The following is a 53,769-nucleotide window of genomic DNA, read 5'->3' as shown; positions in this document are numbered from 1 at the left end:
AGCGCGGCCCGCACGTCCGGCCACTCGTCCTGGAGGACGGAGTAGTAGGCGCTGTCGCGGACGGTGCCGTCGGTCGCGCGCACATGGGCGCGGCGGATGCCCTCGAAGCGTCCGCCGATGCGCTCGATGGCGGCACGCGAGCGGGCGTTGCGGGCGTCGGTCTTCAAGGTGACGCGCAGCACGCCCCAGGTCTCGAAGGCGTGGGTGAGCAGCAGCAGCTTGGCCTCGGTGTTGCAGGGCGTGCGCTGGGCCGAGGCGGAGAGCCACGTGCTGCCGATCTCGGCGACCGTGGGCGCCCCTGCCGGGCGCGGCGTGGTGCGGCCCGCGGGCCAGGCCGGGACGGCGGACCAGTAGTCGAGGTCCAGGAAGCGCGTCGAGCCGACCACGGCGCCGCGCGCGGTGTCGACCACCGCGAACGGGAGCGCGGCGCCGGTGACCTGCTCCGCGAGCGCCTCCTCGACGTACCGCCGCATCGCGGGCGGGTCGTCCGGCACCAGGGTGAAGCCATAGGTCTCGCGGGACTCCCGCGCGGCACGCAGCAGCCCGTCCGCGTGGTCCGGGGTGAGCGGCTCCAGACGGACGTGTCCGCCCTGCAAGGTCACGGTTTCCGGCATGTCCCGGATGGTATGCGCACCGCCGCGCGGCTGGTCAACTGCGTGTCCCGCGCGGGGCGCGGTCGGCGGCGGCGACCGGGGATGTGAAAATGTCGGCATGAGCAACAACGACGTGTACTTCGACATCACGATCGACGGCGAGCCCGCCGGACGGATCGTCTTCACCCTCTTCGACGACGTGGTGCCCAAGACCGCGCGGAACTTCCGCGAGCTGGCCACCGGCGAGAACGGCTTCGGCTACGAGGGCTCCCACTTCCACCGCGTCATCCCGGACTTCATGCTCCAGGGCGGCGACTTCACCGCCGGCAACGGCACCGGTGGCAAGAGCATCTACGGCGCCAAGTTCGCCGACGAGAACTTCCAGCTCAAGCACACCAAGCCGGGCCAGCTGTCGATGGCCAACGCGGGCCGGGACACCAACGGCTCGCAGTTCTTCATCACGACCATCGTCACCGACTGGCTGGACAACAAGCACGTCGTCTTCGGCGAGGTCGTCGAGGGCATGGACGTCGTCAAGAAGATCGAGTCCCTCGGCTCGCGCAGCGGCACCCCCAGCGCCCGCGTCGAGATCGCGAAGTCCGGCACGGTCGCCTGACCCAGGTCCCGCCGCCCGGCACCCCGGCCGCCCCGCGCGGCCTCCGGTGCCGGGCGCCCGACCCGCCGGCGCGGGGGCGGCGTACGATCCTCATCGGCGCCGATCACCCCTGGTGGGGCGGTTCGGCCGGCGGCCGCACGGCACGCCGGGCGCCGCACGACGGAAAGGAACGTCCACGATGTCCGCGGAACGGAACTGGGGCGGCAACATCGCCTTCCACGCACGGCGGCTCCACACCCCGGAGTCCGTCGGCGCGCTGCAGGAGATCGTGGCCCGCTCCGAGCGGATCAGGCCGCTGGGCACCCGGCACTCCTTCAGCACCGTCGCCGACACCGAGGGCGACCACGTCTCCACCGCCGCACTGCCCGCCGCAGTCGACATCGACACCGCCGCGCGGACCGCGACCGTGAGCTCGGGCCTGCGCTTCGGAGAGATCGCCGGGACGATCGACCGGGCCGGTTTCGCCCTGCACAACCTGGGCTCGCTGCCGCACATCTCCGTGGCCGGCGCGTGCGCCACCGGCACCCACGGCTCCGGGACCACCAACACCTGCCTGGCCGGCGCCGTCCGCGCGCTGGGCCTGGTCACCGCCGACGGCGAGCACGTCGAGATCCGCCGGGGCGACCCGGACTTCGAGGGCTCCGTCGTCGCGCTCGGCGCACTCGGCGTCGTGACGCACCTGACGCTGGACCTGCTCCCCGCCTTCTCCGCGCGCCAGTGGGTCTACGACGACATGCCGCGCGAGGAACTGGGCCGGAACTTCGCCGAGGTGATGTCCGCCGGCTACAGCGTCTCGGCGTTCACCCGCTGGCACGACCCGGTGCTGGAACAGGTGTGGCTCAAGGAGCGCGTCGAGGACCCCGCCGCGCCGCCGGCCCCGGCGCCGCGCGAGTGGCACGGAGCCGTCCTGGCCGACGGCCCCCGGCACCCCGTCCCCGGCATGCCCGCCGAGCACTGCACGCCGCAGAACGGCGACGTCGGCGCGTGGTACGAGCGGCTGCCGCATTTCCGCATGGAGTTCACGCCCAGCAGCGGCGAGGAGATCCAGTCCGAGTACTTCGTGGACCGCGCCGACGCGGCGGCGGCGTTCGACGCCCTGTGGGAGGTGCGCGAGCACTTCGCGCCCGCCGTGCAAATCGGCGAGATCCGCGCCATCGCGGCCGACGAACTGTGGCTGAGCCCGGCCTACGGGCGCGACAGCGTCGCCTTCCACTTCACCTGGGTCCCCGACACGGCCGCCGTCCTGTCCGCCCTGAAGGCCGTCGAGCAGGCCCTGCGGCCGTTCTCCGCCCGCCCGCACTGGGGCAAGCTCTTCACCGTCCCGGCCGCCGACCTGCCCGGGCTGTACCCGCGCTACGACGACTTCCGCGCACTCGCCGCCCGCCTGGACCCCTCGGACACGTTCGGCAACGACTACCTGCGGGAGTACTTCCCCCGCGGCTGACCGGCAACGGCGCGAGGGCGCGGGGACCGGGGCGATGCGCTCGCCCTTGGCCCGGCAGCCAGGCCGGAGCGACCCGGGCCGGAGGCGGGGACCGATCCTCCTCGCCGAGCTGCCCGGGAGAGCGCAGCGCACCATCGAGGATGCCGTGACCGGGCGGCGAGTACGGCACGGCACGATGTCGATGCCGGGCTCGCCTCGCGGTTGTGCACCACGTGCGCCCGGCGGAGGTCCAGGACGGGCCCGGGGCGGTTGGCCCCGCGGCCCGAATGGCTCACCGCCGACACTCGCCTTCGGTCGGGCGGAGCCGGATTCCGCCCGCGCCGACGTGCCGTCAGCTCGCCCTGGCCCGCCGGCCCCCGTCCTCCTCCCCGAGCACGCGCTCGATGTCGGCCCACGAAGCCCCGAACTCCGTGAGCACGTCCGCCACCACGCCCGGACCGGTCGCGAGGGCCAGCAGCATGTGCTCGTCGCCGATGTGGCGGTCCCCGCGCGCCAGCGCGGACCGCAGTGAGCGCTCCAGTACGGTCTTCGCGCCCCGCGTGAGGGGCGGGCGCCCGGCCGGCCGCCACCGCCGGGACCTGCGTCCGGCGGCCAGCGCACCGGCGCCGTGCGTGTCCTCGACGCGGGCGACGATCGCGGCCACGTCGATGCCGAGCCCGGCCAGCGCCTCCGCGTCGGCCCGTGAGACCCCGCCCCGGCGCCGGGACTCCGCGAGCGCGTCCTCAAGTGCCCCGCGACGCCGGTCCACGCCCAGCGCGGCAAGGACCCCGGAGGCCCGGGTGCCCTCCGCGTCGAGCAGCGAGAGCAGCAGGTGCTCCTCGGCGACGGCCTCGTCCCGGGCCTTCTCGGCGTGCCCGAGAGCGCCCTCCACCACGTCGCGCGCGCTCTTCGTGAACCTCTCGAACATCCTCAGTTCCTCCCGTACTTCTTGTGCACGGCCTGCCTGCTGACGCCCAGTTCGTGGGCGATCTCCTGCCAGGACCACCCCTTGGCCCGCGCGCTCCTGACTTGCACGGCCTCGAGCTGCTCCAGCAGCCGCCGCAGCGCGGCGACGGCCCGCAGCCCGATCCGTGGATCACGGTCTCCCGCCCGTTCGGCGAGATCGGTTGCCTCGGTCATGACTGTCAATCTACGTTGACAGGAGACTCACGTCAACCGCGGTTGACGTGAGGGTCGGGGGGAACGCACACGCCCGGCCCCCCGTGACGGAGGGCCGGGCGCGCGGCGGAACGGGGAAGGGCGGTGCCGGTCAGCCGAAGGCCTTGACCGCCTGGTAGTAGGTCCACGCGGTGCCATTGCACGCGGTCGCGGTGGCGCCGCTGTAGCCGGCGCAGATGCGCTTCAGGTCCTCGTAGAAGGCGCTGTCCAGCCGGCTCTTGTTGGCGGAGAAGCTGCCGGCGGCCTTGTAGTTGCGGTACCCGAAGTCGTGCCGGGCGCAGGAGTTCGCGAACGGGAAACCGAAGGGGTTGTCCGGGGAGGTGCTGCAGTAGTCCGTGGACCAGTCGAAGGCGTAGGCCGACCAGGCACCCTGGTTCTGGCGCGCGGCCCACCAGGCGTTGTAGCTGGAGGCGCTGGTCTGGGTCCAGCTCGACAGCACCTGGGCCTTGTCGGCGGGGACGGCGTTGGCGGGCGTGGTCAGAACGACGGTGGCGACAACGGCGGCCACGGTGGCGGCGAAGCCGGTGGTGATTCGGCGCATGGGGGTCTCCAGAGACGGGCGCGCGGCGGCGCGCGGGTACGGGGGTGGCACCGGATGCGGAATCTCACGGGTGGTGCGGAAGTTGCCGGATCAGCTTCGCGCCGGGCGGTCTATGCGAGTAGACGCGGGACGGCAAAATCTGCATGAACATGCCTAAGCGCCGCCGACGTCAGTCGTCGACGGCGCATCATGAACGGTTCAGGAGCGGGGGGAACGGTCCCCCGGCGCGACCCCGGACGCCTCCCGCCCGACGTCCTCGGCCTCCACGGCCTCCTTGGCGTGGTCCCAGTGCGGATGGTGGAGCCGCGCCCAGGTCTGCGTGACGAACCCCGTGCGCATGCCCTGCCGCGCCTCCGGGTCGTGGTACGCCATCCACCAGTGGCCCGCCACCGCGAACGCGACGGCCAGCGCCAGCCAGTCGTGGACGAAGGTCGCCCCCGTACGCCACACCACCGCCGTCAGGTGCGGGAACATCATCAGCAGCCCGGTGCCCAGCATCACCAGCACGGCGCCGGCCGCGAACGCCGCGTAGAGCTTCTGCCCCGCGTTGAACTTGCCCGCCGGGCGCCCCTGGTAGAGCCGGCCGCGCAGGGCGGCCCGCAGCCAGGTCCTGTCGTACGGCAGGAAGCGGTTGAGCCGCCGCAGGTCGAGCCGGAACGCGCGGGAGGCCAGACCGGCGAGCGCGGGCAGCGGCAGCGCGATGCCGGACCACTCGTGGACGGTGACGACCAGCCGCCTGCGGCCCACGATCTCGGCGAGCGGCGGCAGGTAGAGGCAGGCCGCGGTGAACAGGCAGACCGTCATCAGCGTCGCCGTGGAGCGGTGCACCCAGCGCTCGGCCGGGGTGAACCGGCGTACGGACTCAGGAAGTCGGGGCATCGTGGCGTCCGTTCGAGCGGCCGACCCAGGCGTCGACGTCATAGCCGTAGTGCTCCCAGTAGCCGGGCTGCACGTCCTTGGTGACCTCGATGCCCGAGAGCCACTTGGCGGACTTGTAGAAGTACATCGGCGCCACGTACAGCCGCACCGGACCGCCGTGCGCCGCCGTCACCGGCTTGCCCTGCATCCTCAGGGCGACCAGCACGTCGTCCCTGCGGGCCTGTTCGAGGGTCAGGCTCTCGGTGTAGGCGCCGTCGAAGCACGTGAAGCGGACGGCGCCGGCCCCGTCCCGCACACCCGCGAGGTCGAGCAGATGGGACAGCCGCACCCCTTCGAACGCGGTGTCGTCCACCCGCCACCCGGTGACGCACTGCACATCGCGCACCATGTGCGTCTGCGGCATGGCCCGCAGGTCGGCGAGGGTGTAACCGGCCTGGCGGTCGACGAGTCCGGAGACGGTGAGCCGGTAGTTCGTGGCGTCGCGCCGCGGGATCGAACTGGTCACGTTGTAGAAGCGGAATCCCCCGCCGCCCGGCAGCAGCCCCGTCAGACCGGTGGGGTCCTTGCTCGTCACCTGCGACAGCGCCGAGTCCAGACCGTCCTGGACCCGGCTGCCCACCGCCACACCGAGCGCGCCGAGCCCGACCATGCCGAGCACCACGCGCCGGCCCACCGGCGTGCCCTTGCTTTCCATGTCCCTCACCGTAATCCCGTGAACGCCGCCTACAGAGTGCCCGGCCACCCCGTAAGGAAGGCGTAACAGGTCGGTCAGCCGATCTCCAGACCCGCGTAGTTCTCCGCCAGCTCCGCCGCCGCGTGCCGGGAGACCGCGATGCGGTCGAGCTGGCTGGTCTGGAGCCGGGCGTCGAAGTCGCCGAGCGTGGGGTCGGTGTGGAGGGTCGAGGTCATGAACCAGGAGAAGTGCTCGGCCCGCCACACCCGGCGCAGGCAGGTGTCCGACCAGGCGTCCAGCAGGGCTTCCGACCCGGTCTCCCGCAGGTGCGCGAACGCCCTGGCCAGCACGACCACGTCGGCGGCGGCCAGATTGAGTCCCTTGGCACCGGTGGGCGGCACGATGTGCGCGGCGTCCCCGGCGAGCAGCACCCGTCCCCAGCGCATGGGTTCGGTGACGGAACTGCGCATCGGCAGCACCGCCTTGGAGGTGATCGGTCCCCGGGCCAGCTTCCAGTCGCCGTCGATCGCGAAGCGGGCGTCCAGTTCGTCCCAGATCCGCTCATCGGGCCAGTCGTCGGTGTCGGTGCCGTTGGGCACTTGGAGGTAGAGCCGGCTGACCTGCGGCGAGCGCATGCTGTGCAGGGCGAAGCCGCGCGGCGAGTGCGCGTAGATCAACTCGTCGCCGGACGGCGGGACGTCGGCGAGGATGCCGAACCACGAGTACGGGTAGACCCGCTCGTACGTCCGGGTCGCCCCGTGGGGGACCGCCCGGCGGGTCACCCCGTGGAAGCCGTCGCAGCCCACGACGTAGTCGCAGGTCAGGGTCTTGTCGCGGTCCTCGTGGGTGTAGTGGATCACCGGACGGTCGGTGTCCGCCCCCTCGACCGCCTGCACCGGCGCGCCGAACACCAGCGGGGCGCCGCCCTCGAGCTGCAGGGCGATCAAGTCCTTGACGACCTCCGTCTGCGCGTACACCCACACACGGCGGCCGCCGGTGAGCGCGGGGAAGTCCAGACGGTGGGTGCGCCGGTTCCAGCGCAGTTCGATGCCGTCGTGGACCAGGGCCTCGCGGTCCAGGCGGTCCGCCGCACCGCAGGAGCGCAGGACGTCGACCGTGGACTGCTCGAGGATCCCGGCCCGCTGGCGGTGCTCCACGTAGGCGCGTTCCCGGCTCTCCAGGACCACGCAGTCGACCCCCGAGCGGTGCAGGAGCCGGGCCAGCAGCAGGCCGGCGGGTCCGCCGCCGACGATGCCGACGGTGGTGTGGGTCTGCATGAGTGGTCTACTCCCCCTCTTCCGGTACTTCTCCCGGTTCTTCTGGTCTTTCTGGTCCTTCTGGTCCTTCCTCTTCGAGGACGCGGTTCGCCACGGCGAACGCAGCGTTCGCGGCGGGCACACCGCAGTAGACGGCCGACTGGAGCAGAACCTCCCGGATCTCCTCCCGTGTCAGGCCGTTGCGCCGGGCCGCCCTGACGTGCAGCGCCAGTTCGTCGAGGTGGCCGTGCGCCACGAGCGCGGTGAGCGTGACGCAGCTGCGGGTCCTGAGGTCCAGGCCGGGCCGGGTCCAGATCTCGCCCCACGCGTAGCGGGTGATGAAGTCCTGGAAGGGCGCGGTGAAGGCCGTGGTCCGCGCGACCGCCCGGTCCACGTAGGTGTCGCCGAGCACGGCGCGGCGGACCGCCGTGCCCGCGGCGTGGCGGGAGCCGTCGTCGGTGGCGGGGCCGGACGTCAAGTGGCCGAGCAGCGCGGCCAGTACGGGTGCCGGGCGCTCGACGTTGGCCAGGTGCGCGGCGTGCGCGACCTCGGTGAGGCTCGCGCCGGGGATGCCGTCCGCGAGTTCGCGGGCGTCGGCGACCGTTGCCGCGGGGTCCTCGCGGCCGGCGACGACGAGGGTCGGCGCGGTGATCGCCGCCAGGCCGGCCCGCCCGTCGTGCGTGGCGAGCACCTCGCACAGCCGCGCGTACGCCTCCGGGTCGGCGGCCCGCAGATCGTCCACGAGGGCCTCGCCCGCCGGGCCCGGCACGGAGCCGGACGTGAACCAGCGCGCCGCCGTGGTGTCGGCGACCGGCCCGGTGCCCTTCGCGCGCACCAGCGCGGCCCGGTCCCGCCAGCCCTCCGGGGTCCCGAAGCGGGCCGCGGCGCACAGGACCGCCAGCGAGCTCACCCGCTCCGGGTGGTGGATCGCCAGCCATGTCCCGACCGCGCCGCCCAGCGAGATGCCCGCGTACCCGAACCGCTCGATGCCGAGGGCGTCGGCGAGTTCCAGCACCATCCGCCCCAGGTCCGCGGTCGTGGCGTCCGGCGGCAGCAGCCCGGCCGGTGTGCCGCCGTGCCCGGGCAGGTCCCAGCGGACCACCCGGTGGTCGCGGGCGAGCGCGGGCACTTGGGCGTCCCACACCGCCAGTGACGTGCCCAGGCTCGGGCCCAGCAGCAGCGCGGGGCGCCCGGCCGCCCCGGCCGCCCCGGCGGGTCCGTCGACCCGGTGATGCAGCAGCCGTGCCCCCTCGGCACCGGCCGGTGTGCTGCCGCTCATGCGTCCTCCTGGGGTAAGGGCGTGCGGGGGTGCGGGCGTTCCGGGTCAGTGGGACCCGCCGGGCGGCGGGGGGTCGGGGCGGCGCAGGGCCCGGTCCACGAGGGCGGCCGCGGATCCGGTGTAGCGGGCGGGGTCGGTGAGGTCGCGCAGCCGGTCCTTGGGGAGGAGAGCCGCGAGGGCGGGGTCCTCGGCGAGGACGTCGTCGAGGTCGATACCCTCCTCGACGGCCCTGCGGGAGGCCCTCGCGAGCGCAGCCCCGGCCTCGTCGCGGCCGATCAGGGCCGCGAGCGCCGCGGCCAGGCGCTCGCTGACGACCAGACCGCCGGTCGCGTCGAGGTTGTCGCGCATGCGGTGCGGGTGGACGCGCAGTCCCCCGGCCAGTTCGGCGGCGGCGGCCGCCGCGCCGCCGGCGAGGCGCAGTGCCTCGCGCAGCGGCTGCCATTCGGCGTGCCAGGCCCCCGCGGGCCGTTCGTCCTCGGCGGCGAGGGAGTGGTACAGGACCGAGACGAGCGCGGGCACTTGGCGGGCCGCGGCGGCGATGAGCACGGCGCGCACGGGGTTGGCCTTGTGGGGCATGGCGGAGGAGTCCCCGCCGGTGCCCTCGGCGACCTCGCCGATCTCGGTGCGGGTCAGGACGAGGACGTCGGCCGCGAACTTCCCCAGCGCGCCCGCCGTGAAGGCGAGCGCGCCGCCGAGGTCGGCGACGGGGGTACGCAGGGTGTGCCAGGGCAGCCCGGGTTCGGCGAGCCCCGTCTCGGTGGCGTACGCGGCGGTCAGCCGCTCCCCCAGGTCGTGCGGAACCTCCTCCGCGGAGGCCGCCTCGGCGAAGGCGTGGAATGCCGCGAGGGTGCCCGCCGCGCCGCCCAGTTGGGCGGGCAGTGCGCCCCGGACGGCCGCCAGGCGGTCGTGGGCGTCGAGGACGAGGGCGCGCCAGCCCGCCGCCTTCAGCCCGAAGGTGGTGGGGACGGCGTGCTGGGTGAGGGTGCGCCCGGCCATGGGCGTGTCGCGGTGCTCGCGGGCCAGCCGTCCGAGCGCGCCGGCGGTGCGGGCGAGGTCGCCGAGCACGGGCTCCAGCGCACGCGAGGCCACCAGCATGGCGGCGGTGTCGACGATGTCCTGGCTGGTGGCACCGCGGTGCACGTAGGGCGCGGCGGCCTCGTCCCGGTCCGCCACGGCCGCCGTCAGGTCTGCCACCAGCGGGACGACGGGGTTGCCGCCGGAGCGGGCGCGCAGGGCGAGGTCGCGCGGGTCGTACCGGACGGTGTCGCCCGCCGCGGCCGTCACCGCGGCGGCCGCGGCGGCCGGCGCGAGACCCAGCGCGGCCTGCGCGCGGGTCAGCGCGGCCTCGGCGTCGAGCATGCCGCGGACGAACGCGGCATCGCCGGTCGCCTCCTCCACCGGCGTACCGGCCCGGCCCGGGGAGAGCAGGCCGGTGTCGGCGAAGGGGTCAGTCGAAGGCAAGGAAGACCGTCTCCTCATGCACTCCGTCGTACTGCAGGCGGATGTCGAAACGGTGGACGCCGTCGCCGTCCGGAGTGGCGAGCAGCGTGGCGCGCCGCTCCGGCTCCAGCGAGCCGAGCAGCGGGTCGCCGTCCGCGGCCTCCAGATAGGCGCGGGTGTGCAGGTGGTGCAGCAGGCCGCGGGCGAAGACGATCATCGACACGTACGGGACGCCGCCGGGCGGCAGCGTACGGAAGGCGTAGTGCCCGTCGGCGTCGGTGGGCACGCGGCCGAAGCCGGTGAAGACCAGCCCGTCGCGGCCGAGGACCGCGCCGTCCACGGGGTCGCGGCGCAGGGAGCCGGGGGCGCCGTGCCGGGAGCCGTCGGGGGCGGGCTGCCAGAGCTCGATCATCGCGTCGGGGACGGGCTGCCCCGCGCCGTCGTACACGTACCCGTGGACCGTGACCGCCCCGGGGTGGCCGGGAGGTGCCAGGTCCCCGCCCTTGGCGAAGGGCAGCGCGTAGCCGTAGAAGGGGCCGACCGTCTGCGAGGGCGTGGGGGCGTGGGGCGGGTTCATCGGCCCTCCTCGGCCCAGGTGGCGGCGGGTCCGTCCAGGACGATGTCCCAGCGGTAGCCGAGCGACCACTCCGGCGTGGACAGGTCGTGGTCGTAGGCGGCGACCAGGCGCTGCCGCGCGCGGTCGTCGGTGACCGACTGGAGGATGGGGTCGCCCGCGAAGAGCGGGTCGCCGGGGAAGTACATCTGCGTGACGAGGCGCTGGGTGAACGCCGTGCCGAAGAGCGAGAAGTGGATGTGGGCCGGGCGCCAGGCGTTGAGGTGGTTGCGCCAGGGGTAGGCGCCCGGCTTGATCGTGACGAACTCGTACGTTCCGTCCTCCCCGGTCAGCGTGCGCCCGAGCCCGGTGAAGCCGGGATCGAGCGGGGCCGGGTGGTCGTCGCGCTGGTGGGCGTAGCGGCCGGAGGCGTTGGCCTGCCAGATCTCGACGAGCTGGCCGCGCACGGGGCGGCCCCGGCGGTCCAGGACGCGCCCGGTGACCCGGATCCGCTCGCCGAGCGGCTCGCTCCGGTGCTGCCGGGTGAGGTCGTGGTCCAGTGCGGTGACGTCGGTGACGCCGAAGACGGGTCCCGACAGCTCCACGGCCTCGGGGTCGCCGCCGGCCGGACCGGCGGCGACCAGGGGGCGCTTCGGGTGCCGCAGCACGCTGCTGCGGTAGGGGGCGTAGCCACGCCGGGGGTGGTGCTCGACGGCCGCGCCGTCCGCGAGGCGCGCGGCGTACGCCTCGCGGGCCGCCGCGATCTCGCGGGAGATCTCGTCCTGCGTGAGCGGGGTGGCCATGCGCGCGCTCCTACCTCTCGAGGACGAGGGCGAGGCCCTGCCCGACGCCGATGCACAGGGCCGCCAGGCCGGTGCCGGAGCCCCGGGCGGCGAGCTGGTGGGCGACCGCGCCGGCGATGCGGGCGCCGGACGCGCCGAGCGGGTGGCCGACGGCGATGGCGCCGCCGCGCGGGTTGACCAGCGCCGGGTCCAGTTCGGGCCAGCCGGCCAGGCAGCCCAGCACCTGGGCGGCGAAGGCCTCGTTGAGCTCGACGGTGCTGAGGTCGCCGAAACCCTTGCCGGACTTCGCCAGTGCCTTGCGCACGGCCTCGACCGGGGCGAGGCCGAAGTAGTCGGGCTCGATGCCGGTGACCGCGGAGGCGCGGATGCGGGCGAGCGGTTCGCGGCCGGTGGCCCGCAGCCCCTCCTCGTCGACGACCAGCAGGGCGGCCGCGCCGTCGTTCAGCGGCGAGGAGTTGCCCGCGGTCACCGTCCCGCCGTCCTTGCGGAAGGCGGGCTTGAGGCGGGCGAGCGCCTCCATGGAGGTGGTGTCGCGGATGGTCTCGTCGCGGACGAGGTCCACGCCGTCCAGCGGCACGACCTCCGCGTCGTACAGACCGTCCTTCCACGCGCGGGCGGCCTTCTCATGGCTGGCCACGGCCCAGGCGTCCTGCTGCTCGCGGGTGATGCCGTGCCGGTCGGCGATCAGCTCGGCGCTCTCGCCGAGCGGGATGGTCCACCGCGGGTCCATCCGCGGGTTGACCATGCGCCAGCCCAGGGTGGTGGAGTACATCTCCTGGTGGCCGGCGGGGAAGGCGCGTTCGGGCTTGGGCAGCACCCAGGGAGCGCGGCTCATGGACTCCACGCCGCCGGCTATGGCGACGGAGACGTCGCCGACCGCGACCGCGCGGGCGGCCTGGATGACCGCTTCGAGGCCGGAGCCGCAGAGCCGGTTGACGGTGGTGCCGGGGACGGTGACGGGCAGTCCGGCCAGCAGGACGGCCATGCGCGCGACGTCGCGGTTGTCCTCGCCCGCGGCATTGGCGTCGCCGAAGAACACGTCGTCGACACGGGCCGGGTCGAGGTCGGGGGTCCGGGCCATGAGCGAGCCGACGACGTGCGCGGCGAGGTCGTCCGGGCGGACGCCCGAGAGGGCGCCGCCGTACTTGCCGACCGGGGTGCGGACGGCGTCGACGATGTAGACCTCGCGCAGGTGCTGGCTCATGACAGGGCTCCTCGGCCTGTGGCGGCGACGGCGGTGTCGCCGGTGTCTCGGGTGGTGCGGACCGGGGCGGCGGTCCTCTCCAGGATCTCCTCCACGGCGACGCCGGGGGCCGTCTCGACGAGGACGAGTCCGTCGCCGGTGACGTCGAGCACGCCGAGGTCGGTGATGATCCGGTCGACGCACGCCTTCCCGGTGAGCGGCAGGGCGCACTCCTGGAGGATCTTGGGGCTGCCGTCCTTGGCGGTGTGGGTCATGGTGACGATGACGCGCCGGGCGCCGTGCACGAGGTCCATGGCACCGCCGATGCCGGTGACCAGCTTGCCGGGAATCGCCCAGTTGGCCAGGTCGCCGCGGGCGGAGACCTGCATGGCGCCGAGCACGGCGGTGTCGATGTGGCCGCCGCGGATCATGCCGAAGGACAGCGCGGAGTCGAAGAACGCGGCGCCGGGCAGGACGGTGACGGTCTCCTTGCCGGCGTTGATCAGGTCGGGGTCGACCTCGTCCTCGTACGGGAAGGGGCCGGTGCCCAGGATGCCGTTCTCCGACTCCAGGACGACCTCGACGCCCGGGGGGAGGTGGTTGGGGATCAGCGTCGGCAGTCCGATGCCGAGGTTGACGTATTCGCCGTCGCGCAGTTCCAGCGCCGCGCGGGCGGCCATCTCGTCGCGTGTCCAGGCCATCAGGCCGACGCCTCCCTCGGGGTGACCGTGCGGAACTCGATCTTCTTGTCGGCGGCCTGTCCGGGGGTGAGGGCGACGACCCGCTGCACGAAGATGCCCGGCAGGTGGACCTGGTCGGGGTCGAGCTCACCGGGCTCGACCAGTTCCTCGACCTCGGCGACGGTCACACGGCCGGCCATGGCGGCGAGCGGGTTGAAGTTGCGGGAGGACTTCGCGAAGACCAGGTTGCCGTGCCGGTCGCCCTTCGCGGCGCGGACCAGCGCGAAGTCGGTGGTGATGCCGCGCTCCAGGACGTATGCGACGCCGTCGAACTCGCGGACCTCCTTGGGCGGGGAGGCCACGACCACCCCGCCCTCGCCGTCGTACCGCCAGGGCAGGCCGCCGTCGGCGACCTGCGTGCCGACGCCGGCGGGCGTGTAGAAGGCGGGGATGCCGCAGCCCCCGGCGCGCAGGCGCTCGGCGAGGGTGCCCTGCGGGATGAGTTCGAGCTCCAGCTCGCCGGCCAGGTACTGGCGGGCGAACTCCTTGTTGGCGCCGATGTAGCTGCCGGTCACCCGGGCGATGCGGCCGGCGGCGAGCAGGACGGCGAGGCCGGAGTCCAGGGCGCCGCAGTTGTTGGAGACGACGGCGAGGCCGCCGGTCCCGGCGTCGTGGACGGCCTGGATGAGCGTGTTGGGCACGCCGCTCAGGCCGAAACCGCCGACGGCCAGCGACGCCCCGTCATGGACGTCCGCCACGGCCTCGGCGGCCGAGGCGACCACCTTGTCCATCCCGTGCCACCTCTTGTTCGCCTGGTGAACTTAAGTTCACAATTATCGATGGCCGAGTGTGATCCTCCGGCGCCCGCTCTGTCAACGTGCCGGAGCGGTACGGTTTCGACGACATATCTCCGTGCTGGAGCGCCCATGACATCCCCCGCACCCGCCACCGCCCTCCCGCCGCGGGAGGCCGTGGGCCCCCTCGTCCGGGGACTCGCCGTACTGCGCGGGCTCGCGGCGGCCGACGGACGGCGCTCGGTGGGCGACCTCGTACGGGACACCGGACTCGCCCGCTCCACCGTGGACCGGGTGGTCAGCACCCTCACCCGCACCGGCTACCTGCGCCTGGAGGGCCGCGACGCCGTCCTCGCACCCCGGCTGATGGAACTGGGCAACGCCTACCTGGCCGCCAGCCGGCTGCCCGACCTCCTGGGACCGCTCGCCGACGCACTGGCGGACGGCCTGGACGAGTCGGTGTCCATCGCGGTGCCCGACGGGGACGGCGTGCGCTTCGTGCACCAGGTCACCCGGCGCCGCGCCATGTCGCTGACCTTCCGGCTGGGCGATCTGCTGCCCGCCGAACGGGGCGCCCCCGGCGCGCTGTTCGCCTGCGGGTGGGGCGCTGCCGAGTGGGACCGCTGGCGGCGGCGCCGGGCGGCCGACCCCCACGGCGCGGGCTTCCCCGCCCTGCCGGAGGGCCACGACGAGGGCGCCGCCTCCTTCGAGGAGCGCGTCCGGGCCGCCGGGGAGCACGGCTGGTCGGCGGACGACCAGCTCATCGAGCCCGGCCTGATCGCCGTCGCCGTACCGGTGCGCGACCCGGCCGGCACCACGATCTGCGCGGTGAGCGTGGTCAGCCACACCAGCAGGCACAGCGCCGACTCGCTGCGGGCGGCGGTCCTGCCCCGGCTGCGCGCAACGGTCGCCGCGATGGAGCGGGCGCTCGCCGCCCCCGCCGGACCGCCCGCCGCCGCGTCCGGCCCGGTCCCGGCGGCCTGGACGCGGGCCTCCAAGCAGGAGCTCGGGCCGGAGTTCGTGGAGTCCCTGGCCCGCGGGCTCGCCGTGCTCACCGCGTTCGGCGAGGGCCGCTCCGCGCTGCCTCTGACCGCCGTCGCCGAGGCCACCGGCCTGGCCCGGGCCACCGCGCGCCGCTCGCTGATCACCCTGGAGCACCTGGGCTACGTCGCCGCCGACGAGCGGCTCTTCCGGCTCACCCCGCACGTGATGGAGCTCGGCTGCGCCCACCTGTCCCGCCTGCCCCTGTCCCAGATCGCCGCGCCGCACCTGGTCGGCCTCGTGGCGCACGTGCACGACTCCGCCTCCATGGCCGTGCTGTCGGGCACGGACATCCAGTACGTGGCCAGGGTCCCCACCGTCCGCATCATGAGCGTCAACATCACCGTCGGCACCCGTTTCCCCGCGTACGCCACCGCGATGGGCCGGGTCCTCCTCGCGGGCCTGCCCGCCGGCGAACGCGCCGACCTGCTCGCCCACACCGACCGCACCGCCCTCACCCCGCACACCGTCACCGGCCTGCGGGCCCTGAACGAGGTCCTCGACGTGGCCGCCGCGGACGGCCACGCGCTGGTCAGCGAGGAACTGGAGGAGGGTCTGCGGTCCATCGCGGTCCCCGTCCGCGACGGCACCGGCCGGGTCGTGGCCGCCGTCAACGTCTCGATGCACGCCAGCCGCCGCACCGTGGAGCAGTCCCGCGCCGACCTCCTCCCCCCGCTCCGCGCGGCCGCCGCCCGCATCGAGGAGGACCTGCGCGTCGTGGGCCGCTACGCCCGCGTCGCCGTCTCCTGACCCGCCGCGTCACAGGAGCGGGGTGGAAGGGTCCACGTTCCACTCACGGGGCAGGTCGCTCCCGCAGAAGACGCACACGAAGTCGTCCTCCCGCACGATCCCGCGCTCCCCGCACCCGGTGCAGCGCCGGAAGACCACCGCGTGCGTGAAGCCGGCCGGACGCCCGATCGCGGCACGGTCCAGGGCGCGGGCCACCGCCGGCCAGGACCCGGTGTCCGGGCAGTACCCGGTCGAGAGGTTGCTGACCTCGACGGCCGCCCACTGCCCGGCCGTCCCCAGGAAGGCCATCTCCCCCGCCCCCAGCACTTCGCCGCCGCCGGCGCACGCCACGTGCTCACTGCGGCGCGGCGCCAGGCGCAGCACACCGGCGACGTCCACGATGTAGGTGAAGGGCTCCGCCAGGTCCGCGGCCGTCTGCTCCGCGGCCCACGCGGCGAAGTCCCCCGCGCGGCGGATCGGCCGTCCCGCGGTTCCCGGCCGCACGGCCGCCCGCAGGGCCGCCGGTCCGACATAGCGGTAACACCGCACTGCGTCGTCCACGCCGCCACGGTAGAGCGTCCGCCGCGGCGGCGGGAACCGGGGCCGCGGAGCGTGCGTGATCACAGGGCATGATCTCGAAGCACACGACGGGGCCGGCACTTGTCCACCTCACCATGGTGTGGCTCATGGGCTCCGCGCTCACCGCGGTCGGTTTTTTTGTGGTGGGCGTCGGGTTGTTCGCCGGCGGGGCCACGGCGGGAGCGGTCGCCGCCCTCTGCTGGGCGCCGGTCGCGGTGGCGCTGCTCGCAGCGCCGGGGTTCGCGGCGCGCCACCTGATACCGGTGACAAAGCGGCGCGGCGGGGTCTGGGCGTGGGCCGCCGCCGTGTTCGGGGCGGGCACGGCCGGGGCGCTGATCGCCGTGGCGGTGCGCCTGCATGCCGACGGCCTGCGGAACGGGTTCGTGCTGTACGTCTCGGGAGGGGTCTGTTACGCGCTGGCCGCCGCGTTCTTCCTTCCCGGCGCCCGGACGCGGATCGCCGCTGTCGTCGCGGCGGCCCTGTTCGCCACCGGCGGGGCCTGGACCGCCTGGGACGCCGGACGGCCCCCCACGCTCGGCACCTGGCTCCGCGCGAACGACGTGGACCGGGCCCTGCTGCGCGTGGGCGACGCCCCGCCGGGCTACGCGCTGAGCGTGCGGGGCGCGAGCGAGGACGGTTTCGGCGCCGACTACGAACGCCCCGGCACCACGGCCCTGCACCTCGCCGTCGAACGCACCGGCGAGGACACCCGGCGCGTGGACGCGCGCGGCTGCCCCGTCCCCTTCGGCGAGACGATCCGCTGCACGGACGACGGCGGGGGCCGGCTGCTCGTCACGTACGAGAGCGGCTATGAACGACGTGAACTGCGGCTGCACCGCGGCGGCCTGGTCTGCACCGTGACCCTCCACGAGACCGGCCCCGGGCCGGGTCTCGCGGCAGCCCGCCGTATCCTGTCCACCCTCCGGCCCGCGACCGACGCCGAACTCGCCCCGCTGACACAGCTGCCCATGCGCGACTGACCCGCCGTGACCGTGATGCGCTCAGAGCACCCCGATCCGGTGCAGCACCCGGATCTGGGCCGGGGACGGCCACAGCGGCCAGGAGAGGTAGCAGACGCCGCCGGTGCCGCCGCGGACCTGGCCGTCGGCGGCGTAGCGCTTCGTCCTCAGCCAGTTGGTCTCGAACTGCGCCCGCGGGTAGACCCGGCGCACGGCCTCGTCGTCGCGGCTCGCGGGGTCGTTGACGATCACATCACCCTCGGGGGTGAATCCGATGACGCACATCAGATGACCGGAGGTGCCGTAGCCCGCCCCGTCCAGTTCGGTGGCCAGGAAGGACTGGGACGTCATCACCGGGATGCCGGCCCGGATCAGCCGCTCCACGTCGTGCAGGCCGTGCAGGCGCGTCACGGTCGCGACGAGGCCGGGGTAGGTGGCGGTGTAGGCGGTGTTGAAGGGCCAGTTGCCGCAGCCCTCGTACTGGTAGTCGTAGGTGAAGCGGGCGGCGTGGTCGACCTGCGGGTCCTCGTAGGAGGGGTCGACCCAGGCGAGGTCGTCCTCGTCCGGTCCGCGGCCCCAGTACTCGACGACCATCTGCGAGGAGGTGGGGCTGCACCAGGCCTCGCCGCCGTTGTCGTACTCCGGGTACTGGCCCTTGTGGATCTCCTGGGAGTAGCGCGGCACGGGCAGTTCGATGCCGCGCGCCACGCCGGGCTCGGAGGCGGGCACGGTGAAGCGGTCGGGGATGTCGGAGGCCATCGCGCCGACCCGCCAGACGGTGGGGGTCGCGCGGCTGCCGGGGCGGCGCAGGAGCGTCAGGCGCAGCCGGTACCAGGCCAGGCGCACGCCGGACGCGGGGTCGGTGACGGCGAGGGTGTCGGTCGAGACGCCGCTCCTGGCGTCGGCCTGGCCGTCCACCGAGGTGCGCCGGATGTCGGCGTCGCCGGAGGCCCAGCGGCCCATGACGTACCAGGGGGTCGTGCTGCCGTCGGTGTAGGCGGCGCGCAGTTCCACCTGGATCCAGGTCTCCGCGGGGGTGCGGGCGTTCCAGGAGGCGACGATCTCGGTCGCGGGGTTGCGCGGGGTGTGGACCGGCGAGGTCCACGTGGCGGTCTCCCACGTCTCGGTGATCCCGGTGTGCGGGTCGGCGTACTCCAGGACGCCGGAGGGCCTGCCGATGGAGATGCCGGGGCGGGGACCGGGTTCGACGCAGGTTCCGCTGCCGTCGCCGCTGTGCCAGTCGGACCAGCGGGTCCATGCGTGGTGGTCCACGGGGGCCTCGTCCTGATCGCCGTACGGGTACGGGCCGGGCCTGCCGCCCGCCGGGCCCGGGGCACAGGGGCGGTTCCCGCCGCCGGCGGCAGAGGCCCTGGGTGCTGCCGCGGTGCTCGCCACCGCGAGGGCGGCGGCGAGCACCGCGCGGCGTGGGGCGATTCGTGTCATGGGCGGTCCCCCTGTCCTGAGCTCGGACGACAGCGGGTCAACTGTCGTCCCGCACGGGCCTTTCGGCCATCGGTTCCGGCACATTGGAGCATGTTCGCCGGGCGATGCCATCGAATGCAGCCAAGGGACACGCCAAAAATGTGTCAAGGATATCGGCATCGTTTCGCGCGCATTACTCATATTGACTTACCAGAAAAAATGCGAACGGAGTGTCATCCACGCACCCCGCATGGCGGATGAGAATCTTGCGCTTCTGGCCATGTCGACGCCGCTCCGGAGGAAGCCTGATGACACTCGGTGCCGTCAGAAGCAAGCGCACGCTGGCCGGTCTGGCCGTCCTTTTCACCGGGGCGGCGGGCTGGCAGGCGCCGGCCGGAGAGGCGGCCGTGGCACCCACCGCGCAATGCGCCACGTCCGTGCCGTTCCGCTCCGGCACCAGCGGTTACCACACCTTCCGCATCCCAGCCGTCCTCCGGATCGGCAAGAGCACCGTGCTCGCGTTCGCCGAGGGCCGCCGCAATTCGGCGAGCGACGAGGGCGACATCGACGTGGTGCTGCGCCGCTCGCTGGACGGCGGCTGCACCTGGCAGCCCATGCGCGTCATCGCCCGCGGCGGGGGCCAGGCGTTCGGCAACCCCACCCCGGTCGCCGACCCGAAGACCGGCCGCATCGTGCTGCTGATCTGCCGCACCGTCGGCAATCTGACGAAGGCTCAGCTCGGTGGCGCCTCCCAGGCGGTCTACGACGCCCGGCAGGTCTGGGAACTGCACAGCGACTCCGGTGGGGGCAAGTGGTCCGCGCCCCGGCAGATCACCAAGAGCGTCAAACCCGACAACTGGCGCTGGTATGCCACCGGACCCGGCCACGCCATCGCCCTGCGCAGCGGTCCGCACGCCGGGCGCCTGCTCGTCCCGGCCAACCACACCGCCGTCGTCGACGGCGAGGTGGTGCACGGCGCCCACGCCCTCTACAGCGACGACCACGGCAGGACCTGGCACATCGGCTTCGTCGAGGAGGTCCCCGGCGGCTGGATCAACCTCAACGAGACCAGCCTGGCCGAACTGCCGGACGGCCGGATCTACATCAACAGCCGCGACGACGGCGGCTTCTCCAACGCCTCGCGGGCCAACGCCTACAGCACCGACGGCGGGGAGAGCGTGGAGGGCAGCTTCGAGCCCCAGGAGGCCCTGGAAGGGCCCGAGGTGCAGGGCAGCGTCCTGCAGCTGCCCGGCGGGCCGCTGGTGTACTCCGGACCGTCCGATCCGGGGGCGCGCGCCGCCATGGCGCTCAGGACGAGCAACGACGGCGGCATCTACTGGGAGCAGGCCTGGCTGGCGAACAGTCACCCCGCCGCGTACTCCGACCTGGTGGACTTGGGGGGTGGCACGGTGGGGCTGCTCTACGAGACGGGAACCACTTCTCCGTACGAAACCCTGACCTTCAACCGGCTCACCTCGTGACCGGATCCGGCGGGCGCCCACATTCGGGTGGCGTGCACGTCGTCGGCCGGGGTCACCAACGAATCTCTAAGGAGAACGCCATGAAGCGCATCGCGAAGGCCGCGGCCGTGACCGCTGTCGCCGGTGTGACCGTGCTCGGGGGCGCCACCGGCGCCTTCGCCGGCGGCCACGGCGGCGGCTTCGGCGGCCACGGCGGCGGCGGTGCCCACGCGCGTGCCGCGGCCATCGGCTCGCCCGGCATCCTGAGCGGCAACGTCGTCCAGGTGCCCGTGAACATCCCGATCAACGTCTGCGGCAACGGCATCAACGCCGTCGCGCTGCTCAACCCGGTGGCCGGCAACGTCTGCGTCAACCGCTGACACCACGGAACGGCGCGAGGGGCGTACCGGAATCGTCCGGTACGCCCCTCGCCGTGTTCCGGGTCGCTTTCCCCGCCGGGGAATTCATCCCCCGGGGAAACCGCTCAGGAGGATTGCGCGGCCATTTCCTCGGCCAGCGCGGCCGCGAAGGAGTCCACGTCCTCCTCGGTGGTGTCGAACGAGCACATCCAGCGCACCTCGCCGGTGGACTCGTCCCAGAAATAGAAGCGGTAGCGCTTCTGCAGCCGTTCGCTGACCTCACGCGGCAGCAGCGCGAAGACCGCGTTCGCCTGGACGGGCCGGACGACCGTCACGCCGTCGACGTCCCGTACGGCCGCCTCCAGGCGGCGGGCCATCGCGTTGGCGTGACGGGCGCTGCGCAACCACAGGTCGCCGGTGAGCAGCGCCTCGAACTGCACCGAGACGAAGCGCATCTTCGAGGCCAGCTGCATCGACAGCTTGCGCAGGTGCTTCATCGCCCGGACCCGCTCCGGGTTCAGCACGACCACGCACTCGCCCAGCAGCAGCCCGTTCTTGGTGCCGCCGAAGGAGAGCACGTCCACACCCGCGTCGGTGGTGAACTCCCGCAGCGGTACGCCGAGGCCGGCGGCCGCGTTGGCGATCCGCGAGCCGTCCAGATGGACGGCGAGACCGCGCTCGTGCGCGTGCTCGCAGATCGCCCGGATCTCCTCGGGGGTGTAGCAGGTGCCCAGTTCGGTGGTCTGGGTGATCGAGACGACCTGCGGCTGCGCGCGGTGCTCGTCGTCGAAGCCCCAGGCCTCCCGGTCGATCAGCTCGGGGGTGAGCTTGCCGTCCGGGGTGGGCACGGTGAGCAGCTTGAGACCGCCCATGCGCTCGGGGGCGCCGCCCTCGTCCACGTTGATGTGGGCGGAGGCCGCGCAGATCACGGCGCCCCAGCGCTCGGTGAGCGCCTGGAGCGAGACGACGTTGGCGCCGGTGCCGTTGAAGACGGGGAACGCCTGCGCCCGCGGGCCGAAGTGGGCGCGGAAGACGTCCTGCAGGTGCAGGGTGTACTCGTCGTCCCCGTAGGCGACCTGGTGGCCGCCGTTGGCGAGGGCGAGCGCCGCCAGTACCTCGGGGTGGACGCCCGCGTAGTTGTCGCTCGCGAAACCGCGCGTGCTCGGGTCGTGGTGGCGGACGGCGTCCGTCGGGAGATCGGTCACGGGCGGGGTGTCAGCCACTGGCGGGTTCCGTTCACTTCCTCGGCGGGCCGGCTCCACACGTCGGCGATGGCGTCGGCCAGGTCGGTCACATCGGTGAAGCCCGCGAACTTGGCGTTCGGGCGCTCCTCGCGCATTGCATCATGCACGAGCGCCTTGACCACCAGCACCGTGGCGGCGGCGGTCGGCGGCTGCTCCCCCGCCGCCTTGCGGAAGGAGTCGCCGAGTGCCAGCGTCCACGCCTCGGCGGCGGCCTTGGCGGCGGAGTAGGCCGCGTTGCCGGCCGTCGGCTTGGTGGCGCCGGCCGCGCTGATCAGCACGTACCGCCCGGCGGGGGCGGCCAGCAGCGCGTCGTGGAAGGCGAGCGAGGTGTGCTGGACGGTGCGGATCAGCAGCCTCTCCAGGAGGTCCCAGTCCGCGAGGTCGGTCTCCGGGAAGGATGCCGAGCCGCGCCAGCCGCCGACGAGGTGGACCACTCCGTCGACACGGCCGTGCTCCTTCTCGATCCGGCCGGCCCACTCCTTCGTCGCGGCCGGGTCCAGCAGATCGACGACGTCCCCGGTGATGACGGCGCCGCCCGCACCGGCCCGCGCGAGGTCGACGGCCTCGGAGAGCCGCTCCGCGCTGGCGTCGGCGCCGACCACGCGGGCGCCCGCGCGGGCGAGCCGCTGGAGGGTGGCGCGTCCGGCGGGTCCGCCGGCCCCCGCCACCGCGATCACGGCCCCGGCCAGGGGTCCCCTGGCCGTCTCGCCGGCTTCCGTCATCTGCGCCGCCTCCTTCGCTGCATGGGTCACGCGGCCACCCGGCCCGTGCCGTGGGCGGTGATGCCCTTGGTCGAGGCGATCACATCACGGAGCTTCTTGGCCAGGGCCTCGTAGAACATGCTGAGCGGGAACTCGTCGGCCAGCACCTCGTCCACGAGCTTGCGCGGCGGCAGGCCGAGGTCGAGGGCGTCCGGGCCCTTGGCCCACACCGAGCCGGGGTGCGGGGACAGGTAGCCGGAGACGAGGTCGTAGGCGGCGAACCAGTGGACGAGCTTGGGGCGGTCGATGCCGTCCCGGTACAGCTGCTCGATCTCGCCGCAGAGCTGGTTGGTCACCTGGGGGGCGCGCTCCCAGTCGATGCGGAGCTTGTTGTCCGTCCAGCGCACGGCGTCGTGCTTGTGCAGGTAGGCGAAGAGCAGCTGGCCGCCGAGCCCGTCGTAGTTGCGGACGCGGTCGCCGGTGACCGGGAAGCGGAAGAGCCGGTCGAAGAGGATCGCGTACTGGACGTAACGGCCCATGCCGTGGCCCTCGGCCTCCAGCTTCACGGCCTCCTTGAAGGTCGTGAGGTCGCAGCGCAGCTCCTCCAGGCCGTACATCCAGAACGGCTGGCGCTGCTTGATCATGAAGGGGTCGAAGGGCAGGTCGCCGTGGCTGTGGGTGCGGTCGTGGATCATGTCCCACAGCACGAAGGTCTGCTGGCTGAGGTCCTGGTCCGCCAGCAGTTCCTCGGCGTCCTCGGGCAGCGCCACGCCGAGGGTGTCCACGGCGGCGCGGCTCACGGCGCGGAAGCGCGCGGCCTCGCGGTCGCAGAAGATGCCGCCCCAGGTGAAGCGCTCGGGGGCCTCGCGCACGGCGACGGTCTCGGGGAAGAGCACCGCGGAGTTCGTGTCGTACCCGGGCGTGAAGTCCTCGAAGGTGATCGGCACGAACAGCGGGTTGTCGTAGCGGGTGCGCTCCAGCTCGGACAGCCACTCCGGCCACACCACGCGCAGCGCGACGGCCTCCAGATTGCGGTCCGGGTTGCCGTTCTGGGTGTACATCGGGAACACCACGAGGTGCTCCAGGCCGTCGGTGCGCTCGGCGGCGGGGTGGAAGGCGAGCAGGGAGTCCAGGAAGTCGGGGACCGCGTAGCCGCCGTCGGACCAGCGCCGCAGGTCCTTGACCAGGGCCTGGTGGTAGGCCGTGTCGTGCGGGAGCAGCGGGGAGAGGTCCTCCACGGCGCGGACCACGCGGTCCAGCGCGCTGTCGACGACCGCGCGCTGCGGCGCGTCCTGCGCGGAGAAGTCGATGGAGCCGTCCTTGAGCTGCCAGGGGCGGATCTCCTCCACCGCCCGCTTCAGGACCGCCCAGGCCGGGTGCCGGACAACACCGCCGCCGGATGCACCGGTCCCGCTGGTGCCCGTGCTGTCGTTCGACGCCGTCGCCGGCGACAGGATTTCCGTCATGACCCCTCCTTCACAGAAGAACCTCTTGTATGGCCACCGTATATAGGCCTGCTTCTTCCATTCAAGGGGAGCCGGAGGAAAATCTTCCGCACAAGGCCAACATCACCGCGATTCTTCCTGTGGGCGGGCGCGCCGTTCACCCGGCGTTCGGCCCGCCGCCGCAAGGGCCCGCTAGGCTGCCCGGTGTACGTCGGCCCTGCGCAAGCACCAGCACCGGAAGCGATCCGTCTTGAGCTTCTTCACCGTCGGTCACCGCGGTGTCATGGGCGTCGAGCCCGAGAACACCCTCCGCTCCTTCGTCCGCGCCGAGCGCGAGGGACTGGACCAGATCGAGCTCGACCTGCACCTGAGCAAGGACGGCGCCCTGATCGTCATGCACGACGAGAAGGTCGACCGCACCACCGACGGCTCCGGTTTCGTCAGCGACCTCACCCTGGCCGAGCTGCGCGGCCTCGACGCGGGCCGCGGTGAGCGCGTGCCGGTCTTCGAGGAGGTCGTCGACGCGGTCTCCAGGCCCATCCAGGCCGAGATCAAGGACGTCGCCGCCGCACGCGTCCTCGCGGACGTCCTGCGCGAGCGCGACCTGGTCGAGCGGGTCGACGTGCTGTCCTTCCACGACGCGGCCCTCGCCGAGATCCACGAGCGCCTGCCGGAAGCCCGCACCGTCCTGGTCGCCGAGGGCCCGATGGGCTCCGAGATCATCCCCCGGGCCCAGGCCGTCGGCGCCCGCCTCGTCAGCCTCAGCCTGCGGCGCATCAGCCTCGCCCTGGTCCAGGAGTGCCACCGCGCCGGCCTCTCCGTGATCGCCTGGACGGTCAACACCCCGCGCGAACTCGCCCTCGCCCATGCCCTCGGCCTGGACGGCGCGGTCACCGACGTCCCCGAGGTCAAGCGCGCGGTCGACACCGGCCTCACGGACTGGTAGCCGGCAACACGCCGGACACAATCGTCCGGCATACGGGATCGCCGCGTTTTGGCGTGGACAGTGCCCGCCCGGCGGTGCCAAGGTCCCGCCATGCCTCACGCTCCCGCGTCCTCGCGCCTCGCCGCCGCGGCGGCCGTCTCCGTCCTCGTCCTCACCGCGGCGGCGTGCGCGCCGCAGGAGGACTCCGCCCCGGGCGGCACCGGGGCGGCCACGTCCGGGCCCCCGGGATCCGCACCGGCCGCCGCCTCGTGCTCGCCGTCCGCGCTGCGCACCCGGACCACGGGCAAACTGACGATCGGCACCGACAATCCGGCCTACGCCCCCTGGTTCGAGGACAACGAACCGGCCAACGGCAAGGGGTACGAGTCGGCGGTCGCCTACGCGGTGGCCCGGCAGCTCGGCTACGACCAGGCAGCCGTCACGTGGCAGCCGGTCGCCTTCAACAACGCCTTCGCGCCCGGCGCCAAGACCTTCGACTTCGACCTCAACCAGATCTCGATCACCGACGAGCGCCGCAAGGCCGTCGACTTCTCCTCCGGCTACTACGACGTCCGTCAGGCCGTCATCGCCCTCAAGGGCTCCCCGGCCGCGTCCGCCACGACCGTCGCGGCACTGAAGAAGGTCAAGCTGGGCGCCCAGATCGGCACCACGAGCCTCGACGTCATCAACGACCGGATCAGGCCCACCGCCGCCGCGGCCGTCTACCAGAAGAACGACCTCGCGGTCAGCGCGCTCAAGAACGGCCAGGTGGACGCCATCGTCCTCGACCTGCCCACCGCCTTCTACATCACGTCCGCCGAACTGGAGGACGCCCGGATCGTCGGCCAGTTCGACACCACCGGCGGCACGCCGGAGCAGTTTGGGCTCGTGCTGGACAAGGGCAGCCCGCTCACCCCCTGTGTCAGCCGCGCGGTCGACGTCCTGCGGTCCGACGGCACGCTGGCGAAGCTCGAGCAGCAGTGGCTGTCCGACGCGGTCGACGCCCCGGTTCTCAAGTGACCCTGGGCGAGAGCGTCCACAAGGACGCGCACCCGTACACGCCGTCGCAGCGGCGGATCGCGCGCGAACGCCACAAACGCCTCCGGACCCGCCGTTCCGCGGGCATCGCCACCGCCAGCACCCTCGTCACGGCCGTGCTGCTGTACCTCGCCGTCACCCGCTCCCCCGGCTGGCCCCGGGTGCGGGAGACCTTCCTGAGCGGCCACTACGCGCGCGAGGCACTGCCCAAGGTCCTCGACGGGCTGCTGCTCAACCTGCGGCTGCTGGTCGTGTGCGGCGCGATCGTGCTCGTCGTCGGACTGCTGCTGGCCGTCGCCCGCACCCTGCGCGGACCCGTGCTCTTCCCCCTGCGCGCGCTGGCCGTGGCCTACGTCGACTTCTTCCGGGGGCTGCCGCTGATCATCTGCCTGCTGACGGTGATCTACGGCGTCCCGGCCCTGCGTCTCCAGGGAGTGCCCACCGACCCGGTGGTACTCGGCGGCGCCGGCCTGGTGCTCACCTACTCCGCGTACGTGGCCGAGGTCTTCCGGGCCGGCATCGAGAGCGTCCACCCCAGCCAGCGGGCGGCCGCGCGCTCCCTCGGGCTGAGCGGCGCGCAGACCCTCCGGTACGTCGTGCTCCCGCAGGCCGTACGGCGTGTCGTACCCGCACTCCTCAACGACCTGGTGTCCCTGCAGAAGGACACGGGCCTGGTCTCCATCGCCGGGGTCGTCGACGCCGTCTACGCGGCGCAGATCATCGCCGGCCGGAGCTTCAACTACACCCCGTACATCGTCGCGGGGCTCGTGTTCGTCGCGCTCACCATCCCGATGACGCGCTTCACCGACTGGGTCACCGCGCGGATGAACCGCCGCGAGTCGCAAGGAGGAACCGTATGACCGGCGCACCCGTGCTGCGGCTGGAGTCCGTGCGCAAGACCTTCGGCGGGACCCCGGTGCTGCGTGACGTCGGCCTGGAGGTGGCGCCGCACAGCGTCACCGTCCTGATCGGCGCGTCCGGCTCCGGCAAGTCCACCCTGCTGCGCTGCGCCAACCTCCTGGAGGAGATCGACGACGGCGCGATCTTCCTGGACGGCGAGGAGATCACCCACCCCGGCGTCGACCCGGACACGGTGCGGCGGCGCATCGGCGTGGTCTTCCAGGCGTACAACCTCTTCCCGCACATGACCGTGCTGGACAACATCACCCTCGCGCCGCGCCGGGTGCACCGCGTGGCCCGCGCGGAGGCGGAGGCGCGGGCCCACGAGCTGCTGGCCAGGCTCGGGCTGGACGGCAAGGCGCGCGAGTACCCGGACCGGCTCAGCGGCGGACAGCAGCAGCGCGTGGCGATCGCCCGCGCGCTGGCCGGCAGGCCCCGGCTGCTCCTGCTCGACGAGATCACCGCCGCGCTCGACCCCGAACTCGTCGGGGAGGTGCTCGGCGTCGTGCGCGACCTCAAGGACGAGGGGATGACGATGCTGATCGCCACGCACGAGATGGGCTTCGCCCGCGACGTCGCCGACCAGGTGTGCTTCCTGGACGGCGGCATCGTTCTGGAACAGGGCACGCCCGAGCGGGTCTTCGGCGCTCCCGAGCAGGAGCGCACCCGGCGCTTCCTGTCCCGGATCGTCGAGGCGGGGCGGCTCTGAGCCGCCGCCGGCCGTGCTCAGCCCAGCTTCTTCACCAGCAGCTCGAAGGCCAGGTCGTCACGGGTGGGCAGGCCGAAACGGGCGTCGCCGTACGGGAAGGGGCTGATGGAGCCGGTGCGCTCGTAACCGCGGCGCACGTACCAGGCGATCAGTTCCTCGCGCTGGGTGATCACGGTCATGTGCATCGCGTCGGCGCCCCACTCCTCACGCGCGAAGCGCTCCGCCTCGGCCAGCACGGTCCTGCCGAGCCCGCCGCCCTGCAGGCCCGGGCGGACGGCGAACATGCCGAAGTAGGCGTGCCCGTCCCGGTTCTCCAGCTGGCAGCAGGCCACGACCGCGCCGTCCGACTCGGCCACCAGCATCCGGCTGCGCTCGCCGCCGACGACCGCCGAGACCCCCTCGGGGTCGGTCCGCTGGCCCTCCAGGAGGTCCGCTTCCGTCGTCCAGCCGGCCCGGCTCGCGTCGCCGCGGTACGCCGACTCGACCAGCGCGACCAGGGCCGGCACATCGGCGGAGGTGGCGGTGCGGAACACGGGGCTGACGACGGGCGGTGCGCTCTCCATGGCGGGGTCCTCTCGGGTGCGGCGGCTCGACCCGAGGCTAGCCGGTCTCCTCGGGCGGCGGCACGAAACCCCGGGCCCGCGCGTGCTCGGTGAACTCCGCGGGCGGCGCGCAGCCGTGCACCCGCACCCAGTGCTCCCAGGCCAGGTCCCAGGTCCAGGTGCCGTCGGTCGCCAGCCCGGGACGGATGGTGTCGTACGGATCGCTCGCGAGGGGATCCCACGCAAAGCTCACGGCGATGACGATGATGCTGCCCCCGGCCAGATAGCGCGCCAGGGGATCGCGCAGTTCCTCCGCGAGGCTGCCAGGTACCAGTTCCACCCGGGGCAGGTCCGGCCCCTCCACCGCCTCGAACATGGCGACCGCCTCGGCCTCCCCGGCCCGGAAGGGAGCCCGGGTGATGACGGGCCGGCCCAGGGCGGCCGCGTTGGCGGGCCACCGGGCGTAACCGTCGGCGGCGGGGTTCGGCGGGAGGCGGTCGTTCCGCGGGGGTGGTTCCTGGACCCGGAGGGACACGGTGAACCCGGCGTCCTCCAGGCGGGCGGCGAGCAGCCTCGACTCCACCTCGGTGCCCTTCACGCCGCCCTCCGCAAGGGCGCGCAGGCGGGAGCGGACCTCGGAGAGCGGTACGCCGAACAGCTCGCGGACGGTCTTGAGCGCGGCCGCCCGGGAGCCGCCGGGCCGCGGCTCGGCGCGCAGCACCGTCTCGCCGTGGGCGGCGATCAGTGCCTCCCGCACGTGCCCCGGGACCTCTCCGCGTCCGCACTCCGTCGCCGTCGCCCCGCAGGCCGCGCATCCGCCGTCGACGCTCCAGTGGACGACGCCGTCGAGGACGATCCCGCCCGCCTCGTAGCGGGCCTCGGCACCGCACCGGCGGCACGTGCGGTACAGCGGGGCGATCCACGCGGGACGGTGCGTCATGCGGGGCAGCGTGCCGGACGGCGGTCCGACGTGTCACGCGGATTTCCCGGGTGCTCGTGGGTACGTTCGCGCCCATGGTGAACGTACTGAGCAGCCGGATCCTGCTGCGGCCCACCGATCTGGAGCGTTCGCGCACCTTCTACCGGGACGATCTCGGGCTGGCGGTCTACCGGGAGTTCGGTCCCCACGAGACCCGCGGCACGGTGTTCTTCCTCGGCGGCGGGTTCCTGGAGGTCTCGGGGCACGCCGACGGGCCGCCCGCGCCGGGGCTGCAGCTCTGGCTCCAGGTACCGGACGTGGCACGGACCCACGCCGAGCTGGCCGCGCGCGGCGTCCCGGTGGTGCGGGAGCCGCGGCAGGAGCCGTGGGGCCTGGTCGAGATGTGGGTCGAGGATCCGGACGGCGTGCGCATCTGCGTGGTGGAGGTGCCGGAGGACCATCCGATCAGGTACCGGCCCTAGCCCGCCCCCACCGGGGCCGGAGCGGGCGGGCGCGGGAGGCCGATCTCGGCCCAGATGGTCTTTCCGTCGGGGCGCTGCCTGGTGCCCCAGCGTTCGGCGAGCTGCGAGACAATGAACAGCCCCCGCCCGCCCTCGTCGAACATCCGGGCCCGGCGGAGGTGGGGGGCGGTGTTGCTGCCGTCGGACACCTCGCAGATCAGGTTGTCCTGCCGGATGAGGCGCAGGTGGACGGGACCCGTGCCGTAGCGGATGGCGTTGGTGACCAGTTCGCTGACGACCATTTCCGCGGTGAAGGCGACGTCCTCGAGGTCCCAGCCGGCCAGCCGGGACGCGGCGAGGTCCCGGGCGTGCCCGACGTCGGCGAGGTCCCCCGTCAGCTCCCAGGCGGCGGCGTGCGTCGCGTCGAACTCACGGGTGCGGGCGATGACGAGGGCGACGTCGTCCCGGCAGCAGGCGTCGACCTGGGTGTTCAGGACGTGGTCGCACATGTCCTCCAGGGAGGGCATCGGCTCCGACAGGGCCTTCTGGAGGCGTTCGAGCCCTTCGTCCAGACTGCGTCCGGGGGACTCGATGAGGCCGTCCGTGTAGAGGGCGAGGAGGGTGCCCTCGGGCAGGCGCAGTTCGGCGGTCTCGAAGGGGAGTCCGCCCACACCCAGCGGAGGGCCGGCGGGGATGTCGAGGTACTGGGCGTCCGATCCCCGGCCGATCACGGCGGGCGGCGGGTGGCCGGCGCGTGCGGCGACGCACTGGCGCGAGACCGGGTCGTAGACCATGTACAGGCAGGTCGCCACGATCCCCCCGGCGTCCGCTCGCGGATCGCAGGTCCCGTCCTGGGCCCGGCCCATCTCCTCCCGGAAACGGGTGACGACGTCGTCGAGGTGGGTGAGCAGTTCGTCGGGCGGCAGGTCGACGTCCGCGAGCGTGCGCACCGCGGCACGCAGCCGCCCCATCGTCGCCGAGGCCTGCACCCCGTGGCCGACCACGTCGCCGACCACAAGGGCGACCCGGGCCCCCGAGAGCGGGATGACGTCGTACCAGTCGCCGCCCACTCCGGCGCGCAGTCCCGCGGGCACGTAGCGTGTGGCGGCCTCCACCGCCGACTGCCGTGCCACCACCCGCGGCAGGAGGCTGCGCTGGAGCGCCAGGGACGTGTTGCGCTCACGGGTGTAGCGGCGGGCGTTGTCCACGCAGACGGCGGCTCGCGCGCCGATCTCCTGGGCCAGCAGCAGGTCGTCGGCGTCGAAGGGCTCGCGGTTGCGGGAGCGTGTGAACAGCGCGGCACCGAGGGTCACGCCGCGGGCGCGCAGGGGGACCATCAACGCCGAGTGCGGCGCGTTCGTGTCGGCCCCGCCCGGACCGGCCGCGGACGCGCGGGCGCCGGCGGTGCCGCTGATCTCCGTCATCACGGGGTTGGCCGTCATCAGGTCGAGGACGGGCTCCGTTCCCTCCCGGCGGACGACGACGTCGCCGGTCCGTACGCATCCCGGGGGCGCGGCCGAACCGGACTGGGCGGCGCGGCGGAGAACGACGTCGTCCTTCTCCGGTCCGGTAGCGGGTTCCTCGCCCTGGAGCACGCAGTCGAAGAGGTCCACGCTGGCGTGGTCCGCGAAACCGCCGCACACCGCGACCTCGGCCAGTTCCTCCGCGGTTCTGGGCGCGTCCAGGGTGCTGCCGACCCGGGCGCTGGCCTCACTGAGCAGTTCGAGGCGCTCGCGGGCGATCACCAGGCGCCGGAACCGCCGCTCCCCCGCGACCCGGATCCGGCAGACGACCAGGCTGATGCCCAACGAGGCGGCCAGCGCCGTGAGCGTCGTGATCCGGCTGGTGGGGCCCATGTCCTGGATGAGGACTCCGTAGACGGCGACGCCGGCGGCCAGGTTGAACACGCCCACGATCAACGTCCGTCGCACCGACAGCAGCGCGCTCGCCACGACGGGTATCAGCACCGCGTACTCCGCGATCCCCATGACCTGCGTTCCGGCCATGGCCAGCCCCACTCTCAGGCTGGTGATCAGCACAACACTCAGCAGGAGAACCGCGAAGCTCTTGTTGTCCCGGACTGCTTGCACGCGGGACACCTCCCATGGCCGAGGGCGGGACCTTGCGGCAGTCCCTCGCGCCGAAGCCGTTTGCACGAGGAGGGCCGCCGGGGCGACCCCTCCGTGGGGAGCGGCGCTTGCGCTCGTGATCGGCGCGCACGCCGAATCGGTCGTACACCTTGTCCCTGCCCCGCACCGGACGCCCCCACCCCCGCTCGCCCGTCCCGGTGCCCGTGAGGCGGCGGCGCCCCGGCGGGTAACGTAAAAGGGTGGAAATATTCCATTTGCGGTACTTCGTGGCCGTGGCGGAGGAGCTGAACTTCTCGGCGGCGGCACGTCGACTGCACATGGCCACGTCACCGCTGAGCCAGCGGATCAAGGACCTCGAGCACGAAGTGGACCACCGGCTGTTCGAACGCGACACGCACAGCGTCACCCTCACGCCGGCCGGAGAGGCGCTGCTGCCGATCGCGCGGGACGTGCTGGAGCAGATCAATTCCGTTCCGTGGCGGCTGCGCGAGGCCGGCGCGCCGGGACGCAGCACCATGTTCGTCGGCATACCCCTCGGGGTGCACCCCCGGGTGCGGGACCTCGCCGACACGCTCTGCGAGCGGGTCCGCGAGACGTACGAGCTGAGGTGCTGGCCCGGCTCCTCCAGGGCGCTGATCGCCGGCGTCGGCGAGGGCAGGCTCGCGCTCGCACTGGTGCGGCTGCCGGTGACCGACCCGGCCCTCGACCTGCTGCCCGTGATGTCGGAGAGGCTGGGAGCGGTGGTGCCCGCGGACCGGTTCACCGGCCGGGACTCCGTGGCCCTGACCGAACTGGCGGACCTCAGCTTCATCGTCGCCCCCAAGGAGGGCCGGCCCGCGTACTTCGACGAGCTCGACCGGGAGATGTCCGAACGGGGGGTCAGGAAACGCATCGACCTCACCGACACCGACTACTCGGGCATCGCCGAGATCGTCTCCGGCGGGATGGCTTTCTACTTCTCCCTGCTCGACGCGGAAAGCCCGCTGCACGGGTACGCGAGGAAGAACACACGGGTCCTGCCGTTCACGGACTTCGAGCGCCGCCTGGAAACCGTGCTGGTCTGGCGCCGCGACCGGGCCTCCGGCGGCGACCTGGACGAACTCGTCGACGCGGCCCGGGAGATCTTCGCCGAACCGCTCCACGTCTGAACCGGGCGGGACCCCGAACACGACCGGAGGAGCAGCGATGACCACCAGCGAAGTCCTCGTCCAACAGGCCGGTTCGGCCCTGCTGATCACCATCGACCGCCCGCAGGCGCGCAATTCGGTGAACGCGGCGGTGGCCGCCGGGCTGGCCGCGGCGCTGGACGAACTGGAGGCCGGCGCCGAACTGCGCGTGGGTGTACTGACCGGGGCCGGGGGCACCTTCAGCTCCGGAATGGACCTCAAGGCAGCCTTGAAGGGCGAGTCGCCCACCGTCCCGGGCCGCGGTTTCGGCGGCCTGACGGAGGCCGCGCTCACCAAGCCGCTCATCGCCGCGGTGGAGGGCTACGCCCTCGGCGGCGGCTTCGAACTCGCCCTCGCCTGCGACCTCGTCGTCGCCGCCGAGGACGCGAAGTTCGGCCTGCCCGAGGTCACGCGCGGCCTCATCGCGGCGGGCGGCGGTGTGATCCGGCTGCCCCAGCGCATCCCGTACCACCTGGCCATGGAAATGCTGCTCACCGGCGAACCGATCAGCGGCGACCGCGCGGGCGAACTCGGCCTGGCCAACCGGGTCACCCCGCCCGGCAAGGCGGTCACGGTCGCCCTCGAACTCGCCGAACGCATCGCCCGGAACGCCCCGCTCGCCCTGGCCGCGGTGAAGGCCCTCACCCGCGCCGCCAACGGCACACCGGAGGCGGAGGCGTTCGCCGTGCAGCGCGAGCACATGGCCACCCTGATGGCCTCCGCCGACGTACGCGAGGGCATGACCGCCTTCGCGGAACGCCGGCCGCCGCGGTGGACCGGGAAGTGAGTCGTCCTGATGCCCCCTCGAGCCGCGGCCGGAGGCGCCCGCCCGTCAGGACGAGGACGTGGTCGCCCGGGGCTCTTGAGCGTCGGGATCGACGAAGGCAAGTGCCCGCCTGATGCCGGGAAGACAGTCCTCGGGGTAGGTGTGGCCGAGTCCTGGCAGGACCTCCAGCTCGCTGGGGACCCCGTGGGAGGTGAGGAAGTCCGCGAGCCGGCGCAGCTTCTCGCATCGCACACCACCGTCATCCGTCGCGCCGACCATGAGGTAGCCCCGCAGCGGAATGCCGCTGCGACGCCGCATCTCGAGCAACGGCAACCTGCCTCCGGACGGGCCGTACGCGGACCGGCCATTGCGAGCAGCACGAAACCGCGCGCGGGAACGGTCCCGTCGAGCGCCGCACGCAGTGCGGTTTCGGCACCCATCGAGAACCCGGCGACGATCAGGTGGTCCATGTCCAGCTCGCGTTCGGCTGTCAGTGCCGCGTACTGCCCGCGCACATCGCGCAGCGCGATGTCTTCGTCGTCCCACACAGCGCTGTTCCGCGCGATCCACTGCGACGACTGGACCGCCACCAGCAACCGGCCGTCCTGCACGACCCCTTGCCAGCCGCGCACCGCCTCGCGCGTGCTCTCACCGTTGCCGTGCAGGGTGACGACGGCACGGTGAGGCCCCGCCACGGCCCCCTGTCCCACGACGAGGCTGCGTGCCGGCACGCAGGCTGCCCGCTGTCGAGCGGCGCTCACGACCGCCGCCTCCTCGAAGCCGGCGGTCCCCTGCAACGGCCTCCAGGACGGTGTGCGGCGCAGGAGCACCTCCCCGTACCAGTGGCCCCGGTCCAGGGCCTCCCGGATGAGCGCGACAGCGAGAGCCGCTTCGCCCACCCGCGCGGCCGCACAGGACCGGAGGTAGTAGACATCCGACTCGCGGTCGGGGAACCGGGGCCCCTCTTCCGTGAGGAAGCGGTACGCATCAGCGTATCGGCGCTCGTCCGTCAGCTCCCGCACGCGCTCCCGAAGCCTGTGGAATCCGGGCGGCACCCTCCCGGTCCCCCCGGTGCGCACGCCGCCCCTCACCCGCGGACGGCGCGCAGTCGTTCGTGCTGCTTGCGCGCGAGTGCTTCGGGGACGGAGGCAGGTTCGCCGTTGCCTTGGGGGAGCAGGAATTCGGACAAGGTGCCGCCGGTGCGGACGACGGATTCGACGTTGCCCTTGCCGTCCGGGGCGATGGTGTTGGTGATCAGGTACGACACCGCGTCGTCGCCCTCCGCCGGTGCGGGGACCTGCCGCACGTCGAACCCGTAGGTCCAGCCGGCGGCCGACGTGGCGCTGAAGTGGCCGCACTTGGGCAGCGCCGTCTTCAGGTCTGCAATCCAAGCCCGGGCCTCGTCCTCGGCGTGGCTGCTCAGTGCCACGCTCCCCGAGGCCGTCCCGCCGGTCCCGGGCATGTCCAGCGTCTCCCACACCTGCGCCCGGCGGGCGTGGCGGGGACGGACGCTCATCGTGTCGGCGATCGGCTGGCACGCGGCGGGCGTCGCCGTCACGATGTCGTCCGGGTCGAACAGCGGCAGCCCCGGCCCGATGTCGACCGCCAGTCCCGGCACGTCCGCGTTCCGCAGCAGCGCCTTGGTCAACTCGGCCTTGGTCAGGGGCTTCTCGTCCACGGCCGCCCCGGCCTTCGGGCTGCCGCCGCACGCGGCGGACACCCCCACCGTCGCCACCAAAGCCGCGGAGACGGCCAGTTGACGTACCAGATCCCGCACCGCGGGTTCCCCCTCGCCACCTCACCGGGGGCGCCGCCCCCGTTCCCACGTTCCGGGCGGTCACGGTAGCAGTCGTCATGATCATTCAGCGGGCTTGTCCGTGGCGGCGGGCAGACTGCGGTGCATGACTCCGGTGACCGCACGAGACTATGCCTGGATACGTTCCGTTCCGTGGTTCCTCTGCGGGATGGACGTCGGGTACACCCTGACCCTGGCGCGGGGCGTCGCCGCGGCCGACGTGCTGCGGGTGATGGGGGCTGCCCCCTTGGGGCTCTGTACAGGAGCGGACGCCCTGATCGAGGAGCAGGACGAGCTGCGCGACCCCGAGGACGACTGGGACGACTCCTTCGTCGCCGGCGCGTTCACCGTCCCGGGCGATGACGGCGACTGGACGCTCGTCCTGAGCCTTGGCGAAGGGGGCATGGGGATGCAGTCCCGCTTCCTGGAGGCCCTGTCGGTGGGTGGACGCGCCGTGGTGCACTCCAGCAACGGCGGCAAGCCCATGCATTTCTTCCACTGGTACGAGGACGGGGAACTCCGGACCACCTTCGAGTGGCCCGCGGTCAGGACCGGCAGTACCCCCGACGACCTGGTCCCGTTGATGCGCGAGGTCGGCTTCGCGGTGTCGAGGGAGGACGAGGAGACGGACGGGCGCGTCGACATCAAGGCGGCGGCCTTCGCCCTCGCGGAGCGGCTGACCGGGGTCCGCCTGACGGAGCGACTGCTCCGGGACGCCGAGTACCGCCTCGGGCACGTACCCGAGGAGCCCGCCGAGGAGTGGACCGCCGTCGTCGTCGACGTCCCCGGCGCCCAGGGAAGTCACCCGTGACAACGCCGCGGGCCTTCCGCGCCGGCTCCCTGACCCGGTTGACGGGGCCCGGTGTCCTCGCACGTGCGTCGGACACCGGGGCGCGCTCATCGCGTCGGCTGCGTCTGCACCGTCTCGGGGATCGCCCCCCGCTCGCGCAGCGCTGTGATCTCGGAGGGATCGAATCCGAGCTGGCTGAGGATCTCCTCGTTGTGCTCGCCCAGGTCGGGCGCCCGCTTCGCCGTCACCTTCGGTACCCCCCGGAGGTTGACGGGGCTGCTGACGGTGTAGTCGAGGCCGATGACCCCTTCCAGCGGGACGACGATGTCGTTCGCCCGCAACTGCGGGTCCTGCGCGGCCTCTTCGGGTGTCTGGATGAGGCTGTAGTTGATGCGTTCGCGGGCCAGCGCGGCCTTCCAGTCGTCGAACGGCCGTGAGCGGAACTCGGCGTCGAGCAGCTCGCTGAGGGCGGCGGCGTTCTTGGCGAAGCCCTCGCGGTCGGAGAAGCGCGGGTCCTCCACCAGTTCGGGGCGCCCGAGGGCCCGCGACAGTGCGGGCCAGTGCACGGAGGAGGTCGCCAGCATGATCCAGCGGTCGTCCGCGGTCCGGTAGGGGTTGGACAGCGCGTTCGCCGGCACGGTGCGGTCGTGCAGCTCGAACGGTGTGCCGTCGGCGAGGGCGCCGGCGATGAGCGTTCCGGTGGCCCAGACGCCCGTGGCGAGCAGTGACGTCCCGACGTCGGCCCCGAGTCCGGTCCGCTCGCGGCGGTACAGGGCGGTCGCGATCGCCGCGTACACGGCGATCGCCGACGAGTAGTCGCCGCTGCCCCACACCGGCACCGTCGGCGGGCTGCCCGCGTCCCGGGTGGAAGCCAGCAGTCCGCTGCGCGACCAGAAGGCGGTCAGGTCGAAGCCCGGCTGCCGGGCGTCGGGGCCGGTGTCCCCGAAGCCGGTGAGGTCGGCGTAGACGACCCTCGGGTTCCAGCCCGAGACCTCCTCGTAGCCGAGGTGCAGCTTCTCCCGGGTGCCGTGCGGGAAGTTGGTGATGACCACGTCGGCCCACCGGACGAGGCGCTTGAGCACCTCGAGGGTCGCGGGGGACTTCAGGTCGAGCACCATGCCGCGCTTGTTGCGGTTGGCGAGGTGCCAGCTGTAGTTGGCCTGCGCCATGGGGCTGGGCGGGACGGAGCTGAGGAGCCGCTGCGGGTCGCCCTTCCCCGGGGGTTCGATCTTGATGACGTCCGCTCCGAAGTCGGAGAGCACGGCGGCCGCGGCCGGTCCCGCGATGTAGGTCGCCGCGTCGAGGACCTTCAGGCCGGTGAAGACGGATTCCTCGGTCATCGCCGTCACCCCACGAAGGCACTGTGGCCGGTGATGGACTTGCCGACGATGAGGGTCTGCATCTGGTGGGTGCCCTCGTAGGAGTACAGGGCCTCGGCGTCGGCGAAGAACCGGGCGATGTCGTAGTCGAGGAGAATGCCGTTGCCGCCGAAGAGCTCGCGGCACCAGGAGACGACCTCGCGCATACGGGCCGCGACGTACTCCTTGGCGAGCGCGGACTGCTCGTCGCGGTACACGCCCGCGTCCTGGAGCCGGGCGAGCTGCACCAGCATGCCCCAGCAGGCGGTGATGTTGCCCAGGCTCTTGACCAGGAGGTCCTGCATCAACTGGAACCCGGCGATCGGGCGGCCGAAGGCGACACGCTGCTTGGCGTACTCGAGTGCGAGCTCGTAGGCGCCGATCATGACGCCCAGCGACTGCCATGCCACGCCGCCGCGGGTGCGGCGCAGGATCTCGCCGACGTCCCGGAAGCCCCTCATGTTCTTCAGCCGGTTCGCCTCCGGCACCCGGCAGTCGGTCAGGGTGATCTCGGCGTTCTGCACGATCCGCAGCGCGATCTTGCCCTCGATCTTCGCCGGCGAGAAGCCGGGGGTGCCCTTCTCGACGACGAAGGCCTTGACCTTGTTGTCGTCGACGTCACGGGCGAAGACCACGGTGTAGTCGGCGAAGGTGGCGTTGCCGATCCACTTCTTCGCGCCGTTGATGACCCAGGTGTCGCCCTCGCGCCTGGCGGTGGTGCGCATGCCGCCGGAGACGTCGGAACCGCCGAGCGGCTCGGTCAGCGCGAACGCGCCGATCTTCTCCATCGTGGCCATGGGGGGCAGGAACCTGTCGCGCTGCTCCTGGTCGCCGCCGTAGTAGACGGAGTAGAAGCCGAGGCCGTTGTGGACGCCGAAGAAGGTGGCGGTCGAGGCGTCGACGCGGCCGAGTTCCACGGCGACCATCCCGCTGAGCAGGTGGCTGACGGCCTGCTTGTGCTCGCCGTAGCCCTCGTAGGGCAGCGCGGCCAGTCCGCTGCTCCGGAACTTCTCGATGTACTCGACGGGGAATTCGGCCTTGGCCCAGTACTCGTTGACCAGCGGCTTGATCTCCTTGCTCAGGAACGCGCGGGCCCCGAGCAGGATCTCGAGCTCCTCGCCGGACAGCAGCGACTGGTACATGTAGAAGTCGGCCTCCAACTGGTCGTCCACCTGGGTGAGGGGCGTGGCGTTGGTGGTCATGTCAGTTCTCCTTGTCGTGCTGTGTACGGCGGACGTCGTCCAGGGCGGCCAGGACGGCAAGTTGCTTGCGGTCGCGGGCCTCGGCGAGCTCGGTGTACGGGGTGCCGGCGTAGGCCTTCTCCACCGCCTCGATGACGCGCTCCCGGTCCTGCGGGTCCTGCGAGGGCTGTCCGAGGTCCAGTTGCTGCATGGACTGGCCGATGTGCTCGCTCATGTGGCGGTAGCCGCCGGGGCCGCCGCCCAGGTGCGATCCGAGGAACGGCCCGACCGTGGCCCAGCGCAGGCCGAGCGAGTGGGTGACGACGGTGTCCAGGTCCTCCGGGGACACCACGCCCTGCTGGACGAGGTAGACGGCCTCGCGGCTGAGCGCGCTCTGGAGCCGGTTGCCGACAAAGCCGGGCATCTCGCGGCGTTCGACCACGGGGGCGCGGCCGACGGAGGTGTAGAAGGCGACAGCCGTCCGCACGGCCTCCTCCGTGGTGCGTTCACCGGGTACGACCTCGACGAGCGGCACCAGGTGGGGCGGGTTGAAGGGGTGTCCGACGAGGACGCGTCCGGCGTCGTCGAGTTCCGCGGTGAAGGCGGTCGCCGGGATCGCCGACGACGAGCTCAGGAGCAGCGCGTGCCCGGGGGTCTCCCGGATCAGCCGGGCGAACAGGTCCTTCTTGAATTCGAGGCGCTCGGGCCCGTTCTCCTGCACGATGTCCGCGTCCCGGACGGCTTCGGTGATGTCGGCCGCGAGGTGCACGCGGTCGGCGAGACCGTCGGTCTCCAGGCCCTGTGCCGCCAGGTGCGGGGCGAATTCGGAAAGCGCCTCGTCGGTGGCCTCCCGCAGGTCGGGGCGGGGATCGCTGACGTGAACGGTGAGGCCGTGCGCGGCGAACAGCGCTGTCCAGGACAGTCCGATGGTTCCCGCGCCGATCACGGCGGCGGTACGGAAGGGGCGTGTCATCACCCGTCCTCCTTCAGGTGGTCGAAGACCGGATCCGCAGGCGAACGTGAGGTCGGCCGGATTCCGGCACCGTCTCCCGGTTGCGCTCTGCGCGTTTTCTCGTCTCGTCCGCAACGCTAGGGAGAACGGCAGCGCAACGGAATTATCGAACCGGAAAAAGCGACATGACCGCAGCGGTCACACCACCGCGGAATTTACCGGGCGACACTTTCCTTGAATCGGGGCGCGGGAAATGGGATTTCCCCCGGGAATTCCACTGCACCGCTCGGATTCCCGCGCAACCGGCGTTCCGCCCGGTGCCGCACGGGCCACCGGCCGCCGATTGGCTCTCGACCGGGGCCGGCGTGCCGCATGAGGCTGGACGCCTGCCGTACAGGAGGAGTTGTGATGCAGGTAGCCGTGGTCACCTTCGACGGGTTCAACGAACTCGACAGTTTCATCGCCTCCGCGTTGATCAACCGGTGCCGCAAGGACGGCCTGGAGGCCTTCATCACGACACCGACGCCCGTCGTCACCTCGATGAACGGCGTCGAGGTGAGCGGTCAGCGCTCCCTGGACTTCGTGGCCGATGCCGACGTCGTGCTGATCGGCAGCGGGGTGAAGGCGCGCGAAGTGGCCGCCGACGACCGGCTTCTCTCCATGCTCCCACTGGACCCGTCCCGTCAGCTCGTCGGTTCGCAGTGCTCGGGCGCGCTGGTGCTCGCGCAGCTCGGCCTGCTGGGTGGCATGCCGGTGTGCACGGACATGAAGACCCGGCCGTTCGCGGAGGCCATGGGCGTCACCGTGCTGGACGTGCCCTTCCACGCCGAGGGGAACATCGCCACGGCCGGCGGGTGCCTGGCGTCGCAGTACCTCGCCACCTGGGTGATCGGCAGGGCGCTCGGGGAGAGCGCCGTCCGGGACGTCATCGGCTACGTGGCTCCGGTCGGCGAGAGCGAGGAGACCGTCGAGCGCGCCCTGCGGACCGTCCGGGCGGGCGAGGCGGCCCTTCGCTGACCGACGTCGCGGGACGGGCCGTGGACGTCCGCCGGGGGCCCGCTCAGCCGGCGGCCGTGACGCCGGTCTCCGCGCACGCGGCCGCGAAGCGGCGCACGCCGTCGGCGATCTCGTCGGTGCCGGTGGTGTCGGCGAAGCTGAGGCGGACGTACGGGCCCGGTGCCTCGGCGGCGAAGTAGGGACGGCCGGGGGCGACGGCCGTACCCGCGCGCAGTGAGGCGGCGGCGAGGGCCGTCTCGTCGGTGCCGTCGGGCAGCCGCAGCCAGAACTGGTAGCCGCCAGTGGGCGGCCGGACGGCGGCGGCGAGGGCGGGCAGGTGCCGGTGGAGGGCCGTGAGCATCGCGTCACGGCGCTCGCGCAGTCCCGCGGAGACCGTACGCAGGTGGCGCGGCCAGGCAGGGGCACCGACGAGTTCGAGGGTGGCCTCCTGGAGCGGCCGGGGCACGAAGAAGCTGTCGACGACCTGGATCGCGCGCAGCCGCTCCATGACCGGCCCCCGGGCGACGAGGGCGCCCACCCGCAGGCTGGGCGCGGTCGGTTTGGTCAGCGAGGTGACGTGGACGACCGTGCCGTACGGGTCGTCGGCGACGAGCGGCGGCGGGAGCGGCCCGCCGTGGCCGAGGCGGCGGGCGAAGTCGTCCTCGACGACGAACGCGCCGGCGGCGTGCGCGATCTCGGTGACGTGGCGGCGCCGAGCGGCGGCGAGCACGGTGCCGGTCGGATTCTGGAACAGCGGCTGGCAGAAGAAGACCCGGGCGCCGGTCGCGGCGAAGGCCTCGGCCAGCAGGTCGGGCCGTACCCCGTCGTCGTCCATGGGCACCGGTACGGGCCGCAGTCCCGCGGCGCGGGCGACCGCCAGCGCGCCCGGGTAGGTGGGCGACTCCATGAGCACCGGAGCGCCGGGCGGCGCGAGGGCCCGCAGGGCGGTGGTGAGCGCCGCCTGTCCGCCCGCGGTGACCAGGACGTGGGCGGGGCCGAAGTCCCCGCCGGGGCCGCCGGTCTCGCGGGCGAACCAGGTGCGCAGCGCGGTCAGCCCCTCCAGCGGGGGCCGTTCCCAGGCGCCGGGGCGGCGGGCGGCACGGGCGAGAGCGGCGCCGAGGGCCTGCTCGGGCTGGAGGGACGGGTGCAGGTAGCCGCCGTTGAAGGCGATGACGCCGGGCGGTGGCACCGCGAGGCTCGTGGTGACCCCGGAGGCGTCGACGACCCGCGGCGCGGGCTCGCCGTGCGGCTCCTCCGCGGTGAGGGCCACCTGCTGCCAGGAGGTGTCGAAGGTGCGGGCGTCCCCGGCCCCTTGCTGCGCGCGATAGGCGCCGGCGCCGGGCCGGGTGACCACGAGCCCTTCCGCTGCGAGGGCGGCGAGGGCCCGGGAGACGGTGACCGGGGAGACCCCGAACCGTTCGACCAGGGCACGGCTGGACGGCAGCTTCTCTCCGGGAGAGTAGCGGTGCAGCTCATGCCGCAGGGATTCTGCGAGACTGCGTGAACTGCTACCGTTGTTCATGACAGCACAGAATAGCGCTACTACCCGCATGCGGATAGCGGTCACCGGTCGCGCAACGACGCCGGGCGGGTCGCACGGCGGCACGGCTCTCGGCGGCACGGCCCTGGCGGGCCTCGGCGTCGCCGCCTTCTCCCTCACCTTCCCCGCGACGCACTGGGCACTGACCGGCTTCGGCCCCTGGACGGCGGCAACGGTCAGGGGCGTCCTGGCGGCCGCCGTCGCCGGTGTGTGCCTGGCGGTGGCGCGCGTGCCGGTGCCGCAGCGGCGGCACTGGGCGGGGCTCGCGGTCGTCACGGCCGGGGTCGTGCTGGGATTCCCGCTGCTCACCACGCTGGCGCTGCGCACCACCGGCACCTCGCACGCCGCCGTCGTGGTGGGCGCGCTGCCGCTGGTCACCGCAGCGTTCGCCGCCGTACGCACCGGGGCGCGGCCGTCGCCGCTGTTCTGGACCGCGGCCGTCGCGGGCGGCGCGGTCGTGGTGGGGTTCGCGCTGTGGCAGGGCGGGGGCGCGCCGACCTCCGGCGACCTCTTCCTCTTCGCGTCGCTGGTGGTGTGCGCGGCGGGCTACGTGGAGGGCGGCCGGCTGGCCTCCGTGATGCCCGGCTGGCAGGTGATCGGCTGGGCGCTCGTGGGGGCGCTGCCGCTGACGGTGCCCGCGGCGCTGGTCTCCCTGACCGCCGAGCCCGTTCATGCGGACGTCCGGGCCGTCGCCGGGCTGGTGTGGGTGTCGCTGGTGTCGCAGTTCCTCGGGCTGATGGTCTGGTACCGCGGGATGGCCGCGATCGGCGTCGCCCGCGCGAGCCAACTGCAGCTCGCGCAGCCGCTGCTGACGCTCGTATGGGCGGCCGCGCTGCTGGGCGAGGACCTGGGGGCGCTGACCGCGCCGGCGGCGGTGGCGGTGCTCGTGTGCGTCGCGGTGACGCAGCGTGCCCGCAGTTGAACCGGCACCGCGCCCCCCTATGCCCCCATGCGCGGGGGTTCGCGCCGCCGGGCGGGGGCATCCTCGGTTCAGGAGCCGAAGGGGGTCGGGTCATGCACGGACCACCGCTGGTGGCCTGGCTGCTCGTGGCGCTGGGTGCGGCGACGGCCGCCTACTGCCTGGTGCGCACAAGGCCCGGGTGCCCGGGTACGACACGTGAGGAACGCGAGCAGCGGAGCGCGGCGCGGGCCGAGGCGCTGATGGGCGCCGGCATGGCGGTGATGGCGGTGCCGGTGTCGGCCCTGGACCAGCCGCCCTGGGCGTCCGCGGTCCTCGCGGTGGTCTTCGGTGTCGCGGCGGTCCGCTCGCTGCTCCTGGTCCGGCGGAACGCGCACCATCTGCACCACGCGGTGGGCGCGATCGCGATGGTCTACATGACCGCCGCCATGGAGGGCGCCGGCGGCTCGGCGCACGCGGGGCACGGCGCAATGGGCGCGCCCCTGCTCACCGGACTGCTGCTGCTGTACTTCGCGGTGTACGTGCTCGCGGCGGGCGTGCGCCTGGTGTCGATCCCGGTCACGCCGGCGACGGGCACGGCAGGCGCGGTCGCGGTCCGGCACGCGCCCGAGCTCGCCTCGGCCTGCCGGGTGTCGATGGGGATCGGCATGTTCGCGATGCTGCTGACACTGTGACGGGACACCGTGCCGCCGTGACGCCCGTGAGGCGTACGTCACTTTAGGGCGCGGCAGCGTACCGGGGGGCCGGGCCGCCCTCATAGTGTGGCGCCATGACGGTCCCGCTGGTGCTGCTGCTGCTCGGTGCGACGGCGGCGGCCACGGCGCCGCGTCTGCTGACCCGGGCCGGATGGCCGGAACGCGAACCCGTCCTGGCCCTGTGGGTGTGGCAGTGCGTGGTCGGCGCGGTGCTGCTGTGCTGCTTCCTGGCGATGGCGCTGAGCGCGTGCGCCGCGTGGCAGTGGCTGCGCGGCGGGCTGTTCGCGTTCGCGCCGAGCGGGGTGGTGGAGGCGTACGGGCTCTCCGGCCACGGCTCCTGGGCGGGGTATCTGGCGGTGCTCCTGGCCTGCGGCGGCGCCTGGACGGGCGCCATGCTCGCCCGCGAGATCCGTACGGCGCGCACCCGGCAGCGCCGGCGGCGCGCGGAACTGCGCGTGCGATCGCCGCGGCTGCCCGGCGAGGCGGCGGCCTCCGGCGAGCGGCTGGTCGTCCTGGAGGACGAGCGGCCCGAGGCGTGGTGGCTGGCCGGGCAGCGGCCCCAACTGGTCATCACCACGGGCGCCCTGCGCCGCCTGAAAGGCCGTCAACTCGATGCCGTCCTCGCGCACGAGCAGGGACACGCCCGGGCCCGGCACGACGTACTCCTGCACTGCGCGGGCGCGCTGGCGGCCGGTTTCCCGCAGATCCCGGTCTTCGCGGGCTTCCGCCACCAGGTGCACCACCTGATCGAACTGGCCGCCGACGACATCGCCTCGCGCCGCTTCGGCGGGCTCACGACAGCACTCGCCCTGGTCGAACTCAACGAGGACCGCGGGGTGTTCGGCCCCGGCCCGGCTCTGCAGGGCCATCTGCCCGGCCGGGTCAGCCGGCTGCTCGACCCGGCGCCGCGGCTGACCCGGCTCGGCCGCGCGCAGGCCTCCGCGTGCGCCCTGCTCATCCCGTTCGTCCCCCTCCTCGTCGCGTTCGGCCCCGGGATCGGCGCCCTGACGTAGTCTCGGGCGCATGCACGCCCCACCCGCCCCCGCCGTCAGCCGGGGCGGTGGCCCGCGCGCGGTGTGCCTGCGGTACTGCGCCGCGACGGCCGCCGTCTTCCTGCTGCTCCTGGCACTCGTGGCGAGCCGGTGGACCCCGCTGACGGACACCGACCGCCGGATCGCCGTCGCGTTCCACGCCTTCGGGGTCCGCCACCCCGGCTGGACCCGGGTCAACCGGGTGCTGTCGGACCATGTCTGGGACCCCTCGACCATGCGGGCCCTGCTGGCGGTCTGCCTGCTCGTGCTGCTGTGGCGGCGGGCCGGGCGGCAGGCGCTGTGGCTCGCCCTGTGCGGCGTCCTCGGCTGGGTCCTCCAGCAGGCCGTCAAGGCCGCCGTGGGACGCCCCCGCCCCCACTGGCCGGACCCGCTCGCCACGGCGCCCTATGCGGCCTTCCCGTCGGGGCACGCCATGACGGCCGCCATCAGCTGCGGCGCCCTGGTGTGGGTGTTCCGTCTGCGCTGCCCGGGGGCCGGTCGCCTGCCGCGCGCCGCCGTCTGGTCCCTGGCCGCGGTCTCGGTCGCCGGTGTCGGCCTCACCCGGGTCTACCTGGGCGTCCACTGGCCCAGCGACGTCGTCGGCGGCTGGCTCCTCGGGGCCGCGGTGCTCACCGGGACCGCGGCGCTCTGCCAACCCTGGCGTACGCCGGCGCCGCCGCCCTGACGTAGGCACGCGGCGTCCTTCGCGCCTACCGTGGGAAGTGGAAGGGGCGGGCACACGGCCCTTCGTTCGTGGGCGCCCGCGGTCCCGACGTCAGGGAGCACCACATGTCGCGAGAATCCAACCTCTCCATCCTGGAGCACTTCGGCTCGGCGGTGAACGACGGCCGGCTCGGCGAGATCGACTCCTATGTGGCACCCGGTTCCGTCGACCACGACCCGGCGCCGGGCCAGGTTCCGGGCCCCGAGGGGTACGAGGAGATGTTCGCGGGGATGCGGACGGCCTTCCCCGATCTGCACATCGACGTCGAGCACGTCCTGGCCACCGACGACGAGATCGCCTTCGCGTACACCGTCACCGGTACCCATCTCGGCGAGCTGATGGGGCACCCGCCGACCGGCCGGACGGTGAGCTACCGGGGCATGCAGATCAGCCGTGTCAAGGACGGCAAGCTCGTCGAACGCTGGGGCAGCAGCGACGAGCTGGGGATGCTGCGGCAGCTCGGCCTGGCCGACTGACCCCGCCGGACGCAACCGGCCGGACAGCCGCGGTTCGGCCCGGTGCGACCGCCCCGTGACGTCCCCGCGGGACGGGTCGGGGAGGATGCCGGACATGACCATCAAGGGATTCATGTTCGACTTCTCCGGGACACTGCTGCGCGTGGAGCCCACGGAGAGCTGGCTGCGTGCCGTCGTCGCGGAGCTCGGCATCCCGCTGGGGGAAGGGGAGTCGGCGGCCTGGGCGGAGCGCCTGGAGCACGTCGGCGCGCTGCCGGGCGGTGTCGGTCCGCGGCGCGTTCCCGCGCATCTGGCCCAGGTGTGGGAGGAACGGGACCTGTCGGCCGCTCACCACAGGGCCGCCTACACCGGCTTGGCACGCGAGGCGGAACTGCCGTGGGACGGCGCCCATGACATCTATGACGCGCTGTACGAGCGGCACATGCGGCCGGAGGCGTGGACGCCGTACCCGGACACCGCCGAGGTGCTCGGTGAGCTGCGCCGGCGCGGGGTGCCGGTGGCCGTGGTGAGCAACATCGGGTGGGACCTGCGGCCGGTCTTCCGCGCGCACGGCCTCGACGGCCTCGTGGACGCCTTCGTGCTGAGTTACGAGCACGGAATGCAGAAGCCGGACCCGCGGCTGTTCGCGACCGCCTGCGAGGCCCTGGGCCTGCCGCCGGAGCGCGTGGCCATGGTGGGCGACGACCGGCGCGCGGACGGCGGCGCCGCGGCGCTGGGATGCACCGTGCGTCTGGTGGACCATCTGCCGGCGGAGCAGCGCCCGGCGGGGCTGCTGCCGGTGCTGGAGCTGACCGGCTGACGAGGACACGGGCTCGGGTCGCGACCCGGCGGTCCCCCGCGCCGCCGGGTCGCGGCCCGATCCCCGCGTTCCCGCCCGAGCACAGGGCTCGCGCAAAGCCGGACCCCGAGTACATTGGCCCGGAGCCAGTCAACGCAGGAGTAAAGCATGTCCCCTCGGCGACCGTCGGTCAACGAAGAGATGCGGCGCCGTTCGCGGGAACGGCTGTTGCGGGCGACCGTCGAGCTGGTCGAGGAACGCGGCTACGAGGCCGCGACCCTCGGCGACATCGCCGACCGGGCGGGCACGGCACGCGGGCTGGTCTCGTACTACTTCCCGGGCAAACGCCAGTTACTTCAGTCGGCGGCCCACCGGCTGATGCACACCGAGCTGTCCGCGGCGCTGGAGCGGCAGCCGGTCGCCGCCGACGGACGCGAACTGCTGGCCCGCGCGATCGACAGCGTGCTGGGACTGCCGGGGCGGTTCCCCGTGCTGATGCGCGCGCACATGGCGGGCATCCTGCAGACGGCCGGCTTCAGCGAGTGCGCCGAGCGGCAGCGCCTGGCGGAGCTGCTGCGCGGAGCCGTGGAGGCGTGGGGCTCCCCCGACCCCGAGCCCGACTACCGCATGCTGCGGGCGCAGTTGATGGGCGGGGTCTTCGCCCAGCTGATCCCCGGCGCGCCGATGCCGCTGCCCCATCTACGGAAGGACCTCTTCCGGCGCTACGGACTGGACTGGGAGCTCGGCGTGCCGCCGGGCGGCCCCGAAGAGCTGCCACCCGGCGGCACACCACGGTCCGACCCCGCTCAGCGGTAGTCGGGCTGGGTCTGCACGTTGAGCTCGGCGAGCCGGATACCGCGGGCGCTGTCGGTGCGCCGGTCGGAGATCCGCAGGACGTCGAAGCCCTTGGCGATGTCGTTCGAGTAGATGTAGCCGTTGTAGTAGTAGGCGCTCCAGGAGCCGCCGAGCACCAGCGAGTCGGTGGACAGTGGACCGCGCTCGAAGAAGCCGATCTCGCGGGGACGCGAGGAGTCGGTGAAGTCCCAGACGGACAGGCCGCCCTGGTACCAGGCCTGGACCATGATGTCGCGGCCCTTGGCCGGGATGAGCGAGCCGTTGTGGGCGACGCAGTTCTCGGTGTCCGCCTGCATGCGCGGGATCTTGTAGTAGCTGCGGAAGACGAGCTTCGGGTGGCCGTGCTTGCGGACGATGTCGTAGATGCCGTCCGCGCCGCGCTGCGGACCGACCAGCGCGTTGCACTCGGCGGCGCCGCCGCCGCCGAGTTCGTCGGTGAAGACGACCTTGGTACCGCGCTCGTTGAAGGTCGCCGAGTGCCAGAACGAGAAGTTGACGTTGTCCTGGACCCGGTCGATCACCTTCGGGCGCACGGGGTCGGAGATGTCCATCAGGATGCCGTCGCCCATGCAGGCGCCCGCGGCGAGCCCCAGCTTGGGGAAGGCCGTGATGTCGTGGCAGCCGGTCGTCGCGCTGACCCGCCCCTGGGTGTCGGTGGGCGGGACGCCCGGGTTGCCGCCGTCCGGGAAGAGGACGGGGAAGCCGGCGAGGGCTGCCTTCTCGGGGTGCGAGCGGGGGATCTTCACGACGGAGATGCCGTCGTGCGGGGGCTGGCAGTCCGGGAAGGACGCGCTGGGCGCGTACGAGGAGACGTACACGAACAGGTCGCGCTTGCTCGGCACCAGGGTGTGCGTGTGGGAGCCGCAGTTGGTCTCGACGGCGGCGACGTAGCGCGGGTTGGCCTTGTCGCTGATGTCGAAGACCTTGATGCCCTCCCAGGAGGACTTCTCACTGGCGGACTGGCTGGTGCTCGCGCACGAGTTGTCCGAGCGGGAGGAGTCGGTGGAGAGCACCAGCAGGTCGCCGGAGACCGAGACGTCGTTCTGCGAGCCGGGGCACAGCACCTGGCTGACGACCTTGGGGCTGGAGGGGCGGCTGATGTCGTAGACGACGAAGCCGTCGTAGTTGCCGGCGAAGGCGTACTTGCCCTGGAAGGCGAGGTCGGTGTTGAAGTTGGTCAGGGACTGCTTGGGGATGTTCACCAGATGCTCGACGTTGGCGCTGGTCACGACCTCGTCGACGCCGGGTATCGCGCCGTCGGCGGTCGCCGGCGCCGCGGCCCCGAGGCCGAGCAGCATGAGCGCCGCGGCCACGAGGGCCGCGAGGCGTCTGGGGCGGATGGGAGAAGTCCTTAAACGCGTCACCGCGTCCTCCAAGGTGTGCGGTCAACATGAAACGATGAAACGACCAAGCCGAAGTATGCTCTTTTCATGCTCGTGTCAAAAGATGCACAATGAGGCAGTGCTCGCGACTCGCTGTGCAGTATTAGTGCTGCTTCCGTTGTCCCTGGCCGCCTCGATGCTCACGCTGACCGGGTGCGACGGGGGCGGTGACGACGCCAAGGCCGCCGCTCCCTCGGTCATCGCCCCTGGTCGGCCGGGCGAGGACGCGGCCACCTTGTCCGCGGACGAGGCCGCCAAGGCCAGGCCCGACGACACCCCCAACGCCGCCGACCTGTCCTACACGACGAACATGATCGCCCACCATGAGCAGGCGCTGGTCATGGCCACGTACGCGGACACCCGCGCGTCCGGCACCAAGGTGCGCGCCCTGGCCGCGCGCATCGAGGCCGCCCAGGGCCCGGAGATCAAGACGATGGCCGCCTGGCTCAAGGAGAACGGCGGCGCCTCACCGGGCACCGGGCACGACCACGACCACGCGTCGATGCCGGGCATGGCGTCCCCCGCGCAGCTGGCCGAACTGGCTGCCGCCCGGGGCACGGCCTTCGACCGGCTCTTCCTGCGGCTGATGATCGCCCACCACGAAGGCGCGATCACCATGGCGACGGAGGTGCTGACCGAGGGACGCAACGTCCAGGTGGGCGAGTGGGCGAGCGAGGTGATCGCGCAGCAGACCGCCGAGATCGGCCGAATGCGCGCCTTGACCTGACATCGCGCACCGCGACACGCCTGCGCCGCCCTGCCCCGGCCGATGCCCGGTGCGATGCTGGGAAGTGCCCGGCCGCTCCGGCCGTCGCCTCGACCAGGAGGAGGCGCCTGTGCTTCGCATCGCCGTCGTCGGATCAGGTCCCAGCGGGGTGTACACGGCGGAGGCCCTGGCCCGCCAGGACGCGGTCCCCCAGGTCTCGGTGGACGTGCTGGACCGGCTCCCCTGCCCGTACGGCCTGGTCAGGTACGGTGTCGCGCCCGACCACGAGAAGATCAAGTCCCTGCAGGGCAATCTGCGGCGCGTCCTGGAGGACCCGCGGATCCGCTTCCTGGGCAACGTGACGGCCGGCGCGCCCGGACTGCCCCCCGAGCGCCTGCTGGAGCTGTACCACGCGGTGGTCTACTGCGTCGGCGCCGCCACCGACCGCCGGCTCGGGGTCCCCGGCGAGGACCTCCCGGGCAGCTTCTCCGCGACGCGCTTCGTCTCCTGGTACAGCGCGCACCCGGACCAGGCCCCCGACGAGTTCCTGCTCAGCGCGCGGTCCGCGGTCGTCGTCGGCGTCGGCAATGTCGCCGTGGACGTCGCCCGCATCCTGGCACGCGGCGCCGACGAGCTGCGTCGCACCGACGTCCCCGAAGCGGCCCTGCGCGCACTGGAGAACAGCCGGGTCACGGACGTCCACATGGTCGGCAGGCGAGGTCCCTCGCAGGCGAAGTTCACCACCAAGGAGCTGCGCGAACTGGGCGCCCTCGCGGACGCGGACGTGCTGGTCCGGGAGGACGAGCTCGCGCTCGATCCCGCGTACGCCGATCCGGGCGCCCTGCCGGCGGTCGCCCGGCGCAATGTCGAGGTGCTGCGCGGCTGGGCCGCGCGCCCGCCCGCCGGGCACCGGCGCCGCATCCATCTGCGCTTCTTCCTGCGCCCGGCCGCACTGCTGGGCGAGGACAGGGTGGCGGGTGTGCGCTTCGAGCGGACGGTGCCGGACGGGCAGGGCGGGGTGCGCGGCAGCGGCGGGTTCGAGGACATCGGCGCGCAGCTCGTACTGCGCTCGGTCGGCTACCGCGGTGTGGCCATGGAGGGGCTGCCCTTCGACGAGGCACTGGGCATCGTCCCCAACGAGGAGGGCCGGGTGCTGCGGGACGGCAGGCGTTCGCCGGGCGAGTACGTCGCCGGATGGATCAAGCGCGGGCCGACCGGTGTCATCGGCACCAACCGGCCGTGCGCCAAGGAGACCGCCTCGGCGCTGCTCGCGGACGCCGAAGCGCTGCTGGCGCGCGGCGAGCTGCCGGCGGACCCGCTGGAGGGACTGCGCGCGGCGGGGCAGCGTCCCGTCGAGTGGACGGGCTGGGAGGCCATCGAGGCCGCGGAGGCGGAGCTCGGCCGGTCCCTGGACCGGGCCACCGTCAAGATCCCTGACTGGTCGGGGCTGTTGGCGGCCGCGGCGGGGACCCCGGGGTGACGGTATGTCAGCACCCGTGGTCGCAGCGCGTGGTTGACGGTCCTTAGGGTCTCGGGCGGCCGGCACCCCGGCACAGCCGCTCATTCGCGCCGCGTTCGAGGAGAGTCCCCCCATGGCGACGACGTCCCGCCCGCCGGTCCATCCCGTCGACGAAGTCCTACCGCCCGCCCGGCTCGCGGCGTTCGGCCTGCAGCACGTACTGGCGATGTACGCGGGCGCGGTCGCGGTACCGCTGATCGTGGGCGGCGCCCTCAAGCTGTCGCCGGCCGATCTGGCGTACCTCATCACGGCGGACCTGCTGGTGTGCGGCATCGCCACCCTGCTGCAGTGCGTCGGCTGGTGGCGCTTCGGCGTACGGCTGCCGATCATGCAGGGCTGCACCTTCGCCGCGGTCTCCCCCATGGTGCTGATCGGCCAGGACGGCGGACTGCCCGCGATCTACGGCTCGGTGATCGTCGCCGGCCTGGCGATGATCCTGCTGGCCCCCGTCTTCGGCCGGCTGCTGCACTACTTCCCGCCCGTGGTGACGGGCACCGTCATCCTGGTCATCGGGCTGAGCCTGCTGCCGGTGGCGGGCAACTGGGTTGCGGGCGGGGCCGGTTCCGCCGACTTCGGGGCGCCGCGCAACATCGCGCTGGCGGCCGCCGTACTGCTCGCGATCGTGCTGATCCAGCGCTTCGCGCCGGCTGTCGTCGCCCGGGTCGCGGTACTCGCCGGCATCGTCGTCGGGACGGCGGTGGCCGTGCCGCTCGGTCTCACCGACTTCAGCGCGGTCGGCGACGCGCACTGGCTCGGCATCAGCACGCCCTTCCACTTCGGCACCCCCACCTTCCAGGGCGCCGCCGTGGTCTCCATGCTCGTCGTGGCACTGGTGACGATGACCGAGACGACCGGAGACATCATCGCCGTCGGCGAACTGACCGGCCGCAAGGCGAAACCCGGCCGGCTCGCGGACGGGCTGCGCGCCGACGGCGTGTCGACCGTGCTGGGCGGGATCTTCAACACCTTCCCGTACACCGCCTACGCGCAGAACGTGGGCCTGGTGGGACTGACCCGGGTGCGCAGCCGGTGGGTGGTGGCCACCGCGGGCGGCATCCTCGTCCTGCTCGGGCTGCTGCCCAAGCTGGGCGCGGTGGTCGCCGCGATCCCGGCGCCGGTACTGGGCGGCGCGGGGCTGGTGATGTTCGGCACGGTGGCGGCGAGCGGACTGCGCACGCTGGCCACCGTGGACTTCCACGGCACCGCCGACCTGATGGTCGTCGCGGTGTCCCTGGCGGTGGGACTGCTGCCGGTGGGCGTGCCCACGGTGTACGAGCGGTTCCCCGACTGGTTCCGGACGATCATGGACAGCGGTATCAGCGCGGGCTGCGTCACCGCCGTCGCGCTCAATCTGCTCTTCAACCACCTGCCGGGCGGCCGTACTTCGGTGGACGACGGGATGCCCGACGCGGACGCCCTGCCCACCGGGGGTGGTGAGCAGGGCGCGTAGGCCGCCTAGGGAAGCTTCCAGTCGACGGGCTGGGCACCCTGCTGGAGCAAAAGGTCGTTGGCCCTGCTGAAGGGCCGCGAGCCGAAGAATCCTCGATCGGCGGACCTGGGCGAAGGATGCGCCGACTCGATCGCCGGCAGGTTCCCGAGCAGGGGGCGGGCGTTGCGGGCGTCGCGGCCCCAGAGGATCGACACCAACGGCTTGCCGCGCGCGGCCAGGGCGCGTATCGCCTGCTCGGTCACTGCCTCCCAGCCCTTGCCGCGATGCGCAGCGGAGTTGCCGGGTGCCGTGGTCAGCGCCCTGTTGAGCAGCAGCACTCCCTGCCGGGTCCAGGGCGTCAGGTCGCCGTTCGACGGCCGGGGCAGGCCGAGGTCCGACTGGAGCTCCTGGTAGATGTTCTGCAGGCTCTCGGGCAGTCGGCGCACCTCCGCGGCGACGGCGAAGCTGTGGCCGATGGCCATCCCCGGCGTCGGATAGGGGTCCTGCCCGACGATCAGCACCCTCACTTCGTCGAAGGGCTGCTGGAATGCCCGCAGGATGTGCTGTCCGGCCGGCACATAGGTCCGGCCCGCCGCGATCTCCGCCCGTAGGAAGTCACCCATCCCCGCAATGCGTTCGGCGACGGGCGCGAGGGCCTCGGCCCAGCGGGGTTCGACAAGTTCACTCAATGGTCGTGCTGCCACGGGCGTCACCCTACCGGCCCACACCGACACACTCTCACCGGCGGCGAGGCCGCGGGCACCTGTGAACGGCACCGAGGGCGAGCACGTGGTGTGTGCTCGCCCTCGGTCACGCGGTTGCGTGGGTCACCCGGGTGCGGGTCAGCCCTGCGGCAGGACCTGGATGGTCTTGGAGGTCGTGATCGGCGCGAGCGACGCGTCGTCGGTGTAGGGACGCATCGAGTCGTTGGTCACCGTGACGGTCACGGTGCCGGGGTTGAGCGCGGTGAGGATGCGGGTCTGCGGGTCGAGGATGGCGGTCTTGCCCTTGCGGCGGGCGTCGTCGACCGCGTCCTGGCCGGTGCCGACGGCCAGGTTCGACGAACCGGTCCAGTTCACCGACATCGGGTAGCGCAGCGGCACGACACGCGAGCCGGTCGCCACGCCCTGCGGCTGCACGATGCTGCCGGAGATCTGCGCGGTCGTCCCCGCCTGCACGGTGTCGGGGGTGTTGAGGGTGATGGACTGGGCGAAGGCGCGCACGTCGGCCTGGATCCACTGCTGGCGCGCGTTGCGGTGCGAGTCGACGGACCAGTCGACCCAGCCGGTGAAGCCA

55 protein-coding genes and 2 pseudogenes (1 of these 57 only partly in view) are annotated in these 53,769 nt (G+C 72.9%); 25 read left to right on the top strand and 32 right to left on the bottom strand.

The window, feature by feature from the left end; all coding sequences use genetic code 11:
- On the bottom strand, positions 1-614 hold the 5' portion of the coding sequence (locus ACIP9H_RS23405; protein WP_401960560.1) for a GNAT family N-acetyltransferase. It extends 25 nt beyond the left edge of the window; the window shows 614 of its 639 coding nt (coding positions 1-614); its start codon is at positions 612-614; its stop codon lies off the left edge, out of view.
- Between the two features lie 97 nt (positions 615-711).
- Between ACIP9H_RS23405 and ACIP9H_RS23400 the strand changes: the two genes are divergently transcribed.
- Entirely contained in the window at positions 712-1,209 is a 498-nt protein-coding gene (locus ACIP9H_RS23400; RefSeq protein ID WP_401586361.1) for a peptidylprolyl isomerase, read from the top strand.
- Between the two features lie 178 nt (positions 1,210-1,387).
- Positions 1,388-2,653: a D-arabinono-1,4-lactone oxidase gene (locus ACIP9H_RS23395; protein WP_401586363.1), complete on the top strand. Its 1,266-nt coding sequence runs from the start codon at positions 1,388-1,390 to the stop codon at positions 2,651-2,653.
- A gap of 331 nt (positions 2,654-2,984) precedes the next feature.
- Here the strand turns inward: ACIP9H_RS23395 and ACIP9H_RS23390 are convergent, their stop codons facing one another.
- The 13 genes from ACIP9H_RS23390 to ACIP9H_RS23330 form a co-directional block, all read right to left on the bottom strand.
- Complete coding sequence (locus tag ACIP9H_RS23390; protein ID WP_401586365.1) at positions 2,985-3,560, bottom strand: Clp protease N-terminal domain-containing protein; 576 nt, start codon at positions 3,558-3,560, stop codon at positions 2,985-2,987.
- Between the two features lie 2 nt (positions 3,561-3,562).
- Positions 3,563-3,772, bottom strand: a complete 210-nt coding sequence (locus ACIP9H_RS23385; RefSeq protein ID WP_319658245.1) for an HTH domain-containing protein — start codon at positions 3,770-3,772, stop codon at positions 3,563-3,565.
- A gap of 130 nt (positions 3,773-3,902) precedes the next feature.
- A complete protein-coding gene (locus ACIP9H_RS23380; RefSeq protein ID WP_401586369.1) occupies positions 3,903-4,352 on the bottom strand; it encodes a phospholipase in 450 nt (149 codons plus the stop codon).
- A 198-nt stretch (positions 4,353-4,550) separates the two neighbouring features.
- On the bottom strand, positions 4,551-5,231 hold the full coding sequence (locus ACIP9H_RS23375; RefSeq protein ID WP_401586372.1) for a cytochrome b/b6 domain-containing protein: 681 nt from the start codon (positions 5,229-5,231) through the stop codon (positions 4,551-4,553).
- Positions 5,215-5,925: a molybdopterin-dependent oxidoreductase gene (locus ACIP9H_RS23370; RefSeq protein ID WP_401586374.1), complete on the bottom strand. Its 711-nt coding sequence runs from the start codon at positions 5,923-5,925 to the stop codon at positions 5,215-5,217. Before ACIP9H_RS23370 ends, ACIP9H_RS23375 begins: the two co-directional genes overlap by 17 nt.
- Positions 5,926-5,999: 74 nt before the next feature.
- On the bottom strand, positions 6,000-7,181 hold the full coding sequence (locus ACIP9H_RS23365) for a 4-hydroxybenzoate 3-monooxygenase (RefSeq protein ID WP_401960556.1): 1,182 nt from the start codon (positions 7,179-7,181) through the stop codon (positions 6,000-6,002).
- Between the two features lie 7 nt (positions 7,182-7,188).
- On the bottom strand, positions 7,189-8,439 hold the full coding sequence (gene pcaC / locus ACIP9H_RS23360) for a 4-carboxymuconolactone decarboxylase (protein WP_401586380.1): 1,251 nt from the start codon (positions 8,437-8,439) through the stop codon (positions 7,189-7,191).
- A 45-nt stretch (positions 8,440-8,484) separates the two neighbouring features.
- A complete protein-coding gene (gene pcaB, locus ACIP9H_RS23355; protein WP_401960552.1) occupies positions 8,485-9,918 on the bottom strand; it encodes a 3-carboxy-cis,cis-muconate cycloisomerase in 1,434 nt (477 codons plus the stop codon).
- Positions 9,887-10,456: a protocatechuate 3,4-dioxygenase subunit alpha gene (pcaG, locus tag ACIP9H_RS23350; RefSeq protein WP_401960549.1), complete on the bottom strand. Its 570-nt coding sequence runs from the start codon at positions 10,454-10,456 to the stop codon at positions 9,887-9,889. Before pcaG ends, pcaB begins: the two co-directional genes overlap by 32 nt.
- The gene (gene pcaH / locus ACIP9H_RS23345; protein WP_401586389.1) at positions 10,453-11,235 is read right to left on the bottom strand and encodes a protocatechuate 3,4-dioxygenase subunit beta; all 783 of its coding nucleotides are present in this window, start codon (positions 11,233-11,235) and stop codon (positions 10,453-10,455) included. The genes pcaG and pcaH overlap by 4 nt, the downstream gene beginning before the upstream one ends.
- Before the next feature lie 10 nt (positions 11,236-11,245).
- Entirely contained in the window at positions 11,246-12,439 is a 1,194-nt protein-coding gene (locus tag ACIP9H_RS23340) for a thiolase family protein (RefSeq protein WP_401586392.1), read from the bottom strand.
- Complete coding sequence (locus ACIP9H_RS23335; protein WP_401586394.1) at positions 12,436-13,119, bottom strand: CoA transferase subunit B; 684 nt, start codon at positions 13,117-13,119, stop codon at positions 12,436-12,438. The genes ACIP9H_RS23340 and ACIP9H_RS23335 overlap by 4 nt, the downstream gene beginning before the upstream one ends.
- Entirely contained in the window at positions 13,119-13,889 is a 771-nt protein-coding gene (locus ACIP9H_RS23330) for a CoA transferase subunit A (protein ID WP_401586396.1), read from the bottom strand. Before ACIP9H_RS23330 ends, ACIP9H_RS23335 begins: the two co-directional genes overlap by 1 nt.
- Positions 13,890-14,024: 135 nt before the next feature.
- Between ACIP9H_RS23330 and ACIP9H_RS23325 the strand changes: the two genes are divergently transcribed.
- Positions 14,025-15,683 carry an IclR family transcriptional regulator C-terminal domain-containing protein gene (locus ACIP9H_RS23325; RefSeq protein WP_401586398.1) on the top strand — a complete coding sequence of 553 codons (1,659 nt, stop codon included), beginning with the start codon at positions 14,025-14,027 and terminating at the stop codon, positions 15,681-15,683.
- Positions 15,684-15,692: 9 nt separating this feature from the next.
- Here the strand turns inward: ACIP9H_RS23325 and ACIP9H_RS23320 are convergent, their stop codons facing one another.
- A complete protein-coding gene (locus ACIP9H_RS23320; protein ID WP_401586401.1) occupies positions 15,693-16,223 on the bottom strand; it encodes a hypothetical protein in 531 nt (176 codons plus the stop codon).
- 68 nt (positions 16,224-16,291) lie between these two features.
- Here ACIP9H_RS23320 and ACIP9H_RS23315 point away from each other — a divergent pair, with 68 nt between their 5' ends.
- Complete coding sequence (locus ACIP9H_RS23315; protein WP_401586403.1) at positions 16,292-17,221, top strand: hypothetical protein; 930 nt, start codon at positions 16,292-16,294, stop codon at positions 17,219-17,221.
- 21 nt (positions 17,222-17,242) lie between these two features.
- Here the strand turns inward: ACIP9H_RS23315 and ACIP9H_RS23310 are convergent, their stop codons facing one another.
- The gene (locus ACIP9H_RS23310; RefSeq protein WP_401586406.1) at positions 17,243-18,643 is read right to left on the bottom strand and encodes a peptidase C39 family protein; all 1,401 of its coding nucleotides are present in this window, start codon (positions 18,641-18,643) and stop codon (positions 17,243-17,245) included.
- Positions 18,644-18,930: 287 nt separating this feature from the next.
- On the opposite strand from ACIP9H_RS23310, the gene ACIP9H_RS23305 reads away from it, so the two are divergent.
- Both ACIP9H_RS23305 and ACIP9H_RS23300 read left to right on the top strand, forming a co-directional pair.
- Complete coding sequence (locus ACIP9H_RS23305; RefSeq protein ID WP_401586408.1) at positions 18,931-20,103, top strand: exo-alpha-sialidase; 1,173 nt, start codon at positions 18,931-18,933, stop codon at positions 20,101-20,103.
- Positions 20,104-20,183: 80 nt separating this feature from the next.
- Positions 20,184-20,462 carry a chaplin gene (locus tag ACIP9H_RS23300; RefSeq protein ID WP_401586410.1) on the top strand — a complete coding sequence of 93 codons (279 nt, stop codon included), beginning with the start codon at positions 20,184-20,186 and terminating at the stop codon, positions 20,460-20,462.
- A gap of 104 nt (positions 20,463-20,566) precedes the next feature.
- Here ACIP9H_RS23300 and ACIP9H_RS23295 read toward each other — a convergent pair whose 3' ends face one another.
- Genes ACIP9H_RS23295 through ACIP9H_RS23285 form a run of 3 tightly spaced genes read right to left on the bottom strand, consistent with a single transcriptional unit; the run spans position 20,567 to position 23,852 of the window.
- Positions 20,567-21,664, bottom strand: coding sequence for a threonine aldolase family protein (locus tag ACIP9H_RS23295; protein ID WP_401586413.1), 1,098 nt, complete (start codon positions 21,662-21,664; stop codon positions 20,567-20,569).
- Complete coding sequence (locus tag ACIP9H_RS23290; protein ID WP_401586416.1) at positions 21,643-22,407, bottom strand: SDR family NAD(P)-dependent oxidoreductase; 765 nt, start codon at positions 22,405-22,407, stop codon at positions 21,643-21,645. The genes ACIP9H_RS23295 and ACIP9H_RS23290 overlap by 22 nt, the downstream gene beginning before the upstream one ends.
- Before the next feature lie 26 nt (positions 22,408-22,433).
- Positions 22,434-23,852 (bottom strand): DUF6421 family protein, encoded by a 1,419-nt coding sequence (locus ACIP9H_RS23285; RefSeq protein ID WP_401586418.1) that lies wholly within the window; start codon positions 23,850-23,852, stop codon positions 22,434-22,436.
- 229 nt (positions 23,853-24,081) lie between these two features.
- Between ACIP9H_RS23285 and ACIP9H_RS23280 the strand changes: the two genes are divergently transcribed.
- The 4 genes from ACIP9H_RS23280 (at position 24,082) to ACIP9H_RS23265 (ending at position 27,403) form a co-directional block, all read left to right on the top strand.
- Positions 24,082-24,777 carry a glycerophosphodiester phosphodiesterase gene (locus ACIP9H_RS23280; RefSeq protein ID WP_401586420.1) on the top strand — a complete coding sequence of 232 codons (696 nt, stop codon included), beginning with the start codon at positions 24,082-24,084 and terminating at the stop codon, positions 24,775-24,777.
- A gap of 90 nt (positions 24,778-24,867) precedes the next feature.
- A complete protein-coding gene (locus ACIP9H_RS23275) occupies positions 24,868-25,776 on the top strand; it encodes an ABC transporter substrate-binding protein (RefSeq protein WP_401586423.1) in 909 nt (302 codons plus the stop codon).
- 2 nt (positions 25,777-25,778) lie between these two features.
- Positions 25,779-26,654, top strand: coding sequence for an amino acid ABC transporter permease (locus ACIP9H_RS23270; protein WP_401586525.1), 876 nt, complete (start codon positions 25,779-25,781; stop codon positions 26,652-26,654).
- Entirely contained in the window at positions 26,651-27,403 is a 753-nt protein-coding gene (locus tag ACIP9H_RS23265) for an amino acid ABC transporter ATP-binding protein (RefSeq protein WP_401586425.1), read from the top strand. Before ACIP9H_RS23270 ends, ACIP9H_RS23265 begins: the two co-directional genes overlap by 4 nt.
- A gap of 17 nt (positions 27,404-27,420) precedes the next feature.
- On the opposite strand, the gene ACIP9H_RS23260 is transcribed toward ACIP9H_RS23265, so the two are convergent.
- On the bottom strand, positions 27,421-27,966 hold the full coding sequence (locus tag ACIP9H_RS23260) for a GNAT family N-acetyltransferase (protein WP_401586428.1): 546 nt from the start codon (positions 27,964-27,966) through the stop codon (positions 27,421-27,423).
- 37 nt (positions 27,967-28,003) lie between these two features.
- The gene (locus ACIP9H_RS23255; protein WP_401586430.1) at positions 28,004-28,885 is read right to left on the bottom strand and encodes a hypothetical protein; all 882 of its coding nucleotides are present in this window, start codon (positions 28,883-28,885) and stop codon (positions 28,004-28,006) included.
- Between the two features lie 74 nt (positions 28,886-28,959).
- Here ACIP9H_RS23255 and ACIP9H_RS23250 point away from each other — a divergent pair, with 74 nt between their 5' ends.
- On the top strand, positions 28,960-29,346 hold the full coding sequence (locus ACIP9H_RS23250) for a VOC family protein (protein WP_401586433.1): 387 nt from the start codon (positions 28,960-28,962) through the stop codon (positions 29,344-29,346).
- Here the strand turns inward: ACIP9H_RS23250 and ACIP9H_RS23245 are convergent.
- On the bottom strand, positions 29,343-31,415 hold the full coding sequence (locus ACIP9H_RS23245; RefSeq protein ID WP_401586436.1) for a SpoIIE family protein phosphatase: 2,073 nt from the start codon (positions 31,413-31,415) through the stop codon (positions 29,343-29,345). The two genes, ACIP9H_RS23250 and ACIP9H_RS23245, sit on opposite strands and share 4 nt — an antisense overlap.
- A gap of 239 nt (positions 31,416-31,654) precedes the next feature.
- On the opposite strand from ACIP9H_RS23245, the gene ACIP9H_RS23240 reads away from it, so the two are divergent.
- On the top strand, positions 31,655-32,563 hold the full coding sequence (locus tag ACIP9H_RS23240) for a LysR family transcriptional regulator (RefSeq protein ID WP_401586438.1): 909 nt from the start codon (positions 31,655-31,657) through the stop codon (positions 32,561-32,563).
- Between the two features lie 37 nt (positions 32,564-32,600).
- Positions 32,601-33,368, top strand: a complete 768-nt coding sequence (locus ACIP9H_RS23235) for a crotonase/enoyl-CoA hydratase family protein (RefSeq protein ID WP_401586441.1) — start codon at positions 32,601-32,603, stop codon at positions 33,366-33,368.
- Positions 33,369-33,413: 45 nt separating this feature from the next.
- Here the strand turns inward: ACIP9H_RS23235 and ACIP9H_RS23230 are convergent, their stop codons facing one another.
- From ACIP9H_RS23230 to ACIP9H_RS23220, 3 genes and pseudogenes are all read right to left on the bottom strand, one after another.
- Positions 33,414-33,665, bottom strand: a complete 252-nt coding sequence (locus ACIP9H_RS23230; RefSeq protein ID WP_401586443.1) for a hypothetical protein — start codon at positions 33,663-33,665, stop codon at positions 33,414-33,416.
- Positions 33,666-34,093: 428 nt separating this feature from the next.
- Positions 34,094-34,369: pseudogene (locus ACIP9H_RS23225) on the bottom strand (hypothetical protein); the annotation flags it as partial.
- Between the two features lie 65 nt (positions 34,370-34,434).
- Complete coding sequence (locus ACIP9H_RS23220) at positions 34,435-35,124, bottom strand: hypothetical protein (RefSeq protein WP_401586445.1); 690 nt, start codon at positions 35,122-35,124, stop codon at positions 34,435-34,437.
- Between the two features lie 124 nt (positions 35,125-35,248).
- Between ACIP9H_RS23220 and ACIP9H_RS23215 the strand changes: the two genes are divergently transcribed.
- Entirely contained in the window at positions 35,249-35,953 is a 705-nt protein-coding gene (locus tag ACIP9H_RS23215; RefSeq protein ID WP_401586447.1) for a DUF6461 domain-containing protein, read from the top strand.
- An 86-nt stretch (positions 35,954-36,039) separates the two neighbouring features.
- Here ACIP9H_RS23215 and ACIP9H_RS23210 read toward each other — a convergent pair whose 3' ends face one another.
- From ACIP9H_RS23210 to ACIP9H_RS23200, 3 genes are read right to left on the bottom strand one after another with little or no spacing between them, the layout of a single operon-like run.
- Positions 36,040-37,272, bottom strand: coding sequence for a CaiB/BaiF CoA transferase family protein (locus tag ACIP9H_RS23210; RefSeq protein WP_401586450.1), 1,233 nt, complete (start codon positions 37,270-37,272; stop codon positions 36,040-36,042).
- Between the two features lie 5 nt (positions 37,273-37,277).
- Entirely contained in the window at positions 37,278-38,492 is a 1,215-nt protein-coding gene (locus tag ACIP9H_RS23205; protein ID WP_401586453.1) for an acyl-CoA dehydrogenase family protein, read from the bottom strand.
- 1 nt (position 38,493) lies between these two features.
- Positions 38,494-39,444, bottom strand: a complete 951-nt coding sequence (locus ACIP9H_RS23200) for a 3-hydroxyacyl-CoA dehydrogenase NAD-binding domain-containing protein (protein ID WP_401586455.1) — start codon at positions 39,442-39,444, stop codon at positions 38,494-38,496.
- A 387-nt stretch (positions 39,445-39,831) separates the two neighbouring features.
- On the opposite strand from ACIP9H_RS23200, the gene ACIP9H_RS23195 reads away from it, so the two are divergent.
- Positions 39,832-40,440 (top strand): DJ-1/PfpI family protein, encoded by a 609-nt coding sequence (locus tag ACIP9H_RS23195; protein WP_401960534.1) that lies wholly within the window; start codon positions 39,832-39,834, stop codon positions 40,438-40,440.
- Positions 40,441-40,483: 43 nt separating this feature from the next.
- On the opposite strand, the gene ACIP9H_RS23190 is transcribed toward ACIP9H_RS23195, so the two are convergent.
- Positions 40,484-41,941: a PLP-dependent aminotransferase family protein gene (locus tag ACIP9H_RS23190; protein ID WP_401586461.1), complete on the bottom strand. Its 1,458-nt coding sequence runs from the start codon at positions 41,939-41,941 to the stop codon at positions 40,484-40,486.
- On the opposite strand from ACIP9H_RS23190, the gene ACIP9H_RS23185 reads away from it, so the two are divergent.
- The 7 genes from ACIP9H_RS23185 (at position 41,940) to ACIP9H_RS23155 (ending at position 47,398) form a co-directional block, all read left to right on the top strand.
- Positions 41,940-42,881, top strand: a complete 942-nt coding sequence (locus ACIP9H_RS23185; RefSeq protein WP_401586464.1) for a DMT family transporter — start codon at positions 41,940-41,942, stop codon at positions 42,879-42,881. The two genes, ACIP9H_RS23190 and ACIP9H_RS23185, sit on opposite strands and share 2 nt — an antisense overlap.
- A 92-nt stretch (positions 42,882-42,973) precedes the next feature.
- The gene (locus tag ACIP9H_RS23180; RefSeq protein ID WP_401960530.1) at positions 42,974-43,552 is read left to right on the top strand and encodes a DUF5134 domain-containing protein; all 579 of its coding nucleotides are present in this window, start codon (positions 42,974-42,976) and stop codon (positions 43,550-43,552) included.
- Between the two features lie 95 nt (positions 43,553-43,647).
- A complete protein-coding gene (locus tag ACIP9H_RS23175; protein ID WP_401586468.1) occupies positions 43,648-44,586 on the top strand; it encodes a M56 family metallopeptidase in 939 nt (312 codons plus the stop codon).
- A gap of 10 nt (positions 44,587-44,596) precedes the next feature.
- Complete coding sequence (locus ACIP9H_RS23170; RefSeq protein ID WP_401960528.1) at positions 44,597-45,289, top strand: phosphatase PAP2 family protein; 693 nt, start codon at positions 44,597-44,599, stop codon at positions 45,287-45,289.
- A gap of 104 nt (positions 45,290-45,393) precedes the next feature.
- Positions 45,394-45,804, top strand: coding sequence for an ester cyclase (locus ACIP9H_RS23165; protein WP_360910404.1), 411 nt, complete (start codon positions 45,394-45,396; stop codon positions 45,802-45,804).
- Between the two features lie 94 nt (positions 45,805-45,898).
- Positions 45,899-46,603 carry an HAD family hydrolase gene (locus ACIP9H_RS23160; protein ID WP_401960525.1) on the top strand — a complete coding sequence of 235 codons (705 nt, stop codon included), beginning with the start codon at positions 45,899-45,901 and terminating at the stop codon, positions 46,601-46,603.
- Positions 46,604-46,750: 147 nt separating this feature from the next.
- Positions 46,751-47,398, top strand: a complete 648-nt coding sequence (locus ACIP9H_RS23155) for a TetR/AcrR family transcriptional regulator (RefSeq protein WP_401586479.1) — start codon at positions 46,751-46,753, stop codon at positions 47,396-47,398.
- Here ACIP9H_RS23155 and ACIP9H_RS23150 read toward each other — a convergent pair.
- Positions 47,389-48,735 carry an LVIVD repeat-containing protein gene (locus ACIP9H_RS23150; RefSeq protein WP_401586528.1) on the bottom strand — a complete coding sequence of 449 codons (1,347 nt, stop codon included), beginning with the start codon at positions 48,733-48,735 and terminating at the stop codon, positions 47,389-47,391. The two genes, ACIP9H_RS23155 and ACIP9H_RS23150, sit on opposite strands and share 10 nt — an antisense overlap.
- A gap of 220 nt (positions 48,736-48,955) precedes the next feature.
- Between ACIP9H_RS23150 and ACIP9H_RS23145 the strand changes: the two genes are divergently transcribed.
- The 3 genes from ACIP9H_RS23145 to ACIP9H_RS23135 all read left to right on the top strand — a co-directional run bounded on the left by ACIP9H_RS23145 (position 48,956) and on the right by ACIP9H_RS23135 (position 52,494).
- The gene (locus tag ACIP9H_RS23145) at positions 48,956-49,546 is read left to right on the top strand and encodes a DUF305 domain-containing protein (RefSeq protein ID WP_401586530.1); all 591 of its coding nucleotides are present in this window, start codon (positions 48,956-48,958) and stop codon (positions 49,544-49,546) included.
- Positions 49,547-49,655: 109 nt separating this feature from the next.
- Positions 49,656-51,005, top strand: a complete 1,350-nt coding sequence (locus tag ACIP9H_RS23140; protein ID WP_401960521.1) for an FAD-dependent oxidoreductase — start codon at positions 49,656-49,658, stop codon at positions 51,003-51,005.
- 112 nt (positions 51,006-51,117) lie between these two features.
- On the top strand, positions 51,118-52,494 hold the full coding sequence (locus ACIP9H_RS23135) for a nucleobase:cation symporter-2 family protein (protein ID WP_401960518.1): 1,377 nt from the start codon (positions 51,118-51,120) through the stop codon (positions 52,492-52,494).
- 5 nt (positions 52,495-52,499) lie between these two features.
- On the opposite strand, the gene ACIP9H_RS23130 is transcribed toward ACIP9H_RS23135, so the two are convergent.
- Positions 52,500-53,177 carry a uracil-DNA glycosylase gene (locus ACIP9H_RS23130; protein WP_401586486.1) on the bottom strand — a complete coding sequence of 226 codons (678 nt, stop codon included), beginning with the start codon at positions 53,175-53,177 and terminating at the stop codon, positions 52,500-52,502.
- A gap of 138 nt (positions 53,178-53,315) precedes the next feature.
- A pseudogene (locus ACIP9H_RS23125) lies at positions 53,316-53,769 on the bottom strand (hypothetical protein); the annotation flags it as partial.

Origin of the sequence: Streptomyces sp. NPDC088732 (assembly GCF_044751205.1) — a bacterium.
Classification (GTDB): Bacteria; Actinomycetota; Actinomycetes; order Streptomycetales; family Streptomycetaceae; genus Actinacidiphila.
The sequence above is the reverse complement of the archived record's forward strand: the minus strand, read 5'-3'. Positions and strand labels throughout refer to the sequence as shown.

What these genes read in the sequence shown, in the direction of transcription:
- ACIP9H_RS23200 (WP_401586455.1), bottom strand. Translation starts at nt 39,444, where the DNA reads ATGACACGCCCCTTCCGTACCGCCGCCGTGATCGGCGCGGGAACCATC.
- pcaC (WP_401586380.1), bottom strand. Translation starts at nt 8,439, where the DNA reads ATGAGCGGCAGCACACCGGCCGGTGCCGAGGGGGCACGGCTGCTGCAT.
- ACIP9H_RS23275 (WP_401586423.1), top strand. Translation starts at nt 24,868, where the DNA reads ATGCCTCACGCTCCCGCGTCCTCGCGCCTCGCCGCCGCGGCGGCCGTC.
- ACIP9H_RS23370 (WP_401586374.1), bottom strand. Translation starts at nt 5,925, where the DNA reads ATGGAAAGCAAGGGCACGCCGGTGGGCCGGCGCGTGGTGCTCGGCATG.
- pcaG (WP_401960549.1), bottom strand. Translation starts at nt 10,456, where the DNA reads ATGAACCCGCCCCACGCCCCCACGCCCTCGCAGACGGTCGGCCCCTTC.
- ACIP9H_RS23195 (WP_401960534.1), top strand. Translation starts at nt 39,832, where the DNA reads ATGCAGGTAGCCGTGGTCACCTTCGACGGGTTCAACGAACTCGACAGT.
- ACIP9H_RS23210 (WP_401586450.1), bottom strand. Translation starts at nt 37,272, where the DNA reads ATGACCGAGGAATCCGTCTTCACCGGCCTGAAGGTCCTCGACGCGGCG.
- ACIP9H_RS23325 (WP_401586398.1), top strand. Translation starts at nt 14,025, where the DNA reads ATGACATCCCCCGCACCCGCCACCGCCCTCCCGCCGCGGGAGGCCGTG.
- ACIP9H_RS23150 (WP_401586528.1), bottom strand. Translation starts at nt 48,735, where the DNA reads ATGCTGCTCGGCCTCGGGGCCGCGGCGCCGGCGACCGCCGACGGCGCG.
- ACIP9H_RS23290 (WP_401586416.1), bottom strand. Translation starts at nt 22,407, where the DNA reads ATGACGGAAGCCGGCGAGACGGCCAGGGGACCCCTGGCCGGGGCCGTG.
- pcaH (WP_401586389.1), bottom strand. Translation starts at nt 11,235, where the DNA reads ATGGCCACCCCGCTCACGCAGGACGAGATCTCCCGCGAGATCGCGGCG.
- ACIP9H_RS23135 (WP_401960518.1), top strand. Translation starts at nt 51,118, where the DNA reads ATGGCGACGACGTCCCGCCCGCCGGTCCATCCCGTCGACGAAGTCCTA.
- ACIP9H_RS23230 (WP_401586443.1), bottom strand. Translation starts at nt 33,665, where the DNA reads ATGCGGCGTCGCAGCGGCATTCCGCTGCGGGGCTACCTCATGGTCGGC.
- ACIP9H_RS23335 (WP_401586394.1), bottom strand. Translation starts at nt 13,119, where the DNA reads ATGGCCTGGACACGCGACGAGATGGCCGCCCGCGCGGCGCTGGAACTG.
- ACIP9H_RS23315 (WP_401586403.1), top strand. Translation starts at nt 16,292, where the DNA reads ATGATCTCGAAGCACACGACGGGGCCGGCACTTGTCCACCTCACCATG.
- ACIP9H_RS23155 (WP_401586479.1), top strand. Translation starts at nt 46,751, where the DNA reads ATGTCCCCTCGGCGACCGTCGGTCAACGAAGAGATGCGGCGCCGTTCG.
- ACIP9H_RS23180 (WP_401960530.1), top strand. Translation starts at nt 42,974, where the DNA reads ATGCACGGACCACCGCTGGTGGCCTGGCTGCTCGTGGCGCTGGGTGCG.
- ACIP9H_RS23185 (WP_401586464.1), top strand. Translation starts at nt 41,940, where the DNA reads ATGACAGCACAGAATAGCGCTACTACCCGCATGCGGATAGCGGTCACC.
- ACIP9H_RS23265 (WP_401586425.1), top strand. Translation starts at nt 26,651, where the DNA reads ATGACCGGCGCACCCGTGCTGCGGCTGGAGTCCGTGCGCAAGACCTTC.
- ACIP9H_RS23215 (WP_401586447.1), top strand. Translation starts at nt 35,249, where the DNA reads ATGACTCCGGTGACCGCACGAGACTATGCCTGGATACGTTCCGTTCCG.
- ACIP9H_RS23205 (WP_401586453.1), bottom strand. Translation starts at nt 38,492, where the DNA reads ATGACCACCAACGCCACGCCCCTCACCCAGGTGGACGACCAGTTGGAG.
- ACIP9H_RS23365 (WP_401960556.1), bottom strand. Translation starts at nt 7,181, where the DNA reads ATGCAGACCCACACCACCGTCGGCATCGTCGGCGGCGGACCCGCCGGC.
- ACIP9H_RS23145 (WP_401586530.1), top strand. Translation starts at nt 48,956, where the DNA reads ATGCTCACGCTGACCGGGTGCGACGGGGGCGGTGACGACGCCAAGGCC.
- ACIP9H_RS23330 (WP_401586396.1), bottom strand. Translation starts at nt 13,889, where the DNA reads ATGGACAAGGTGGTCGCCTCGGCCGCCGAGGCCGTGGCGGACGTCCAT.
- ACIP9H_RS23385 (WP_319658245.1), bottom strand. Translation starts at nt 3,772, where the DNA reads ATGACCGAGGCAACCGATCTCGCCGAACGGGCGGGAGACCGTGATCCA.
- ACIP9H_RS23190 (WP_401586461.1), bottom strand. Translation starts at nt 41,941, where the DNA reads ATGAACAACGGTAGCAGTTCACGCAGTCTCGCAGAATCCCTGCGGCAT.
- ACIP9H_RS23340 (WP_401586392.1), bottom strand. Translation starts at nt 12,439, where the DNA reads ATGAGCCAGCACCTGCGCGAGGTCTACATCGTCGACGCCGTCCGCACC.
- ACIP9H_RS23170 (WP_401960528.1), top strand. Translation starts at nt 44,597, where the DNA reads ATGCACGCCCCACCCGCCCCCGCCGTCAGCCGGGGCGGTGGCCCGCGC.
- ACIP9H_RS23300 (WP_401586410.1), top strand. Translation starts at nt 20,184, where the DNA reads ATGAAGCGCATCGCGAAGGCCGCGGCCGTGACCGCTGTCGCCGGTGTG.
- ACIP9H_RS23305 (WP_401586408.1), top strand. Translation starts at nt 18,931, where the DNA reads ATGACACTCGGTGCCGTCAGAAGCAAGCGCACGCTGGCCGGTCTGGCC.
- ACIP9H_RS23175 (WP_401586468.1), top strand. Translation starts at nt 43,648, where the DNA reads ATGACGGTCCCGCTGGTGCTGCTGCTGCTCGGTGCGACGGCGGCGGCC.
- ACIP9H_RS23160 (WP_401960525.1), top strand. Translation starts at nt 45,899, where the DNA reads ATGACCATCAAGGGATTCATGTTCGACTTCTCCGGGACACTGCTGCGC.
- ACIP9H_RS23380 (WP_401586369.1), bottom strand. Translation starts at nt 4,352, where the DNA reads ATGCGCCGAATCACCACCGGCTTCGCCGCCACCGTGGCCGCCGTTGTC.
- ACIP9H_RS23260 (WP_401586428.1), bottom strand. Translation starts at nt 27,966, where the DNA reads ATGGAGAGCGCACCGCCCGTCGTCAGCCCCGTGTTCCGCACCGCCACC.
- ACIP9H_RS23285 (WP_401586418.1), bottom strand. Translation starts at nt 23,852, where the DNA reads ATGACGGAAATCCTGTCGCCGGCGACGGCGTCGAACGACAGCACGGGC.
- ACIP9H_RS23250 (WP_401586433.1), top strand. Translation starts at nt 28,960, where the DNA reads ATGGTGAACGTACTGAGCAGCCGGATCCTGCTGCGGCCCACCGATCTG.
- ACIP9H_RS23310 (WP_401586406.1), bottom strand. Translation starts at nt 18,643, where the DNA reads ATGACACGAATCGCCCCACGCCGCGCGGTGCTCGCCGCCGCCCTCGCG.
- ACIP9H_RS23235 (WP_401586441.1), top strand. Translation starts at nt 32,601, where the DNA reads ATGACCACCAGCGAAGTCCTCGTCCAACAGGCCGGTTCGGCCCTGCTG.
- pcaB (WP_401960552.1), bottom strand. Translation starts at nt 9,918, where the DNA reads ATGAGGAGACGGTCTTCCTTGCCTTCGACTGACCCCTTCGCCGACACC.
- ACIP9H_RS23400 (WP_401586361.1), top strand. Translation starts at nt 712, where the DNA reads ATGAGCAACAACGACGTGTACTTCGACATCACGATCGACGGCGAGCCC.
- ACIP9H_RS23375 (WP_401586372.1), bottom strand. Translation starts at nt 5,231, where the DNA reads ATGCCCCGACTTCCTGAGTCCGTACGCCGGTTCACCCCGGCCGAGCGC.
- ACIP9H_RS23255 (WP_401586430.1), bottom strand. Translation starts at nt 28,885, where the DNA reads ATGACGCACCGTCCCGCGTGGATCGCCCCGCTGTACCGCACGTGCCGC.
- ACIP9H_RS23395 (WP_401586363.1), top strand. Translation starts at nt 1,388, where the DNA reads ATGTCCGCGGAACGGAACTGGGGCGGCAACATCGCCTTCCACGCACGG.
- ACIP9H_RS23390 (WP_401586365.1), bottom strand. Translation starts at nt 3,560, where the DNA reads ATGTTCGAGAGGTTCACGAAGAGCGCGCGCGACGTGGTGGAGGGCGCT.
- ACIP9H_RS23165 (WP_360910404.1), top strand. Translation starts at nt 45,394, where the DNA reads ATGTCGCGAGAATCCAACCTCTCCATCCTGGAGCACTTCGGCTCGGCG.